The 54,674-nt window shown below is 65.5% G+C and carries 50 protein-coding genes and 3 pseudogenes; 27 read left to right on the top strand and 26 right to left on the bottom strand.

Annotation, left to right across the window (positions count from 1 at the left end):
* Both ACPGXI_RS02885 and ACPGXI_RS02880 read right to left on the bottom strand, forming a co-directional pair.
* A pseudogene (locus ACPGXI_RS02885) lies at positions 1-367 on the bottom strand (hydrolase); the annotation flags it as partial.
* A gap of 11 nt (positions 368-378) precedes the next feature.
* Positions 379-831 (bottom strand): Rv1352/Rv1906c domain-containing protein, encoded by a 453-nt coding sequence (locus ACPGXI_RS02880; RefSeq protein ID WP_526649596.1) that lies wholly within the window; start codon positions 829-831, stop codon positions 379-381.
* A gap of 197 nt (positions 832-1,028) precedes the next feature.
* Between ACPGXI_RS02880 and ACPGXI_RS02875 the strand changes: the two genes are divergently transcribed.
* The 6 genes from ACPGXI_RS02875 (at position 1,029) to ACPGXI_RS02850 (ending at position 7,714) form a co-directional block, all read left to right on the top strand.
* On the top strand, positions 1,029-1,898 hold the full coding sequence (locus ACPGXI_RS02875) for a rhomboid family intramembrane serine protease (protein WP_526649595.1): 870 nt from the start codon (positions 1,029-1,031) through the stop codon (positions 1,896-1,898).
* A gap of 55 nt (positions 1,899-1,953) precedes the next feature.
* Positions 1,954-2,664, top strand: coding sequence for a beta-phosphoglucomutase family hydrolase (locus tag ACPGXI_RS02870; RefSeq protein ID WP_526649593.1), 711 nt, complete (start codon positions 1,954-1,956; stop codon positions 2,662-2,664).
* Positions 2,664-5,030 carry a glycosyl hydrolase family 65 domain-containing protein gene (locus ACPGXI_RS02865; RefSeq protein WP_526649591.1) on the top strand — a complete coding sequence of 789 codons (2,367 nt, stop codon included), beginning with the start codon at positions 2,664-2,666 and terminating at the stop codon, positions 5,028-5,030. The genes ACPGXI_RS02870 and ACPGXI_RS02865 overlap by 1 nt, the downstream gene beginning before the upstream one ends.
* Before the next feature lie 95 nt (positions 5,031-5,125).
* On the top strand, positions 5,126-5,398 hold the full coding sequence (locus ACPGXI_RS02860) for a hypothetical protein (protein WP_526649590.1): 273 nt from the start codon (positions 5,126-5,128) through the stop codon (positions 5,396-5,398).
* 145 nt (positions 5,399-5,543) lie between these two features.
* Positions 5,544-6,509, top strand: coding sequence for a DMT family transporter (locus ACPGXI_RS02855; protein WP_526649588.1), 966 nt, complete (start codon positions 5,544-5,546; stop codon positions 6,507-6,509).
* A gap of 44 nt (positions 6,510-6,553) precedes the next feature.
* Positions 6,554-7,714, top strand: a complete 1,161-nt coding sequence (locus ACPGXI_RS02850) for an extracellular solute-binding protein (protein ID WP_526649616.1) — start codon at positions 6,554-6,556, stop codon at positions 7,712-7,714.
* Positions 7,715-7,722: 8 nt separating this feature from the next.
* On the opposite strand, the pseudogene pyrE reads toward ACPGXI_RS02850, so the two are convergent.
* Positions 7,723-8,300: pseudogene (gene pyrE, locus ACPGXI_RS02845) on the bottom strand (orotate phosphoribosyltransferase).
* Between the two features lie 33 nt (positions 8,301-8,333).
* Positions 8,334-9,146 carry a HugZ family pyridoxamine 5'-phosphate oxidase gene (locus tag ACPGXI_RS02840; RefSeq protein ID WP_526649586.1) on the bottom strand — a complete coding sequence of 271 codons (813 nt, stop codon included), beginning with the start codon at positions 9,144-9,146 and terminating at the stop codon, positions 8,334-8,336.
* Positions 9,147-9,225: 79 nt separating this feature from the next.
* On the opposite strand from ACPGXI_RS02840, the gene treS reads away from it, so the two are divergent.
* Both treS and ACPGXI_RS02830 read left to right on the top strand, forming a co-directional pair.
* On the top strand, positions 9,226-11,040 hold the full coding sequence (treS, locus tag ACPGXI_RS02835; RefSeq protein ID WP_526649584.1) for a maltose alpha-D-glucosyltransferase: 1,815 nt from the start codon (positions 9,226-9,228) through the stop codon (positions 11,038-11,040).
* Complete coding sequence (locus ACPGXI_RS02830; RefSeq protein WP_526649582.1) at positions 11,037-12,392, top strand: maltokinase N-terminal cap-like domain-containing protein; 1,356 nt, start codon at positions 11,037-11,039, stop codon at positions 12,390-12,392. Before treS ends, ACPGXI_RS02830 begins: the two co-directional genes overlap by 4 nt.
* Positions 12,393-12,422: 30 nt before the next feature.
* Here the strand turns inward: ACPGXI_RS02830 and glgX are convergent, their stop codons facing one another.
* From glgX to ACPGXI_RS02815, 3 genes are all read right to left on the bottom strand, one after another.
* A complete protein-coding gene (gene glgX, locus ACPGXI_RS02825; protein WP_526649614.1) occupies positions 12,423-14,552 on the bottom strand; it encodes a glycogen debranching protein GlgX in 2,130 nt (709 codons plus the stop codon).
* Positions 14,553-14,792: 240 nt separating this feature from the next.
* Positions 14,793-16,097 (bottom strand): diguanylate cyclase domain-containing protein, encoded by a 1,305-nt coding sequence (locus ACPGXI_RS02820; protein WP_526649580.1) that lies wholly within the window; start codon positions 16,095-16,097, stop codon positions 14,793-14,795.
* A gap of 148 nt (positions 16,098-16,245) precedes the next feature.
* Positions 16,246-16,809 carry an isochorismatase family protein gene (locus ACPGXI_RS02815; protein WP_526649578.1) on the bottom strand — a complete coding sequence of 188 codons (564 nt, stop codon included), beginning with the start codon at positions 16,807-16,809 and terminating at the stop codon, positions 16,246-16,248.
* Between the two features lie 127 nt (positions 16,810-16,936).
* Here ACPGXI_RS02815 and ACPGXI_RS02810 point away from each other — a divergent pair, with 127 nt between their 5' ends.
* Entirely contained in the window at positions 16,937-18,547 is a 1,611-nt protein-coding gene (locus ACPGXI_RS02810) for an AMP-binding protein (protein WP_526649576.1), read from the top strand.
* Entirely contained in the window at positions 18,544-19,107 is a 564-nt protein-coding gene (locus tag ACPGXI_RS02805; protein ID WP_526649574.1) for a hypothetical protein, read from the top strand. Before ACPGXI_RS02810 ends, ACPGXI_RS02805 begins: the two co-directional genes overlap by 4 nt.
* Here the strand turns inward: ACPGXI_RS02805 and ACPGXI_RS02800 are convergent.
* On the bottom strand, positions 19,029-20,249 hold the full coding sequence (locus ACPGXI_RS02800) for a nitroreductase family protein (RefSeq protein WP_526649572.1): 1,221 nt from the start codon (positions 20,247-20,249) through the stop codon (positions 19,029-19,031). The two genes, ACPGXI_RS02805 and ACPGXI_RS02800, sit on opposite strands and share 79 nt — an antisense overlap.
* 109 nt (positions 20,250-20,358) lie before the next feature.
* Here ACPGXI_RS02800 and ACPGXI_RS02795 point away from each other — a divergent pair, with 109 nt between their 5' ends.
* The 4 genes from ACPGXI_RS02795 to mmpH all read left to right on the top strand — a co-directional run bounded on the left by ACPGXI_RS02795 (position 20,359) and on the right by mmpH (position 23,854).
* A complete protein-coding gene (locus ACPGXI_RS02795) occupies positions 20,359-20,622 on the top strand; it encodes a hypothetical protein (protein WP_526649570.1) in 264 nt (87 codons plus the stop codon).
* Positions 20,623-20,842: 220 nt separating this feature from the next.
* On the top strand, positions 20,843-22,078 hold the full coding sequence (manT, locus tag ACPGXI_RS02790; RefSeq protein WP_526649568.1) for an MMP alpha-(1->4)-mannosyltransferase: 1,236 nt from the start codon (positions 20,843-20,845) through the stop codon (positions 22,076-22,078).
* Positions 22,072-22,797 (top strand): class I SAM-dependent methyltransferase, encoded by a 726-nt coding sequence (locus ACPGXI_RS02785; protein ID WP_526649566.1) that lies wholly within the window; start codon positions 22,072-22,074, stop codon positions 22,795-22,797. The genes manT and ACPGXI_RS02785 overlap by 7 nt, the downstream gene beginning before the upstream one ends.
* Complete coding sequence (mmpH, locus tag ACPGXI_RS02780; RefSeq protein ID WP_526649564.1) at positions 22,790-23,854, top strand: MMP endo-(1,4)-3-O-methyl-alpha-D-mannosidase; 1,065 nt, start codon at positions 22,790-22,792, stop codon at positions 23,852-23,854. Before ACPGXI_RS02785 ends, mmpH begins: the two co-directional genes overlap by 8 nt.
* 14 nt (positions 23,855-23,868) lie before the next feature.
* Here the strand turns inward: mmpH and ACPGXI_RS02775 are convergent, their stop codons facing one another.
* Positions 23,869-25,125: an HNH endonuclease signature motif containing protein gene (locus ACPGXI_RS02775; RefSeq protein WP_526649562.1), complete on the bottom strand. Its 1,257-nt coding sequence runs from the start codon at positions 25,123-25,125 to the stop codon at positions 23,869-23,871.
* Between the two features lie 139 nt (positions 25,126-25,264).
* The gene (locus tag ACPGXI_RS02770; protein WP_526649560.1) at positions 25,265-25,933 is read right to left on the bottom strand and encodes a class I SAM-dependent methyltransferase; all 669 of its coding nucleotides are present in this window, start codon (positions 25,931-25,933) and stop codon (positions 25,265-25,267) included.
* A 54-nt stretch (positions 25,934-25,987) separates the two neighbouring features.
* Between ACPGXI_RS02770 and ACPGXI_RS02765 the strand changes: the two genes are divergently transcribed.
* Positions 25,988-26,557, top strand: a complete 570-nt coding sequence (locus ACPGXI_RS02765) for a TetR family transcriptional regulator (RefSeq protein ID WP_526649558.1) — start codon at positions 25,988-25,990, stop codon at positions 26,555-26,557.
* A 3-nt stretch (positions 26,558-26,560) separates the two neighbouring features.
* Here ACPGXI_RS02765 and ACPGXI_RS02760 read toward each other — a convergent pair whose 3' ends face one another.
* Positions 26,561-27,154, bottom strand: a complete 594-nt coding sequence (locus ACPGXI_RS02760; RefSeq protein WP_526649556.1) for a TetR/AcrR family transcriptional regulator — start codon at positions 27,152-27,154, stop codon at positions 26,561-26,563.
* Between the two features lie 204 nt (positions 27,155-27,358).
* Here ACPGXI_RS02760 and ACPGXI_RS02755 point away from each other — a divergent pair, with 204 nt between their 5' ends.
* Positions 27,359-28,669, top strand: coding sequence for a cytochrome P450 (locus ACPGXI_RS02755; protein WP_526649612.1), 1,311 nt, complete (start codon positions 27,359-27,361; stop codon positions 28,667-28,669).
* Here ACPGXI_RS02755 and msrA read toward each other — a convergent pair.
* Both msrA and msrB read right to left on the bottom strand, forming a co-directional pair.
* On the bottom strand, positions 28,646-29,155 hold the full coding sequence (msrA, locus tag ACPGXI_RS02750; protein WP_526649554.1) for a peptide-methionine (S)-S-oxide reductase MsrA: 510 nt from the start codon (positions 29,153-29,155) through the stop codon (positions 28,646-28,648). The genes ACPGXI_RS02755 and msrA overlap by 24 nt on opposite strands.
* On the bottom strand, positions 29,152-29,658 hold the full coding sequence (gene msrB / locus ACPGXI_RS02745; RefSeq protein WP_526649552.1) for a peptide-methionine (R)-S-oxide reductase MsrB: 507 nt from the start codon (positions 29,656-29,658) through the stop codon (positions 29,152-29,154). The genes msrA and msrB overlap by 4 nt, the downstream gene beginning before the upstream one ends.
* Before the next feature lie 87 nt (positions 29,659-29,745).
* On the opposite strand from msrB, the gene ACPGXI_RS02740 reads away from it, so the two are divergent.
* The gene (locus ACPGXI_RS02740; RefSeq protein WP_526649550.1) at positions 29,746-30,249 is read left to right on the top strand and encodes a nuclear transport factor 2 family protein; all 504 of its coding nucleotides are present in this window, start codon (positions 29,746-29,748) and stop codon (positions 30,247-30,249) included.
* Positions 30,250-30,274: 25 nt separating this feature from the next.
* Here ACPGXI_RS02740 and ACPGXI_RS02735 read toward each other — a convergent pair whose 3' ends face one another.
* Positions 30,275-31,564: an MFS transporter gene (locus ACPGXI_RS02735; protein WP_526649548.1), complete on the bottom strand. Its 1,290-nt coding sequence runs from the start codon at positions 31,562-31,564 to the stop codon at positions 30,275-30,277.
* Positions 31,565-31,663: 99 nt separating this feature from the next.
* Positions 31,664-32,137 carry an SRPBCC family protein gene (locus ACPGXI_RS02730; RefSeq protein WP_526649546.1) on the bottom strand — a complete coding sequence of 158 codons (474 nt, stop codon included), beginning with the start codon at positions 32,135-32,137 and terminating at the stop codon, positions 31,664-31,666.
* Positions 32,138-32,221: 84 nt separating this feature from the next.
* Here ACPGXI_RS02730 and ACPGXI_RS02725 point away from each other — a divergent pair, with 84 nt between their 5' ends.
* The 4 genes from ACPGXI_RS02725 (at position 32,222) to ACPGXI_RS02710 (ending at position 41,444) form a co-directional block, all read left to right on the top strand.
* A complete protein-coding gene (locus tag ACPGXI_RS02725; protein WP_526649544.1) occupies positions 32,222-33,133 on the top strand; it encodes a DNA-3-methyladenine glycosylase family protein in 912 nt (303 codons plus the stop codon).
* 679 nt (positions 33,134-33,812) lie between these two features.
* The gene (gene gltB / locus ACPGXI_RS02720) at positions 33,813-38,450 is read left to right on the top strand and encodes a glutamate synthase large subunit (RefSeq protein ID WP_526649542.1); all 4,638 of its coding nucleotides are present in this window, start codon (positions 33,813-33,815) and stop codon (positions 38,448-38,450) included.
* The gene (gltD, locus tag ACPGXI_RS02715) at positions 38,443-39,906 is read left to right on the top strand and encodes a glutamate synthase small subunit (RefSeq protein ID WP_526649540.1); all 1,464 of its coding nucleotides are present in this window, start codon (positions 38,443-38,445) and stop codon (positions 39,904-39,906) included. The genes gltB and gltD overlap by 8 nt, the downstream gene beginning before the upstream one ends.
* 533 nt (positions 39,907-40,439) lie before the next feature.
* The gene (locus ACPGXI_RS02710; protein WP_526649538.1) at positions 40,440-41,444 is read left to right on the top strand and encodes a PHP domain-containing protein; all 1,005 of its coding nucleotides are present in this window, start codon (positions 40,440-40,442) and stop codon (positions 41,442-41,444) included.
* A gap of 37 nt (positions 41,445-41,481) precedes the next feature.
* Here ACPGXI_RS02710 and ACPGXI_RS02705 read toward each other — a convergent pair whose 3' ends face one another.
* Positions 41,482-42,123 (bottom strand): TetR/AcrR family transcriptional regulator, encoded by a 642-nt coding sequence (locus tag ACPGXI_RS02705; protein WP_526649536.1) that lies wholly within the window; start codon positions 42,121-42,123, stop codon positions 41,482-41,484.
* A 75-nt stretch (positions 42,124-42,198) separates the two neighbouring features.
* On the opposite strand from ACPGXI_RS02705, the gene ACPGXI_RS02700 reads away from it, so the two are divergent.
* Positions 42,199-43,683, top strand: coding sequence for a flavin-containing monooxygenase (locus tag ACPGXI_RS02700; RefSeq protein ID WP_526649534.1), 1,485 nt, complete (start codon positions 42,199-42,201; stop codon positions 43,681-43,683).
* Positions 43,684-43,780: 97 nt separating this feature from the next.
* Here ACPGXI_RS02700 and ACPGXI_RS02695 read toward each other — a convergent pair whose 3' ends face one another.
* The 6 genes from ACPGXI_RS02695 to ACPGXI_RS02670 all read right to left on the bottom strand — a co-directional run bounded on the left by ACPGXI_RS02695 (position 43,781) and on the right by ACPGXI_RS02670 (position 47,783).
* Positions 43,781-44,506 (bottom strand): SDR family NAD(P)-dependent oxidoreductase, encoded by a 726-nt coding sequence (locus ACPGXI_RS02695; RefSeq protein ID WP_526649532.1) that lies wholly within the window; start codon positions 44,504-44,506, stop codon positions 43,781-43,783.
* A gap of 38 nt (positions 44,507-44,544) precedes the next feature.
* A complete protein-coding gene (rraA, locus tag ACPGXI_RS02690) occupies positions 44,545-45,030 on the bottom strand; it encodes a ribonuclease E activity regulator RraA (protein ID WP_526649530.1) in 486 nt (161 codons plus the stop codon).
* 24 nt (positions 45,031-45,054) lie between these two features.
* Positions 45,055-45,522 carry an Rv3852 family protein gene (locus tag ACPGXI_RS02685; RefSeq protein WP_526649528.1) on the bottom strand — a complete coding sequence of 156 codons (468 nt, stop codon included), beginning with the start codon at positions 45,520-45,522 and terminating at the stop codon, positions 45,055-45,057.
* A gap of 77 nt (positions 45,523-45,599) precedes the next feature.
* Positions 45,600-46,523 (bottom strand): CopD family protein, encoded by a 924-nt coding sequence (locus ACPGXI_RS02680; protein ID WP_526649526.1) that lies wholly within the window; start codon positions 46,521-46,523, stop codon positions 45,600-45,602.
* Positions 46,520-47,074: a copper resistance CopC family protein gene (locus ACPGXI_RS02675; RefSeq protein WP_526649524.1), complete on the bottom strand. Its 555-nt coding sequence runs from the start codon at positions 47,072-47,074 to the stop codon at positions 46,520-46,522. Before ACPGXI_RS02675 ends, ACPGXI_RS02680 begins: the two co-directional genes overlap by 4 nt.
* Positions 47,075-47,099: 25 nt before the next feature.
* On the bottom strand, positions 47,100-47,783 hold the full coding sequence (locus tag ACPGXI_RS02670; protein ID WP_526649522.1) for a DUF6474 family protein: 684 nt from the start codon (positions 47,781-47,783) through the stop codon (positions 47,100-47,102).
* Between the two features lie 257 nt (positions 47,784-48,040).
* Between ACPGXI_RS02670 and ACPGXI_RS02665 the strand changes: the two genes are divergently transcribed.
* Both ACPGXI_RS02665 and ACPGXI_RS02660 read left to right on the top strand, forming a co-directional pair.
* Positions 48,041-48,532, top strand: coding sequence for an ImmA/IrrE family metallo-endopeptidase (locus ACPGXI_RS02665; RefSeq protein ID WP_526649520.1), 492 nt, complete (start codon positions 48,041-48,043; stop codon positions 48,530-48,532).
* Positions 48,529-49,887 carry a hypothetical protein gene (locus ACPGXI_RS02660; RefSeq protein WP_526649518.1) on the top strand — a complete coding sequence of 453 codons (1,359 nt, stop codon included), beginning with the start codon at positions 48,529-48,531 and terminating at the stop codon, positions 49,885-49,887. The genes ACPGXI_RS02665 and ACPGXI_RS02660 overlap by 4 nt, the downstream gene beginning before the upstream one ends.
* Before the next feature lie 60 nt (positions 49,888-49,947).
* Here ACPGXI_RS02660 and ACPGXI_RS02655 read toward each other — a convergent pair whose 3' ends face one another.
* The 3 genes from ACPGXI_RS02655 to sodN all read right to left on the bottom strand — a co-directional run bounded on the left by ACPGXI_RS02655 (position 49,948) and on the right by sodN (position 52,060).
* Positions 49,948-50,346, bottom strand: a complete 399-nt coding sequence (locus tag ACPGXI_RS02655) for a transcriptional regulator (RefSeq protein WP_526649516.1) — start codon at positions 50,344-50,346, stop codon at positions 49,948-49,950.
* 579 nt (positions 50,347-50,925) lie between these two features.
* Entirely contained in the window at positions 50,926-51,459 is a 534-nt protein-coding gene (locus ACPGXI_RS02650) for a peptidase (RefSeq protein WP_526649514.1), read from the bottom strand.
* 178 nt (positions 51,460-51,637) lie between these two features.
* Entirely contained in the window at positions 51,638-52,060 is a 423-nt protein-coding gene (sodN, locus tag ACPGXI_RS02645) for a superoxide dismutase, Ni (RefSeq protein ID WP_526649512.1), read from the bottom strand.
* A gap of 67 nt (positions 52,061-52,127) precedes the next feature.
* Between sodN and ACPGXI_RS02640 the strand changes: the two genes are divergently transcribed.
* Entirely contained in the window at positions 52,128-52,445 is a 318-nt protein-coding gene (locus ACPGXI_RS02640) for a S26 family signal peptidase (protein WP_526649610.1), read from the top strand.
* A gap of 48 nt (positions 52,446-52,493) precedes the next feature.
* Here ACPGXI_RS02640 and ACPGXI_RS02635 read toward each other — a convergent pair whose 3' ends face one another.
* Positions 52,494-52,649, bottom strand: a complete 156-nt coding sequence (locus ACPGXI_RS02635) for a hypothetical protein (protein ID WP_526649510.1) — start codon at positions 52,647-52,649, stop codon at positions 52,494-52,496.
* A 429-nt stretch (positions 52,650-53,078) separates the two neighbouring features.
* Here ACPGXI_RS02635 and ACPGXI_RS02630 point away from each other — a divergent pair, with 429 nt between their 5' ends.
* Positions 53,079-54,098 carry a DUF4328 domain-containing protein gene (locus ACPGXI_RS02630; RefSeq protein ID WP_526649508.1) on the top strand — a complete coding sequence of 340 codons (1,020 nt, stop codon included), beginning with the start codon at positions 53,079-53,081 and terminating at the stop codon, positions 54,096-54,098.
* Between the two features lie 4 nt (positions 54,099-54,102).
* Positions 54,103-54,674, top strand: a pseudogene (locus ACPGXI_RS02625) (glycerophosphodiester phosphodiesterase family protein); the annotation flags it as partial.

The following is a 54,674-nucleotide window of genomic DNA, read 5'->3' as shown; positions in this document are numbered from 1 at the left end:
CAAGCATGTGCGCGACCGTGGTGGTGATCGCTTTGGCGGCGGAGTACACGCAGAACGGAGTCTCGGTGGAGACCAGTACCTTTTCGCTGCCGATTTCTTGGCTGCCGATTTCTTCGCCGCCGCGCGGGTCCGCCGGCCCGTTTCCCCAGCCGTGGCCGATCGCCCGGTCGAGGATCACCCGGCCGTCGCGGCGCAGGCACAGTTGAATCGCCGGCTGCATGCCGGCTGCATACCAGTGCCGGGCCGCCTGCCAGATCCGTTCCACTGCCGCCGGGTCGATATCGGAGTGGTCTTCCCGGCCGATGGAGGTGACCTCGTCCAGATCGGCGGGGATGCGGATTCTGCTTCCGTCGTCGGAGACGACGATCCTGCCCTGGCTCATGGCGGCCCCGCGGAGAAGAAGCCGCTGCCGATGAGGCCCGTCAGCTCACCGAGCAGGTCGCCGGGTCCGGGTTGTGGCGGCGGAGGCGCGTCGGTGAGTTGCCAGACCTGGCAGTCACTGGTGGTGAAGGTGGTGTCGGTCGGCAGGATCTGGACGAACGCCGGCTTCTTGGTGAGCGCATTGTCGAGCAGTTCGTCGCCCGCGGTGCGCTTCCAGTAGCAGGCGCCGCCGTCCACCGGGCCCCCGGACTGGTAGGAGCCCGGCGCGATGTCGATGCCGACGGCATACGAACCGTCGGCATCGATGGTGGTGTTGAGTCCAGCCGGCGTCTCTGCAGGTGCGGGGGCCGGCGGTGTCGGGGAAGCGGGCTGGGCCAGGGCCGACGGAGCCGCGACCCACCACGCTGAAAGCACCGCCGCGGCCACCGCGGCTCTTATCGTCGGGCTCATCACACATAATTCTAAGTGCCGGATCCAAGTGCCGGATCGTGATGGCCGGGGTTGGGCCAAAGGGTGGTGGCCGGGGTTGAGCCAAGAGGTTATGGCCGGGGTTGGGCCAAGAGGGTTCGGGCGACCGATGTGCGGGCGCGATAGCGTGGGGTCCGTGAAGTTGGACCTGTGTACGACGCTGCGGACGTGAGGCGGAGATGAGCTACCCGAGCCTGCCGAGTAACCTCCCGCAGACCCCGACCTGCTACCGACACCCCGACCGGCCGACCTACGTCCGCTGCACCCGATGCAACCAGTTCATCTGCCCCGAGTGCATGCATGGTGCCGCGGTCGGCCACCAGTGTGCGGATTGCGTCGGTGCGGCCGCCCGCACCGTACGTCCGGTCACCACGTCGTTCGGCGGTCAGCCGCAACGGTCAGCTGTCCCCGTCGTCACTTACGTGCTGATCGGCATCAACGTGGCGGTTTTCTTCCTGCAGAACCTATCCCCAGACGTTCTGCGCGCCATGGTGCTGTGGCCGCCCGCCGTAGCCGATGGCGATCTGTATCGACTGCTGACCTCAGCGTTCCTGCACTTCGGATTCGCACACATCGCGTTCAACATGTTGGCGCTCTACTTTGTGGGTCCGCCGCTGGAGATGGCGCTGGGTCGGCTGCGCTTCAGCGCCCTCTATCTGCTCAGTGCGCTCGGCGGTTCGGTTCTGGTGTACCTCCTGACCTTGAATGCGGCCACCGCCGGCGCCTCCGGCGCGGTGTTCGGTCTATTCGGCGCCACCTTCGTCGTGGGCAAGAAGCTCAACATGGATGTTCGCGCCGTCGTCGCGATCATCGGGCTAAATCTTGTATTCACCTTTGTCATCCCACTCGTCACGTCGCAGAGCATCAGCTGGCAGGGTCACATCGGCGGGCTGGTCACCGGGGCAGCAGTGGCCGCCGCGTATGCCTACGCCCCGCGAGAGCGGCGGAATCTGGTGCAGGCGGGCGCCACGGTCGCGGTGGCCGTGGCATTCGTCGTCCTGATCGGGTGGCGCACCATCGAGTTGCGGTCGATGTTCGGCCTCGGCTAGGTAACTACCCGCGTGTTCAGCTTCGATCCGGGGCTCGACGGGGTATGAGTGGTTGATGCTCGGTCTGCCCGATCGGATACGTGCCTGTCTGTTCGATCTCGATGGTGTGCTCACCGACACCGCCAGCGTGCACCGGCGGGCGTGGAAGGTGATGTTCGACGAGTATCTGCACACTCGCGCTGCATCTTCGGGGGAGCGGTTCCTGGCTTTCGACGAACGCTCCGATTACGAGACCTACGTCGACGGCAAGCCGCGCGACGACGGAATCCGCTCATTTCTGGCCAGCCGCGACATCGCCGTCGATGACGATGCGATCAGCGACATGGGCGGCCGCAAGAACCACCTCTTCCTGGAGCAGCTGCGCACCGACGGGGTGACGGTGTTCGAGGAATCCCGGCGGTATCTGCAGGCCGCCGTCGACGCGGGTCTACGCCGCGCGGTCGTGTCTTCGAGTGCCAATACCCGCGAGATTCTCGAAGTGACCGGGCTGGATACCTACGTGGAGTGCCGGGTGGACGGCGTCACGCTGCGCACCGAGAACATCGCGGGAAAGCCCGCACCGGACTCTTTTCTGCGGGCCGCGCAGCTGCTCGATGTGGACCCGGCCGATGCGGCCGTCTTCGAGGACGCCCTGTCCGGGGTGGCTGCGGGCCGGGCCGGAGGTTTCGGTCTGGTGGTCGGTGTCGATCGCACGGGGCAGGCAGAAGCATTGCGGGACAACGGTGCCGACATCGTCGTGAATGATCTCGGGGAGTTGCTCGCGTAATGGCGTTCGACGATGAAACCTTCCCGATCGAACCGTGGCAGATCCGCGAGACGGCGCTGCGGATCGACATGCTGGCCCAAGCCGAGTCCTTGTTCGCGCTGTCCAACGGGCATATCGGGCTGCGGGGCAATCTTGACGAGGGCGAGCCCTACGGTCTGCCCGGTACGTACCTCAACGGATTCTATGAGGTCCGACCGCTGCCGCACGCCGAAGCGGGGTACGGCTATCCCGAGGACGGGCAGTCCATCGTTGACGTCACCAACGGCAAGCTGATCCGGCTGCTGGTCGAGGACGAGCCGTTGGACGTTCGTTACGGCGACTTGCTCTCGCACGAAAGGATTCTCGACTTGCGGGCGGGCACACTCAGCCGCGTCGCGGAGTGGAGGTCACCGGCCGGCAAGCAGGTGAAAGTGAACTCGACACGGCTGGTTTCGCTGGCGCAGCGGGGACTCGCCGCCATCGAATACGAGGTCGAGGCGGTCGACGACGTGCGCGTCACGCTGCAATCCGAGCTGGTGGCCAACGAGGACCAGCCGGCACGGTCGAGCGATCCACGGGTGGCTGCGGCGCTGTGCAATCTGCTCGAACCGGTGCAGCACGAGGTCAGCGAACGCGGGGCGCTGCTGATCCACCGCACGCGCGGAACCCAACTGATGATCGCCGCCGCGATGGACCACGTGGTGGAGGCGCCCGGCCGGGTAGAGATCAGCGGCGATGCCGGTGATGACTGGGCGCGCACAACCGTGGTGTGCGGGCTGAAGGCCGGCGAGCGGTTGCGCCTCGTCAAGTACCTGGCCTACGGCTGGTCCAGCCTGCGTTCCCGCCCGGCGCTGCGGGACCAGGCCGCTGCCGCCATCGCCAGCGCGCGCTACACCGGCTGGCAGACGCTGCTCGACACACAGCGCGAGTACCTCGATGACTTCTGGGACGCCGCCGACGTCGAGGTCGACGGGGACCCCGACTGCCAGCAGGCGGTGCGGTTCGGGCTGTTTCACGTCATGCAGGCCGGTGCACGCGCCGAGCGCCGCGCCATCGCGGGCAAAGGGCTCACAGGCACCGGCTATGACGGACATTCCTTTTGGGACATAGAGGGTTTCGTACTTCCGGTGCTCACCTACACCGCGCCGGGGTCGGCCGCTGATGCTCTTCGGTGGCGCGCGTCGACACTGGACCTGGCCCGGGACCGCGCCGCCGAACTCGCGCTGGCGGGCGCGAGTTTCCCGTGGCGCACCATCCACGGTGAGGAGTGCTCGGGGTACTGGCCCGCGGGGACTGCCGCCTTCCACATCAACGCTGACATCGCGGTCGCTTTCGAACGGTACCGGGTGGTGACCGGCGACGAATCGCTGGAACGGGAGTGCGGGCTCGAGGTGCTGATCGAGACCGCACGGATGTGGCTTTCGCTCGGGCACCATGACCGTCACGGCGGCTGGCGAATCGATGGCGTGACCGGGCCGGACGAATACACGGCGATCGTCCGGGACAACGTGTTCACCAATCTGATGGCCGCCGCGAACCTGCGCATCGCGGCCGACGCCTGCGCCCGCCACCCCTATGCGGCCGCCGAGTTGGGAGTGGACACCGAGGAGACCGCCTCCTGGCGTGACGCCGCCGAGGCCGTGAACATTCCGTATGACGAAGAGTTGGGTGTTCATCCGCAGTGCGAAGGTTTCACGACAATGCGCGAGTGGGACTTCGCCGCAACCACGGATTATCCGCTGCTGCTGCATGAACCCTACGTTCGCCTCTACCCGGCGCAGGTCATCAAGCAGGCCGACTTGGTACTGGCGATGCAGTGGCAAAGTCACGCGTTCACCTTCGAGCAGAAAGCCCGCAACGTCGACTACTACGAGCGCCGTACCACCCGCGATTCGTCGTTGTCGGCCTGCACCCAGGCGGTCATGTGCGCCGAAGTCGGCCATCTGGAGCTTGCCCATGACTACACCTACGAGGCCGCGCTGATCGACCTGCGGGACTTGCACAACAACACCCGCGATGGCCTGCACCTGGCATCCCTGGCCGGTAGTTGGACCGCGCTCGTCGCGGGATTCGGCGGCCTGCGCGACGACGAGGGCGTGCTGGCGTTGAATCCGCACCTGCCGTCGGCAATCACGAGATTGCGATTCAGGTTGCGCTGGCGTGATTTTCGGGTGACGGTCGAAGCCACCCACGCGTCGGTCGTCTACACGCTTCGCGACGGGCCGCACGGAGTTCTGACCATCCGCCACGCGGGCGAACCCTTGGAACTCAACACCCAGCAGCCGACTGAGGTGGCGGTGAAACCTCGGGAGCCCCTGCTGCCACCCCCGCAGCAGCCGTTGGGGCGGGAACCCATCCGGCGGCACCGGACGCCGCCCTACCACTGAGGCCGGTCATAGCAGTGACGCGAAGCCGGTGCAGTGGGGCTGGATCGCCGCACCGATAGGGTAGGGCCCAGATGTCCACGAACGGGAGCGCGGAGATGAAGGTTCGAATCTTGCCCTACGTCACCGTCGAGGTCGATGACCGGGTGCGGCGCAGGCTGCGGGTGGCCGGTGAGCGGCTTCGGATCAATCTCCACGGTTATCTGCGCAGCGCGGCTGACGACGTCGATGCTGCGGGTGACCGAGTGCGCGGGATATGTGACCGTGCCGTGAACCGGGTCGACTCGGCGGTGGCCACGGTCAACGACAGGATCGGGCCTGCCGAACCTGCGCCGCGGCCGACTTTGCGGCTCGTCGACGAGGCGAGCTAGGCACGGTCAGCCTCGGCCGGCAGCACCTGGCGACGGCAGAAGACCGGGTGCTGCGCCGCGCAATGTGCTGTTCTAGTCCGGCGGCTGCCAGATTGTTTGTCGCACAACTAGTTGGTCGCAAGCTGACTGAAGGGAGCCCAGCACTGTGGGAGGCGCACTCGTCAGCCAGGGCGTGACCGTGCTACTGGCGCTGCTTGCCGCGGCGTTCCTGGCCATCGGAATTGTGGTGCGCCAACGGGCCACGATGGATGTGCCCGCCGAACTCGGGGTCAGCCCCGTGATGATTCAGACGCTGATCCGCCGACCGCTGTGGTGGGCGGGTACTTCGGCGGCGATCGCCGGCTATGTGTGCCAGGCGCTTGCCCTGGCCAACGGGTCGCTGCTACTGGTGCAGCCCATCCTGACTTCGGCACTGTTGTTCGCTCTGCCGCTCAGCGCCCGGCTTGCGCATCGGCGGGTGACCCGGGGCGAATGGGCGTGGGCCATGTTGCTCACCTCCGCGCTTGCGGTGTTCGTGGTTCTGGCCAAGGCCCCTCCGGGGGATTACGAGGCGTCGCTGTCCGCCTCCGTTGTGGTGGCAGTGGTCTGCACAGCGGCTGTGTCGGCTTGTGTGCTGGTCGCGACGCGAATCGTCGGCTGGCGCCGCGCGGTGCTGTTGGCCGTTGCGGTGGGCGTGCTGTTCGGCGTCGTCGCGGTGCTCACCAAGCTCGTCATGCACGTGTTGACCCATGACGGACTGCGTGCGGTGCTGTCCACACCGGTGTTGTACCTGCTGGCGGCGTTGGGGGTGGTGGCGATGCTGCTGCAGCAGTCCGCCTTCCACGCCGGATCTCTGCAGACGTCGGTGCCCACGATGCTGGTGCTCGAACCTGTGGTCGCGGTGCTGATCGGCGCGGTCGTGCTCGGCGAGCACTTCGATGTCGGGCGCTGGGAAGCAGTCGCGATAGCGATCTCCACCCTGGCGATGGCGGCCGCCACCATCGCGCTGGGCAGGGATGAAGGGGCCTACGAGGAGCAACTCGAGGCTACCGTCGCGGAGCGGCGAGAAAGCACCGTCGCGGAGCGGCGAGAAAGCACCGTCGCGGAGCGCTCATCGAAAGGTTCGTCATGAACCCCGTCATGAACCCCGTCATGAACCCCGTCATGAACCCCGTCATGAACACTGCGCGGACTACTGCCCGCGTGCGTCACGCGGTCTCCAGAGTGGTTGCCTACACCGCCTCCGCGTTGGTGGTCTCCGGCGCGGTGGCGTGCGCACCCCCGGCGACGGACGACTCGGGTGTGGATCAGTCGTCGGGAGTCAAGGCGGCCGAGGCCACCTCTGCCGAGGACTTCGGCGGCATGGCGGGGCTGATCGAGGCGGCGCGGGCCGAGGGTGAGCTCAATGTAATTGCGTTGCCGCCGGATTGGGCCAATTACGGCGCGGTCATCCAGGCTTTTTCGGACAGGTACGGCATCAGCGTCAACTCGGCACAACCCGACGCGTCCAGCGAGGATGAGATTGCCGCCGCCATCGCGCAGAGGGGCCGGCCAACCGCGCCTGATGTGTTCGATCTCGGTCAGTCCGTTGCGTTGGCGAACACGTCGATGTTCGCGCCCTACAAGGTCGCGACGTTCGACGACATCCCGGTCGCGTTCAAGGACCCAGACGGCATCTGGGTCAACGACTATGGCGGCTACATGTCGATCGGGTTCGACTCGGCCACAGTGCCGCCGGTCACCGACGTGGACGATCTACTCAAGCCCGAATACCAGGGCAAGGTAGCGCTCAACGGCAACCCGACCGAGTCCGGGGCGGCGTTCTCCGGTGTTCTGATGGTCGCCCTTTCACAGGGCGGTTCGGTGGACGATATCGCACCCGGCGTCGAGTTCTTCCGGAAGCTGAAGCAGGCGGGCAACTTATTGCCGACCGACCCGACACCGGCCACCATCGAATCCGGACAGACGCCGGTGGTGATCGACTGGAACTACACCAATGCCGCTCAGAGCAAGAAATCGTCCACCTGGCGGGTCGTCGTGCCGCCGGGCAAGACGGTGGCCGGCTACTACTACCAGGCGATCAACAAAGACGCCCCGCACCCCGCGGCGGCCCGACTGTGGCAGGAGTTCCTCTACAGCGACGAGGGGCAGAACCTGTTGGGCTTGGGTGGGGTGCGGCCGGTGCGGGCCGACAACATGATCCTCGACGGGACGCTCGACCAGGCGGTCGTCGCATCGATGCCGATCGTTCACGGACCGGTGACGGTGCCGACGCCTCAGCAGGCCGAGGTGGCCTCGCAGTACCTGGCGGACAACTGGGCCGCAGCAGTGCGCTGACTTGGCGGTCAGACGTCCCGGACCGGCTCTATACCCAGATCGCGGTAGCTGACCAACGCGTAGAACGGCACGCCGTGCTTGGCGAACCGCTTGGCGGCGCCGTCGCCGCGGTCCACCATCGGGATGACCCCGGCGGCCACGGCACCGACCGCGGTGACTCGCTCGAGGGCGATCTCGGTGGATCCACCGGTGCTGATCACATCGTCGACCAACAGCACCCTGGTGCCGGGGTGCAGTCGGGTGCCTTCGATCCACTGTTCGCGCCCGCGCTGCTTCTGTTCTTTACGCACCGAGAACCATGCCTTGCCGGTGACCATCGCCACTCCATGGGCGAGCGGGTCGGCACCCATGGTGAGACCTCCCACCGCGTCGAACTCGACGCCGTTGGCCGCGGCGAGGTCGGCGACCGCGCGGCTGACGATCGTCCGGTGTCGACCGCGTACTTGCCGTCGATGTAGTCCTGGCTGAGCTGGCCGCTGGCCAGCCGGAACGGCTCGTCGCGATGTTCGTAGCCGCGGGTGCGGATCAGGTCGAACGCCGCTTGCCAGGTCTGGGGACGTTCGTGAGAGGAAGGCTGCTCAGGCATACCCGTGATCGTATTGCACCGGCGGCAACGACCTCATCCCTGGCGGGCGCGCTGTGTTAAAGCCACTGCTGCCGAACGTAATTCACCTATCGAGTCGATCGGATCGGGGTAGCCGATACGCGTGTATGCCAGGCCCCGGTCGGTGGTCAGCCGTAGGTCGAGACCGTAGCGGTCGGCCCCCGTGCACACAGCCGCGGTGGTGTCGGGGTAGCCGCCGAGGGTGCGCGCCATCGCCGCCAGCGATTCGGCGTGGTCGTCGTTCAGGTGTGCCACTGCATCCGCCGACAACGGTGTCACCGGGTCGGGTTGTGCCTCGGCGTACTCCCGGCCGGTGGTCGAATCCATCCGTCCGTAGCCGCCTACCCATCGCACCCGGGTAACCCGCAACACCCACAGCGAGAAATCGCTGTAGTCGACGTAGTACTTCGCCGCGGCCACTGCTGACAGGTGCGCCTCGCGGGCAGCCCGGCGTTCATCACCGTCGGGCTCCTCGACGTGCCCGGCCAGGGTGATGCGACCACTGGCCAGCGGATCGGTCTGGGTGCCCGGGGCGACGATCGCGATGCTGGCGCGGCGGTCGCCCGCCAGGTTACGGCCGTGCTCGGCGAGGTTCGACACGCACAGCACCGGACAACCGCCGAGGAGACCGTAGGTGACGAATGACGCCCACGGATCGCCTTCTGCGGTCAGGGTTGCCAGCGTGCCGGTGTTCGTCGACGCGGCGATGGTGCGTGCTTCCTCGGCCGCTGTCGGGCGCACCGCGTTGACCGGTTCGGTCAGCGGCGGAGGCACGGTCGGTGCGTCTCCCGGGTCGCCATGATCACGGGTCGAGTTGCCGGACGTCACGTCGGCACGATAGTCGGGTGGTTCGTTGCTCGCCCTGCTGGGTAGGTTTGGGGCCCTGCTGGGTAGGTTTGAGGACTGTATGGACGACTTCATTCGCACCCGCCACGCCGGCCCCGCGGAGGGTACCCACGTCGAGGTCGGCCCAGAGGGTCGCTCGGTCGAGCATCCGAACGCCGAGGATTTCCGCCGTGCCCGCGCGCTGCCCGAGGACCGCACCTGGTTCAAGAGCGCGGTCTTCTATGAGGTGCTGGTCCGCGCGTTCTTTGATTCGAACTCAGACGGCGCCGGCGACCTGCGCGGCCTGACTGATCGCCTCGACTATCTGAAGTGGCTTGGGGTGGACTGTCTTTGGCTTCCGCCGTTCTACGACTCGCCCTTGCGTGACGGCGGCTACGACATCCGCGACTTCTACAAGGTGCTGCCGGAGTTCGGCACCGTCGAGGACTTCGTCGAGTTGCTCGACGCGGCGCACCGGCGGGGCATTCGGGTGATCACCGACCTCGTCATGAACCACACGTCGGACTCTCACGCCTGGTTCCAGGAGTCCCGGCGCGACCCCGAGGGTCCGTACGGCGACTACTACGTGTGGAGCGATACCAGTGACAGGTACCCCGACGCACGGGTCATCTTCGTCGACACAGAAGAATCCAACTGGTCATATGACGCGGTACGAAACCAATTCTTCTGGCACCGGTTCTTCTCCCACCAGCCCGACCTGAATTACGACAATCCTGCCGTACGGGAGGCGATGATCGATGTGCTGAGGTTCTGGTTGGACCTCGGCATCGACGGTTTCCGCCTTGACGCCGTGCCCTACCTGTTCGAGCGGGACGGTACCAACTGCGAGAACCTGCCCGAGACGCACGCCTTCCTCAAGCACTGCCGCAAGGTGGTCGACGACGAGTTTCCGGGCCGGGTGCTGTTGGCGGAGGCCAACCAGTGGCCCGCCGACGTCGTCGAGTACTTCGGAAACCCCGACACCGGCGGCGACGAGTGCCACATGGCGTTCCATTTCCCGCTGATGCCGCGCATCTTCATGGCGGTCCGCCGCGAGTCGCGGTTCCCCATCTCGGAGATCCTGGCCAACACCCCGCCCATCCCGGACATGGCGCAATGGGGCATTTTCCTGCGTAACCACGACGAGCTCACGTTGGAGATGGTCACCGACGACGAGCGCGACTACATGTACTCCGAATACGCCAAGGACCCGCGGATGAAGGCGAACGTCGGTATCCGCCGGCGCCTGGCACCTCTGTTGGAGAATGACCGCAACCAGATGGAGTTGTTCACTGCGCTTCTGCTCTCGCTGCCGGGATCGCCGATCCTCTACTACGGCGACGAGATCGGGATGGGCGACATCATCTGGCTGGGCGACCGCGACAGCGTACGTACGCCGATGCAGTGGACCCCGGACCGCAATGCCGGCTTCTCCACCGCCACTCCGGGTCGGCTGTACCTACCACCGAACCAGGACGCGATCTACGGCTATCAGTCGGTGAATGTCGAAGCGCAGCGCGACACCTCGACGTCGCTGCTGAACTGGACTCGTACCATGCTCGCGGTGCGCCGCCGCCACGACGCGTTCGCCCTCGGCACTTTTAGGGAGCTGGGCGGATCGAATCCTTCGGTGCTGGCCTACGTGCGCGAGCTGGAAGGGGCGGGGGAGGAGCAGGACCACCACGACACTGTGCTCTGCGTCAACAATCTGTCGCGGTTCCCGCAGCCCATCGAGCTGAATCTTCAGCACTGGAGCGGCTACACGCTCGTCGAGATGACCGGTTACGTCGAATTCCCCGCCATCGGTCAGCTGCCCTATCTGTTGACGCTGCCAGGCCACGGGTTCTACTGGTTCCTGCTCAGACCGGGCAACCCCGAGGCGGGAGATCTGTCATGACTTCGCCGAGGAAACTCCGGTTCGGCGACTGGATCAAGCAGCAGCGCTGGTATGCCGGCCGCGGTCGCGAACAGGCCTCGGCCGAACCCGCCGCGATCACCGCGTTGCGGGACGATCTCGACCTCGTGCTCCTCGACGTCAACTACACCGACGGCTCCGCCGAGCGCTACCAGGTGCTGCTGAGGTGGGGCAGCGCGCCTATCGACGTGTACAGCGATGTGGCCACCATCGGAACCGTGTCGGATGCAGACGGCGAGCACATCGCCTACGACGCACTCTACGATCCCGACGCGACGCGGCATCTGCTCTCGCTGATCGACGCGTCGGCCACGGTTGCGGATCTGAGATTCGGCAAGGAACCCGACGTGACGCTCCCGCTGGATGCCGCACCACGGGTATCGGGCGCCGAGCAGAGCAACACCAGCATCATCTTCGAGGAACAGGCCGTCCTCAAGGTATTCCGGCGCGTGACCCCCGGGATGAACCCCGACATCGAACTGAACCGGGTACTGGCTCGGGCGGGCAATCCACACGTCGCCCGGTTGCTCGGGTCTTACGAAACGTACTGGGACGCAGCGGGGTCGCAACCCTGTGCGCTCGGCATGGTGACCGCGTTCGCGGCCAACAGCGCCGAAGGTTGGGACATGGCCACAGCCAGCACCCGTGACCTGTTCGCCGAGGGCGACCTGTACGCCGACGAGGTGGGCGGTGATTTCGCGGCGGAGTCCTTCCGGCTGGGTGAGGCTGTTGCCTCGGTGCACGCAACGCTTGCCGGGCAACTGGGCACCTCCTCCGCGGATTTCCCGGTGGGCACCGTGCTGGAGCGGTTGGAATCGGCGGCGCGCGTGGTGCCGGAGTTGCGGGATCGCATCCCGCTGATCGAGGAGCGATACCGCAAGTTGGCCGGCGAGTCGATCACCGTTCAGCGCGTGCACGGCGACCTGCACCTCGGTCAGGTGTTGCGCACACCGGAGGGTTGGTTATTGATCGATTTCGAGGGCGAACCCGGCCAGAGCCCAGCGGATCGCCGGCGGCCGGACTCGCCGTTGCGCGATGTCGCCGGCCTGCTGCGTTCCTTCGAATACGCGGCCTACCAGCGGTTGGTGGGCTTGGCGGTGGACCACAATCACGACAGACAGGTCGCGGCTCGCGCTCGGGAGTGGGTCACGCGCAACAGTGCGGCGTTCTGCGACGGCTACGCCACCGTGGCCGGAACGGATCCGCGCGACTCCGCTGAGGTGCTCGCGGCTTACGAACTGGACAAGGCCGTGTACGAGGCTGCTTACGAGGCCCGATTCCGGCCGGCGTGGTTGCCGATTCCGGTGAGATCGATCGAACGCATCCTGAGCTGACAGCGGCAGTCGGTAACCGCTCAGCCCGCGTCATTCCTGGTGGGCGGCTTGGAGCACGATCACGGCGCGGGCTTCTACCGTGAGCTTGGCGCCCGCCGCCACCGGCCTGGACCCCTCCATGACCGCTCCTTCCACCGAATAGATCACCGGTTGCCAGGCTTTGCCGAAGTCCCTTGGCGGCAAGGTGAAGCAGATGGGCTCGTGATGCGCGTTGAAACACATCACGAACGAGTCGTCGGTCACGCGTTGGCCACGCGGATCCAGATCCGGGATGCCCTGACCGTTGAGATAGACCGAAACCGACTTGCCGAAGCCCGAGTCCCAGTCCTCGTCGCTCATCTCCGAGCCGTCGGGGGTGAACCACGAGATGTCCGGGATGTGCACCGAGCCGCGACGCCGCACCGGCAGCCCGTCGAAGAACCGGCGCCGACGGAATACCGGGTGCGCAGAGCGCAACTCCGCCACCGACGTGGTGAACTCGATGAGTCCGGTGTCGGCATTGGCCCAATCGATCCAGGTGGTCTCGTTGTCCTGGCAGTAGCCGTTGTTGTTGCCGCCCTGGGTCCGTCCGAGCTCATCGCCGTGGCAGATCATGGGTACGCCCTGGGACAGCAGGTTGGTGGTGATGAAGTTCCGCTGCTGCTGGGCCCGCAGTTCGAGAATCGCGGGGTCGTCGGTTGGACCTTCGACACCGCAGTTCCAGGACTTGTTGTTGTTCTCGCCGTCATTGTTGTTCTCGCCGTTGGCTTCGTTGTGCTTCTCGTTGTAGGAGACCAGGTCCCGCAGGGTGAAGCCGTCGTGGGCGGTGACGAAGTTGATCGAGGCGACGGGTCTGCGCGCGGTGTGTTCGTAGAGATCGGCCGATCCGGTGAGTCGGGACGCGAACTCGCCGAGGGTTTCGTCCTCGCCGCGCCAGAAGTCGCGGACCGTGTCGCGGTACTTGCCGTTCCACTCGGTCCACTGCGGTGGGAAGTTGCCCACCTGGTATCCGCCGGGCCCGACATCCCACGGCTCCGCGATGAGCTTCACCTGGCTCACCGTCGGGTCCTGCTGGACGAGTTCGAAGAAGGTGGACAGCCTGTCGACGTCGTAGAACTCCCGGGCCAGCGTCGAGGCCAGGTCGAAGCGGAAACCGTCGACGTGCATCTCGGTCACCCAGTACCGCAGCGAGTCCATGATCAGCTGAAGTGCGTGGGGGTGGCCGGCGTTGAGGCTGTTTCCGGTGCCCGTGTAGTCCATGTAATAGCGCTTGTCGTCGTCGACGAGCCGGTAGTACGCGGCGTTGTCGATGCCACGCATGGACAGCGTCGGGCCGAGGTGATTCCCCTCTGCAGTGTGGTTGTAGACCACGTCGAGGATCACCTCGATGCCGGCCTCGTGCAGCGCCCGCACCATGGCCTTGAACTCCTGGACCTGACCACCGGGCGTGGTGCTGGCGCAGTACTTGGAGTCCGGGGCGAAGAATCCGATGGTGTTGTAACCCCAGTAGTTGGAGAGCCCTTTGGCGATCAGGGTCGAGTCGTTGGCGAAGTGATGTACCGGCATCAGTTCGATAGCGGTGATCCCGAGGGCTTTGAGGTGCTCGATGATCGCGGGATGGGCTATCGCGGCGTACGTGCCGCGGCTGCGCTCGGGGATGTCGGGGTGCGTCTCGGTCAGGCCCTTGACGTGAGCCTCGTAGATGATCGAGTCCGCGTACTCGTGTTGTGGCGGTCGATCGGTACCCCAGTCGAAGAAGGGATTGATGACCACCGATTTGGGCATGCTGGCGGCCGAGTCTTCGTCGTTGCGGCTGTCCGGGTCGCCGAAGTTGTAGCCGAACAGTGACTGGTCCCAGCGGAACGTGCCGTCGATGGCCTTCGCATACGGATCGAGTAGCAGCTTGTTGGGGTTGCAGCGTTGGCCCGAAGCCGGGTCGTAGGGTCCGTGCACCCGGTATCCGTACCGTTGCCCCGGCTCGACCGCGGGCACGAAGCCGTGCCAGACGAAGCCGTCCACCTCTGGCAGGGGCAACCGTGTCTCAGCGAGCCCGCCGGCGCCATCGGGAGTGAACAGGCATAGTTCAACCGACTCGGCCACCTCGCTGAACACGGCGAAGTTGCTGCCCGAGCCGTCGTAGGTCGACCCCAGCGGGTAGGCCTTACCGGGCCACATCTCCATCGGCGCTGCATCCGAGTGGCTCGGCGAGACCGCCTGCGTGGCGGGGAGCACCGCGGGCGACGCGGTGTCCTCAGAACTGCTGGCAGAACTGGTGGCGGAAGCCAAAGTGCACACTCCGGGTTAACGGGAACCGAACAAGAAGACGATACGGTGCCCGCGGGTGTATCAATAGCAACTGCGGCGGCGGACGTGCAGCGCCGCGGACCTGAAGGTCGAGCCTGAACCGGAGTCCGATGCCGATCAGATCGCGTGGACGGTGTTGCGCCCGGCTCGTTTCGCCCTGTACATCGCCGCATCGGCGCGGGCGGTCATCGCATCTACTGATTCACCGGGAAGGGCGAGCGTGGCACCGATGCTCACCGTTGCGTGGATTGTTCGGCCGCGGCTGTGGGTCGGCTCGGCAACCCGGCAGCGGACCTTGTCCGCGATCTGGATGGCCTCGTCGAGGCTGTGCAGACCGGGCAGCAGCACCAGCATCTCGTCCCCTCCGACCCGCCCCACCGTGTCGCCATCTCGTAGGCAGCCGCGGATGCGCTCGGCCATGGTGGACAGCACAACGTCACCGACCGTGTGTCCCCAGTCGTCGTTGATGGCCTTGAAGCGGTCGGCGTCGCAGAACAACACGCCCAGGTGCGCGCCGGGCGCTCGCGGGTTGGTCAGCGCCGCTTCGAGGCGCGCCATGGTTTCGGCGTGGTTCAGCAGCCCGGTGAGAGTGTCCACGAGGGCCAATCGCTCCAGTTTGCGCTGCGTTTCGATCAACGCGTCCTTCTGCCGGCGCAACTGTTCTTGACACTCATGGCGCTCAGTGACGTCACGAATCGCCGCCCACACGTGCAAGGTTTGTTCGATGCGCAGCGGGCTCAGACTGATGCGCAGCGGGCTCAGACTGATGTCGACGGGAAACTCGGTGCCGTCGCGGCGCATCCCCCACAAATTCGGGCCGTCGCCCATCGGCCGCAACACCGGGTCGGCGAGGAAATTCGTGCGGTACCCGACGTGCTTGCCCCGCAGGCGTGGCGGCAGCAGAATCTCGACCGCACTGCCGATCAAGTCTTCCTGCGGGTATCCGAACATCCGGGCGGTTTGGGCGTTGGCCAGCGTGATCCGTCCATCCGGCCCGACGATGACCGTGGCGTCGGGGGCCGCTTCCAATAGGTCGTGGAACATGGAATGCCCCCGCTGCTCGTCGGCGGTCAGATCTTTGACCACCTCAACGAAACCGGTTACTGAGCCCGCTTGATCGCGAATCGCGCGCAGGGTCACACCGGTGCGGAATTGATGTCCGTCTTTACGCACCCGCCAGCTGTCGAACGCAACGTGGTCAGACTCAATCGTCGTGGCCAGGTCGCGCTCGGCTTTCCCGGTGGCTCGGTCGTCATCGGTGTGCAACACCGATACCGGCCGCCCCAGAACCTCACCCTCGGAGTAGCCGAACAGGGCTTGGGCTCCCGCGCTCCAACGGATAACCGTGCCCGTGGAATCGAGCTCGATGATCCCGCGATCGGTGACGGCGTCGAGCAGTACGTCAGAGTTACTGAGACTCACGCGCACGCATCCCCTGATTGGTTGTCGTCCGGCTTGTGCATCGCAGCGTACTTTCGCATCGCAGCATAAGGGCATCGCGGGCCTGCCCGGCGAAGATCACGCAACTGGCAGCTGGCCTCTGAAGATGCACACCGACTTGCGGGCGGCGTCAGACGACTGAAACCCCGGCAGACCGCAACTCCTCGAGTGCCGCCACGGTCGTCGTCGGGGACACGCCGGCGGTCAGGTCCAGAAGAACCCTGGTGCTGAACCCGGCGACGGCCGCATCGGCAGCGGTTTCCTTCACGCAGTAGTCGGTGGCGATGCCGACCACGTCTACGGCCTCGACGCGATGCGCGCGTAGCCATCCGGCCAGCGCCGTCCCGTCCTCGGTGGCTCCCTCGAAGCCACTGTAGGCAGACGAAAACTGTCCTTTCGTGAATACCGCCTCGACGGTGCTGGTGTCGAGCGCGGGGTGAAATTCGGCGCCGGACGTCGATGCGACGCAATGCGCTGGCCAGGATTCGGCGAAGTCGGGCTGGTCGGAGAAGTGGTCGCCGGGGTCTACATGGGTATCTTTGGTGGCCACGATGTGAGCGTAATCCGTTGCTCCGGATAGCAATTCGGTGATACTGCGGGCGACTGTCGCGCCGCCGTCGACTGCCAGCGAGCCACCCTCGCAGAAGTCGTTCTGAACGTCGACGATGATGAGCGCGCGCTGCGGGGGCGTCATCTTCCCACGGTACCGCCGTCGGTCCCTGCGCGCTGGTGTGCCAGCGCCGCCGCTGTCGGTGTCAATCGGCTATTAGTGTTGGGTATACCAGCCAAGGCGAGCAATCCACGGTGGAGGGAACCAGCGGATGTTGTCCTACGTGTCCGGAGCCGATCAGCCACCTCTGCTGGTTGAGACGATCGGCGACAACCTGGCCCGAACGGTCGACAGGTTCGGCGACCGCGACGCACTCCTGGAATGCGCTACCGGGCGGCGGTGGACGTACGCGGAGTTCTTCGAAGCCACCTGTCGCATCGCCACCGCGTTGGTGCACCGGGGGATCCGACCCGGCGACCGGGTCGGGATCTGGTCACCCAATACCGCCGAGTGGGCGATGATCCAGTACGCCACAGCGCAGATCGGCGCCATCCTCGTGACGATCAACCCGGCCTACCGAACCGAGGAGCTGGAGTATGTCCTCAACCAGTCCTCGATCTCGCTGGTGCTGTCAGCGGAATCGTTCAAGACATCGAACTACGCCGAGATGCTCGACGCTGTTCGTGGCCGTTGCCCGCACCTGCGCGAAGTCGTCATCGTCGGGTCGCCGGACTGGGCGGTAATCGCTGGGACGGAGGCGAATGCCGAACTGCTTCACGACGTGCAAGTAGGTCTGCGCTCGTCTGACCCGATCAACATCCAGTACACCTCGGGCACCACCGGCTTTCCCAAGGGTGCGACGTTGACGCACGCGAACATCCTCAACAACGGGTACTTCGTCGGCGAGGGCCTCGGGTACACCGAGGCGGACAGGGTCTGCATCCCGGTGCCGTTCTATCACTGTTTCGGGATGGTGCTGGGCAACCTCGCGTGCACGTCGCGTGGTGCCGCAATGGTGATTCCCGCGCCGGGTTTCGATCCGGAACAGACTCTCAAAGCCGTTGCTGCGCATCGGTGTACATCGTTGTACGGAGTGCCCACGATGTTCATCGCCGAGCTGTCCCTGCCGAACTTCGACGAATTCGACCTGACCAGCCTGCGGACGGGAATCATGTCGGGGTCGCCCTGCCCGGAGCAGGTGATGCGCAACGTCATCGACCGCATGCACATGAGCGGGGTTGCGATCTGTTACGGCATGACCGAGACCTCGCCTGTGTCCACCCAGACGTTGCCGACCGACCCGCTGCACCGCCGGGTGGGCACCGTCGGTCGCGTCGGCCCGCATCTGGAGATCCAGATCGTCGATAAGGCAGGCGCACAAGTGAACCGGGGCAGCCCCGGCGAGTTGTGTACCCGGGGCTACGCCGTGATGGCGGGCTACTGGGAGGACTCGGAGAGAACCGCCGAGGCGGTCGACGCCGACGGCTGGATACATTCGGGTGACATCGCGGTGATGGACGACGACGGCTACCTGAGCGTGACCGGTCGCATCAAGGACATGGTGATCCGGGGCGGGGAGAACATCTATCCGCGGGAAGTCGAGGAGTTCCTCTACACCCACCCCGACATCGTCGACGCGCAGGTCGTGGGAGTGCCCGACACGATGTACGGCGAAGAACTGATGGCGTGGATCCGGGTAGCCGACGGCGCGCAGTCACCCACGGCAGAGAGCCTTCGGTCGTTCTGCGCCGGGCAGATCTCCCACCAGAAGATTCCGCGGTACGTCCAGGTCGTCGACGAGTTCCCGATGACCGTGACAGGCAAGGTGCGCAAGGTTGAACTGCGCGCCCGGGGAGAGGAACTGCTCGGCGGTGCAGGGTGAGAATCGCCGCGTTGCGGCTTCGGCAGCGCGACGGTAGGACCTGCGGACCCAGCGTGGCCGTCGTCGCGGGGGCGCTGCTGGATTCGCGGTACCGGTCTGGATTGACGGATACCGACGCCGGCCGGTCATGGTTCTCCCAGGAGCAGGTGCGGGTCCATGCATTGGTGAACCGGGTGTGGCCGCGCGCATTGGGGACCACGCCGATGGGCATGGCGCGCGCCCTCACCCTCCGCTCGCGCGATCGCGGGGTCCGCTACCGGTGGCGGGTGCGGCGCGGTCGTCGGGACGGGCTCGCAGACGTCCTTGATGCGGTCGGCTCGAATTGGCCGGTACCGATGTTGATCGGCCGGTGGATCCCGCGGCATTGGGTGTTGATCGTTGACACATCGGCCGACGGGCTGCATTGCTATGAGCCGTCGTCGGGCGAGGTGCGCACGGTCAGTGTCGACGCCATTCGGCTCGCCCAGCTCAGCGGATTCGGTTACCCGCGACCCTTCGCGTTTGTGGTGCCGAGGTGCGCGACGTGCGCGGCTGGGTCGATCACCCAGCTCACGTCGTAACGGGGCGGCTCCGGGCTCCGTCGAATTCCGGCCTGTGTCGACCCGAGTGCCGCGAAGTGGCCGGGGATGCCGAGAGCCCGGCAGCCGGTCTCCCAGTTGGCGCACCAGATCCCCAGCGCGACAGGGGCGTAGAAGCGCGATGCAGTTGCGGCGTAGAAGTCGAAGCGCGCCGCAACATCCTGGCCCCCAACGCGTTCCACCACGCCGACACATCTGGTCGTCTGGGCGTTGAACGACGAGGGAGACCACTGGCAGGCCTCATAGCAGCGCCCGAACTCATCGAACGGGGAGGTATCGACGCTCAGGGATTCCCGGAACTCTGCATCCGCGAAGAACAGCGCCCTCAGTGGCAGGCGGCGATGCTGGATCTTCTGTATGAGGCGGATGAAGGTCGGCGTGAACCGCGACCGGTATCCGACGGCGCAGACGCAGACGATGTGGTCCTCTTCGGGATCGAACCGGTCGCCAAGGTGGCCAACGATGCTTGCATGGTCGGCGCCGGGCCCGATCCAACAGGTTGCCAGACCCTGACGCGTCGCATCCAGGACGACCCGTTGCAGGCTCCGGCCCACGTCGATAATCGCCATTCGGTTGTACTCTCGCGGAGCTATCGCGACGAGGAACTCGTGGGCACCCACGACGGGCCACACCGTCAAGGGCGCCGCAACGTATTCGAGTCGGATGGCGCGGTTGCCGAGCAGTGCCTCAGCATGACTGTTCCGCCGGACGGACTGCATGAGGTCGGCGCGATGCTCATCGATAAGGTTCCGGGCCTGGAACGATCGGCATGAGCGTCGCATACGCATCAGGTCGAAGGCGTCGAGATCATCCCGGGGACGGGGTAGGGCCTCGGTGGGGCGCAGGCCCAACTTCACCGTGGTCAGGTCGAAGGCCAGGACGGCTAGGAGTGCACAGCCAATACCCGCCGGTACCCAGAAGAGGGCGATCGGCCAGAGGCCGATCACCCAACCCAATACTGCCAACCCCAAAAAGGCCACTGCTGCGGCAGCGTTGGGCGCGTACTGGAGCCACCCGGTGAATTGGAGCCGAACCTTGAGGCGCAGGACGCCGGCGGCGAGTGAACCGAGTTTCCTGTGCCCGGTGTGCTTGTTCGGGCCTTGGGCCGCTGCTGTGCGGGTCACTTAGGCACCCCTCTCGACCGGTGTTGTCTGTACCGGTGTCGCGCCGGCCGTTCACCTGGGACTGCCAGCCTCAAACTCACGGTAGTTTCCGCTGCCCCGGCATCGAGAGTTGGGCAGCGCATTCTTGGTGCTGCTGCCCAACCTGCACAAAGCTGCGGAGATCATCGCGATACACCAGGCGCGGGGGAGTGGCGCGGGGAGTGGCGCGGGGAGTATTGCCCTCGGCGATCCGCAGCAGAAATTGGTGTTCCTGATCGCCCCGCTGATCGCTGCGGGCCTAGGGGCCGGCAATGCAACCAGGGTGACGGCCTTCGAGCTCGACCCGGCGCTCATTGTCGCCGTGTTCCTCGACGGCCACCGAGGCAGTGCCTGAGCCCTGCGCCCGTTTTCGAGACAGGTGAGCAGGACGTTCGACCGCGACTGTGGTAGTCAGAGCTAGCACACGCTTTGCGACAGCTAGCACGTCAAACTATAGTCTGGACACATGTCCAGAAGGGTCCGGATTTCTTGCGTCACACTATTTGGGCAGCTCAGGGTGCCTTGCGTTCCTGCAGCGCAGCGCTCGGTCGCCGTGCAGGATAAGTGAGCTGATCATGCGTATCGCCTTGCTGTCCTATCGGAGCAAGACCCACTGCGGCGGTCAGGGGGTCTATGTTCGGCATCTGAGCCGCGGGCTCGTGGAGCTCGGCCACGATGTCGAAGTCTTCTCCGGCCAGCCCTACCCTGAGGGGCTCGACCCGCGAGTGCGCCTGACGGAGGTACCCAGCCTCGATCTCTACCGAGAGCCGGATCCGTTCCGCGTTCCGATGCCCAACGAGATCAAGACTCAGATCGACCTGCTCGAGCTGCTGACCACCTGGACCGCCGGCTTTCCTGAACCCAAGACCTTCAGCTTGAGAGTCGCCAGGCTGCTGGCCGGGCGTCGCGGTGATTTCGACGTGGTGCACGACAACCAGTGCCTCGGCACCGGGTTGCTGACGATCGCGAAGTCGGGCCTTCCGGTTGTCGCCACGGTGCACCACCCGATCACCCGGGACCGGGTGCTGGATATCGCCGCCGCGAAGTGGTGGCGGAAGCCGCTGGTGCGCCGGTGGTACGGCTTTGCCGAAATGCAGAAGGCGGTCGCACGCCGGATCCCAGAATTGATCACCGTCTCGTCGACGTCGGCCACCGACATCGCAGACGATTTCGCTGTCAGCGGCGACCAGCTCCACGTCGTGCCGCTCGGGGTGAATACCCGGCTGTTCCGGCCGGGGCAGGGTCGGGTCCGCAACCGCATCATCGCGATCGCCAGCGCCGACGTCCCACTCAAGGGCGTCAGCCACCTGCTGAACGCCGTAGCCCGGCTGCGCGTCGAGCGTGACCTCGAACTGCAGCTCGTCGCCAAGCTGGAGCCGAACGGGCCGACCGAGAAACTCATTGCCGAACTGGGTATCTCCGACATCGTGCACAGCTCCAGCGGGCTGAGCGATTCTGAATTGGCAGGGTTGTTGTCATCCGCTGAAGTCGCTTGTATCCCTTCGCTTTACGAGGGATTTTCGCTGCCCGCCGTGGAGGCGATGGCCAGCGGCACGCCGATCGTCGCCAGCCGTGCCGGCGCGCTGCCCGAGGTGGTTGGAGCCGACGGCGAATGCGCAAGGCTGGTCGAGCCGGCCGACGTGGACGACCTGACGAAGGTGCTCGGCGAACTGCTGGACTCGCCGATGGAGCTGCGCAGGCTCGGTGACAACGGACGCCGCCGCGCGCTTGAAGTCTTCAGCTGGGAATCTGTTGCCGCGCAGACCGTCGCCGTTTATGAGCGAGCCTGCGAAAGGGTCGCTGCATGCTGACCGTGGACTTCGACCGGCTCGGAGTCGGTATGGGGACCAAGATGATCGATGTCGGTTGCGGTGCGGGCCGCCATACCTTCGAAGCGTTCAGGCGCGGCGCCGACGTGATCGGATTCGACCAGAGTGCATCTGATCTCAATGACGTCGAAGAAATCCTGCAGGCGATGCAGAAGCAAGGTGAGGCGCCCGCTTCGGCTAAAGGCGAGACGGTCAAAGGCGATGCACTCGAGTTGCCCTACGGCGACGGCACGTTCGACTGTGTCGTCGCCTCGGAAATTCTCGAGCATGTTCCCGCAGATGACAGGGCAATATCAGAATTGGTGCGCGTCCTCAAACCCGGTGGCGCACTGGCGATTACGGTGCCGCGCTGGCTTCCGGAGTGGATCTGCTGGGCACTCTCAGATGAGTACCATGCCAATGAGGGCGGGCACCTCCGAATCTATCGGGCCGACGCGCTGCGCGATAAGTTTCTCGCACATGGCCTTCGGTTGACCCACACCCACCATGCGCACGCCCTGCACGCCCCGTACTGGTGGCTTAAATGCCTTGTTGGAACCGAGAAATCACGACATCCGGCAGTGTCGGCATACCACAAACTGCTGGTGTGGGACATGATGAGCCAACCCTGGCTCACCCGGACCGTAGAGTCGGCACTCAACCCGCTCATCGGAAAGAGTGTCGCGCTCTACTTCCGCAAGCCTGGCGTCGCCGATGTCTGAGATCCCCAGTATTCCCGGTGTGTTCACCCGGAACGAATGTCGGCAGACCGCTGAGTCGATCGCCGCGACGCAGGAACCGACGGGAGCCATTCCCTGGTCGGCGGGTGGACACACAGACCCATGGGACCACGTCGAGAACGCGATGGCGTTGACCGCGGCGGGTCTGCTGAAACCGGCGCGCGCGGCCTTCGAATGGTCGCGCAGGACGCAACGTCCCGACGGCACCTGGCCGATTCAGCTGCGCGATGGAATCGTCGAGGATCCCAACAGCGACAGCAATTTCTGCGCCTATATCGCGACCGGTGTCTGGCACTATGTTCTCGTCACCGATGACCGGCGATTCGCCGAAGCGATGTGGCCGGTAGTGGCCAAGGCGATCAACTTCGTCCTCGAGCTTCAATTCGGCACCGGCGAGATAGCCTGGGCCAGAAGCGCTTACGGTATTTCGGATGAGGCGCTGCTTACCGGTTGCGCAAGCATCCACCACAGCATTCGCTGTGCATTGGCGCTGGCCGACTATATCGCTGCCCCCCAGCCCGAATGGGAAGTCGCGGTTGGACGGCTCGGCCATACGATCGCCCATCATCCCGAGGCGTTCGTCGCCAAGGATCGGTGGTCGATGGAGTGGTACTACCCGGTGCTCGGCGGGGCGCTACGTGGGCCGAGCGCGCGCGCACGGATCGATGAGCGCTGGGATGACTTCGTCGTACCCGGTCTGGGCATCCGCTGCGTCGATGACCGGCCATGGGTCACCGGTGCCGAAACATGCGAGTTCGTGATGGCGCTGGAGGCCCTCGGTGATCTGGCGCGAGCACACGAACAGTTCGCGGCCATGCATCACCTACGCGAGGACGACGGGTCCTACTGGACGGGACTGGTGTACGCCGACGGTAAGCGCTGGCCGGTGGAGCGCACTACCTGGACAGGCGCTGCGGTTATTCTTGCCGCCGACGCCCTGTCATCGGCCACCGCCGGCAGCGGCATCTTCCGCGGTGGAGATCTACCGAGAGGCCTTGAGGGCGAATACGATTGCGAGTGCGTGACGAGCGAACGCTAGCTCGACGATTGCGGCTAGTTGGTCGATGGTGGTGGTTGCGGCTGGAAGGGCGGATACCACCACCAGTCGGCGCGTTCGCCGGTAGGGCTCGTATAGGGCGCGACCGCCGGTGGGGGTTCGTTCGGTGGGCGGGCCAATGACCCGCCACTCAAGGGGTGGCCGGTGGTGTCGGTGACGCTGAGATGGTCGGCGGGTCCGGTGATGGTGATGACGCCGCGGTGGTGGGCCCGGTGGTGGTAGGGACACACCAGGACGAGATTGGCGAGCTCGGTGGGGCCGCCGTCTTCCCAGTGGCGGATGTGGTGTGCGTGCAGTCCGCGGGTGGCGCCACACCCGGGAACCACGCAGCACTGGTCGCGGCGCTCGAGGACGCGGCGCAGCCGGCGGCTGACCGTCCGGGTGGACCGCCCTGAACCGATGACCTGGCCGTGACGTTCGAACCAGACTTCGCAGGTGGCATCACAGAGCAGTGAACGGCGCTCGTCGTCGGACAGCAAGGGACCCAGATGCAGCGAGGCGATCTTGTCCCCGACATCGACGTGCATCACCGCCGTGGTGCGTTGCCCGTGCGGTCGTCGGGCCACCTCGCTATCCCAACCGGCCTCGATAAGGCTGATGAACGCATCGACGGTGGTGGGAAACGGCGGCGCCTGCTCGCAGGCCCCAGCACCGTTGTCGTGGTCGCGTTTCCAGTCGGCGACGAGCGCCTCTTGATGAGAGGCCAGGGCGGCGTCGAAGATTGCGGCCTCGGGGTGCGGAAGCGTGATCCGCCACGATGTCGATTCCTCGTCACCGGTCTTGGTGATGGACCGCTGCGGTTGCGGTTCGGGGCGCGGATCAGGTTCGGGTCGCGGTTCGAGCTTGACCGCGGTGCGCAGCTGGCTGACCGTGGCGCTGGCAGCCAGCTGCGCGTAGTGCTCATCAGAGCCCTCGGCCGCCCGGCCGGCGATGACACCGACCTGATCCAGCGACAGCCGGCCGTTCCGCAAACCGTCGACGCAGCTGGGGAACTCCTCGAGCCGGTGCGCGACGGTCGCGATCGTGTTCGCGTTGTGCGATGACGCCCCCAGCTTCCAGGCCACCAGCGCCGCGACCGACCGGGCACCGGTGGCGCCCCACAGCTCGTCGCGGTCCAACTCGGCGGCGATTTCCACCACGCGCCCGTCGATTGCGTTGCGCTGACCGGCCAACTCGGCCAACTCGGCGAACAACACCTCAACCCGCTCACCGGGGCGCGCCTCAGCGGCCAAAGAGGTTGCGGTCGAGGACATGACCTCATCCTTGCGCAGGGGTCCGACATTGATCGCTGACCGCGACCAACTCCACCGACCAGCACAGCACCACTGAGCTTCCAGGCATTGCAAGCCGCGTCAACGCACCGCTTCACGAGCGATCGAGGCCAGTGGCCTCCTAGACAACGCCAGGCTGCCCCGAAACCCGCTCGAGCACACGCATTGAACCGATCGCCTGCACTTCGAGGAAATCGCCGGTATCCAGGGCCCGACGGTAGATGTGAAACGGCGCCTGGCCGCCTTCCGAAGGATCGGGAAAGACGTCGTGGATGACCAGCGCACCACCGACTTCAATCCACCGGACCCAGCCGTCGAAGTCTCGGTTGGCGGCCTCCTCGGTGTGTCCGCCGTCGATGAACAAGAACCGCAATGGCGTTCGCCAGCCTCGGGCCACCACGGATGACCGTCCGACGATGGCCACGACGTGTTCGTCGAGCCCGGCGGCGTCCAGTGTGTGACGCAGCGTGGGGAGGGTGTCGAACAAGCCGGTGGCCTGGTCGACCATCGTGGTGTCGTGGTACTCCCAGCCGGCTTGGTGTTCCTCTGAACCGTGATGGTGGTCGACGGTGTAGACGAGACCGCCGGTCTGCCTGGCGGCCGCGCCCAGCAGCACCGTCGACTTGCCACAGTAGGTGCCGATCTCAACCCCGAAGCCGTTCCCGAGATAGTTAACGGCGGTGTCGTAGAGGGCGCGCCCCTCGTCGGCGGGCATGAAGCCGGTGACCCGTTCGGCGAGGTCGAACAGGGTGGCCGCAGCCACTGGCAGCTCATCGTCGGAGGGGTTCATCGGGGCTCAACTTACCGTTGCTGGCACCTGCTGGTTGTAGTAGCGTCCGGACATGTGTCCGATCCGGCCTTGGAGTCGACTCGGCGCCGCTTGACCGCCAGGCAAGCAGACACCGTGGACCGGTTGGGCCGCAGCGCGGTCGACGTGCTCGGGCGTGAGGGCTTCGCGGGGTTGACCGTGCGGCGGGTGGCCGCAGAGGCAGGCGTCGGCGCCGCTACGGCGTATACGTACTTTTCGTCCAAAGAGCATCTGGTCGCCGAGGTGTTCTGGCGCCGGCTCGCCGGCTCGCCAGGCACCGCCTACGCGACCGGTGACCGGGCCGCCAAGGTGATCGAGGTCCTTGGACACATCTCACTGCTCGTCGCCGATGAGCCCGAGTTCGCCGGCGCGGTGACCACTGCCCTGCTGGCCAAGGATCCGGACGTCGAAGTGCTGAGACTGCGTATCGCGCGCGATATCCGCGCTCGGCTCGCCGCGGCGCTCGGTCCCGACTCCGACCCCGATGTCCTCGACTCGCTGGAGATGCTCTATTCAGGCGCCTTGGTGCGCGTGGGCATGGGTTACGCCTCCTATCAGGAGATTGCGCAGAAGCTGGAGAAGTCAGCACGCCTGATGCTGGGCTGACCCTTACCGGGGGCCGTCACCCCGGCCCAGGATTGCCGTGGCGGCCGCGACGGCTGGTTCCACGATCGCGCCCACCTCGCCTCCGTCCTCGACCAGCAGCGCGGTGAGTTCGCGCAAACCGCCGAGAAGGATCAGGGCCATGGGCGGTGAGATCGGCGCAAGCTGCGCGCGGCGGAATCCGGGGCTTTCGGTGAGGGTGATCAGCATGTCGGTCAGGTGGTCCATAGCCAGCCGGTGTAGCGGCCGTGCCACAGCACCGAGAGCGGGAGCTTCTCGGATCCAGCTCAGGGTGACCGCGGGGCGCGCCTCGATGTGATTGACGTAGGCGTTGACCGCTTGACGGATCTGGATCCGCCAGTCGGCCTCACCGTCGACCGTGGTTTGAATGCCGGCTATCAGATCGGCGTTGTTCCGGCGGAGCAGCTCGACCAGGCACTCTTCCTTGCCGGCGAATTGCTCGTAGAACGTGCGTTTGGATGTCCGAGCGTGTCGCACGATGTCGGCGACGGTGGTTTCCCGGTAGCCCCGTTCACCGATCGATGAGGCCAGGCCGTCCAGCAGGCGCTCGGCAACGGACGTGAGTATCGGAGGTGTCATTCCACAACCACGTCCTTCCCCTTGCGGCGCTGTGGTACTTAGCGGTACCGTACCGGAAGTAGCTTCGGTACACCCTAGTACCAACCGATCGACCGGGAGAACCCGATGAGCGAAGCAGCGATCGTGCCGCCACGTCAGGCCGCCCCCGACGCAGTGTCGGGCGACGCGACGAGGGAAGCCGAGGCGCCGACGCGGCCGGTGCGCATGCCGCCCACACCACGTATCCCCGCGTTCCTTCCGGCGCTTGGCTTTGCCATCTCGCGGAAGTGGACCATCGCCCAGATCGCTCGGCGGTACGGCGAGGTCTTCACGCTCACCCTGCCCGTCTTCGGACGAACAGTGGTCGTCGCCGATCCGGCGCTGGCCAAGCAGTTGTTCATGGCCAACACCGACGACGTCGGCAACATCCAGCCCAACCTGTCGCGATTGCTGGGCTCGGGTTCGGTATTCGCCCTCGACGGCAAAGACCATCGGCGCCGACGCAAGTTACTCAGCCCGTCGTTTCATGGGAAGAGCATCAAGAACTACGAAGCGATCTTCGAGGAGGAGACGCTGCGTGAGGCTGCGAGTTGGCCCGAGGGACGAGAGTTCGAGACCCTCGAGCCGATGATGCGCATCACGCTGAACGCCATCCTGCGGACAGTGTTCGGAGCCGACGGCGCACATCTGGACGAATTGCGGCGGATCATCCCACCCTGGGTCACGCTCGGTTCCCGATTGACGGTGCTGCCGACCCCGAGGAGCACCTACGGACGGTTCAGTCCGTGGGGGCGCCTGGCGGCCTATCGGCGCAGTTACGATGAGGTCATCGGTCGGCTCATCGACGCGGTGCAAGCCGATCCGGACCTCGAGAAGCGGGACGACATTCTCGCGCTGCTGCTGCGTAGCACCTATGAGGACGGCTCGACGATGTCGCGCCGTGACATCGGCGACGAACTGCTCACGTTGCTGGCCGCCGGCCATGAAACCACCGCCGCCACCCTCGGGTGGGCGTTCGAGCGCATCAGCCGACATCCCGAGGTGCTGGCCAGGCTTGCGGCCGAAGCCGACACCGACGGCAACGAGTACCGGCAGGCCACCATCCTGGAGATTCAGCGGTCGCGCACGATTATCGATTTCGCTGGAAGGCACGTGTACGCCCCGACTTTCGAACTCGGGGAATGGGTCATCCCGCAGGGATGCTCGATCGTCGTCGCGATCTCACAGGTACACCACCGCATGCAGGAGTTCCCTGATCCGGACCGATTCGATCCGCAGCGATTCATCGGCCAGCGGCCGAATACCTTCGCGCACATCCCGTTCGGCGGCGGTACCCGCCGTTGCGTCGGAGCGGCGTTCGCCAACGTCGAGATGGATGTCGTACTCAGAACAGTGTTGCGGCACTTCGTGATAGGAACAACCAACGCCCCCGGGGAGAAGCCGCACTCCCGGGGTGTTGCCTACACCCCCAAGGCCGGCGGTCGCGTTGTCGTGCACCGCCGCGCGGGCGAATCAGACTTCGGCGCGCTTGGGTAGCTTCCAGCCCGGGCGGGGGAAGTGGCAGGTGTACCCACCGGGGTTGCGCTCCAGGTAATCCTGGTGTTCGGGTTCGGCGTCCCAGAACTCCGGTGCCGGGCTGACCGCGGTGACAACCTTGCCGGGCCACAATCCGGAGGAATTGACGTCGGCGATGGTGTCCAGCGCGGTACGACGCTGCTCGTCATCGACGTAGAAGATCTCCGAGCGGTAGCTCGTCCCGACGTCGTTTCCCTGACGGTCCGTGGTGGTCGGATCGTGGATCTGGAAGAAGAACTCAAGTAGGGCCCGGTAATCGGTGCGCGCCGGGTCGTAGACGATCTCAATCGCCTCAGCATGGCCGGGGTGCTTACGGTAGGTCGGATGGTCGTTCTTTCCGCCCGTGTATCCGACCCGGGTGGAAATCACGCCGGGCTGCTTGCGGATCAGGTCCTGCATGCCCCAGAAGCAGCCGCCGGCCAGAATCGCCCGCCTGTCATCGCTCACTGTTGTTCCTTTCCCTCCGACTTCACAAACCCATCCGACCGCCTAAACAGTCCCTCGTACTCTGCATACCCCTGTTCGGCCAGCTCGTCGAGGTGGATGAAGCGCAACGCCGCTGAGTTGATGCAGTAACGCAGGCCGCCCTGGGCTCGGGGACCGTCCTTGAACACATGACCGAGGTGGCTGTCACCGTGCGCCGAGCGGACCTCGGTACGCGGCATCAAGAGTTTGAAGTCGCGCTTGGAAACGACGTTGCCCTCGGTGTCAGCCCCGTCGGGCTCTCGAATGGGCCTGGTGAAACTCGGCCAGCCCGTGCCGCTGTCGAATTTGTCGATCGAGGCGAAGAGCGGCTCCCCCGACACCACGTCGACATAGATTCCCGGCTCGTGGTTGTCCCAGTACTCGCCGGTGAAGGGGCGCTCGGTGCCATTCTCCTGGGTGACGTAGTACTGCTCGGGGGAGAGGGCATCGACGGCCGCGGGATTCTTGTTGTATCGCTGCGTCATGTGTCGGTATAACCGCGGGAGCGGCGGTCTTAATCCGGTGGCGCGCCTCGACAAGCGTTGGTAGAACGTGTTCTAGTTTCAGACGTGATGGCCCACACTTTCACCCGGGATGAGCTTGCCTCGGCGTTCGCCGAGTTCGAGAAGACGGTCGACCGTGCGGCGCAGACCCGGAACTGGGATCCGTGGGTTGACCATTACACCGATGACGTGACCTACGTCGAGCATGCTGCGGGCACGATGCACGGCCGCGAGGAGGTGCGGCCCTGGATCTGGCGGACGATGGAGACTTTCCCGGGTAGCTACATGACGGCGTTCCCGTCGCTGTGGAGCGTCTACGACGAGGACACCGCGCGCGTCATCTGCGAACTCGACAATCCGATGCGTGACCCGGGGGACGGCACCATCATCAGCGCCACCAATATCTCGATTGTCACTTATGCCGGTGACGGGAAGTGGTGTCGCCAGGAGGACGTCTACAACCCCTTGCGGTTCGTGGCGGCGACGGTGAAGTGGTGCAAGAAGGCGCGGGAACTCGGCACGCTGCCCGACGTCGCGGCCGAGTGGATGGCGAAATACGGCCCTGGTTGGTAGGGACGCCGGGTAAGAGCAGCGGTAATCAGCCAGTGCGCTTTCTCGCCGGTGCCTGCGGGGCCCGTCCGCGCTTTCTCGCTTTCCCTATGCCGGCGGCCGCCAGGATCAGCAGCGCCAGGAGTGGCGCGACGATGGTCACGCTCAGCGTCGCGGCGTCGGGCACGTCCTGCCCGCGCGCGTGCGCGAGAACCCCGATCAGCGGTTGGAAGATCAACCCTCCGATGCCCACGATCAGCATATTGGTCAGGCCCATCGCCACTCCGGAAAGCTGCGTCGGAGCTTTGTCCTTCACCATGGTGAAAGACAAGGCGTAGAACGAATTGAACACTCCCAGAACGAACATCGCCGCGGACACCACCGCTTGGCCATGCAACACGAACAGGATGAGGCCCATCATGGCGGCCGTCCCGGCGGCCCCCACAGCAAGCAGTCGCGCAGGTATCCGGTACCGGGAGCACAACCAGGCAGAACCCAGCATGCCGGGAAGGCATCCCCAAAAATAGAAGGACGCGGTGACCGATGCCGCCGACAGACTCAGGCCGTGGTGCGCCTGAAAATAGGACACGCCCCACAGCCATGCGAAGGACACGCCGGTGGCCGCGACCAAGCCGCCTGCCAGTGCGGGGGCGAGTACTGGCCAGGAAATGAGTAACCGGCCGATCGCGGTGGGTCGGGGCCAATGCTCATCGCCGGCTTTGCCACTGACATTCCGGTTTCGGACGAACGCGACGATCAGAACGAGTAGGAGCGCCGAGAACGCACCGCAGGTGATCATCGCGACACGCCATCCGGCATGCTCGACGATGAAGCCGAGGGTTTCCTGGCCCAGGGCCGCGCCGGTCATGCCGAACACCTCGGTCAGCGCCGCCAAGATCGGGAAGAAGCGGGTGGGAAACCATTGGGCTGCCAGAGCCATCGTGCACACAACGGTGGGCGCAGCCCCCAGGCCCATCAGGATGCGGGTCAATTCGGCGGCACTGGCCGTGTGCGACATGGCAAAAAGAAACGATGCCACCGTACAGAGGAGCGCTCCGGAGATGAGCACGGACCGTGCGCCGAAGCGCGACACCAGGATTCCCGCCGGGATCTGCAACAAGATGTAGGGATAGTAGAAGCTGGAGGAAAGTCCGCCGAATCCCGCTTCGTTCAGCGAAAGATCGACGACCAAACCTTCTCGCATGACACTGGGGAAGGTCTGCAGCACCATCTGGAAGAAAACGAACAACGCAGCGGTGCCGAAAACCAGGCTGCTGCGCCACGGCGACCAGTCGAACTGGGGAGTGACGCCCGGTGTCCCGTTCACCTCGCTGGTCACGTCTCCACCGTAGGCGTTCTGGTGTGGGCCGGTCACCGCTCTTGTCGCGCATCGCTGGGCGGTCGGCAAGGTGGCCTGCCGGATTGCCGGACGGTCGCCCTAACCGGCTTCGGCGCGCCCCTTGAGCCGCTCTAGGGTGAGCTTGATGTGCTCGGCGTTCGCTTTGTTGCGATCGCTGACACCGGTGGCCATCTTGGCGGGTTTGCGGAACCACCGGGGGCGGCGGTCCCATGTTGATTCGGTGACGGTGCAACCCTGGCTGGTCGGTTCGATATCGTAGCGCCAGTGGGAGATTGGGAGGATTCCTGCGCTATGGACGTCGAACGCGAACGCCCTGCCCGGATCAGCGACGGTCACCGTGCACTTCGTGGTCCACGTATGCGAACCGTTGCGGTTGCGCCCGGAGAACACCGCACCGGGGCTGGCCGCGTCACCCTTGCGCCACTGCATCATCTCGGCTTCTTCGGCCAGCGACGACAGTATGTCCAAATCGGTGATCAGCGCGTAGACCGCGGCCGGGTCGGCGACAACAGCCACGGATCCGTGCGAGTCAGGGGCTGCTGGTGGGGTCATGACCAAATGTTATCGGTCGAGTGGGACGCGGGGCCTGAGGCTGCCAGTTCAGGTGAGACTTGCGAGGCGGCCTAGGCTGGCGGCGTGCACCGCTCGGCCAGCGTGGTTTTTTCTGGGCCCGCCAGTCCTGGTCTGACGTTGTCACCGTTGCGGCGGGGCAGACGGGACCCCTGCTATCACGACGCCGCGGACGGAGCGATCTGGCGCACCAGCCTGCTGGTCAGCGGACCGGTCACCGCACGGATCAGTCGGGGCGCGCCCGACGCGGTTGACTGCGAAGCGTGGGGGCCCGGCGCCGCGGAATTCACCGAGATGCTGCCCGCGCTGTTGGGTGCGGACGACGATGCGACCGGGTTCCGGCCCGCGGAGCCGACCATCGCCGCCGCCCACCGTCGCGTCCCACATTTGCGGCTCGGTCGCACCGGGCGGGTGCTGGAGGCGTTGATCCCCGCGGTGCTGGAGCAGCGCGTCTACGGCAGCGATGCGCATCGAGCCTGGCTCAGGCTGGTGACCCGCTACGGCGCGCCGGCGCCGGGACCGGCGCCCGCTCACCTGAGGGTGCCGCCGTCGGCGGGTGCCTGGCGGCGCATTCCGTCATGGGAGTTCCAACGCGCCAATGTCGATCCCGGCCGGGCCCGCACCCTAGTGGGGTGCGCCCAGCGCGCCGACGCTCTGGAGAGGTTGGCCCTCCGCTCGGCCGATGCCGCCCGCACGGGGTTGATGTCGCTGCCGGGCGTTGGGGAGTGGACGGCCGCCGAGACGGTGCAGCGAGCCTTCGGCGACGCCGACGCGCTATCGGTGGGCGACTACCATCTCGCCAAGATGGTGGGTTGGAGCCTGCTCGGGCACCCGATCGACGACGCGCAGATGGTCGAGTTGCTCAAGCCCATGCGTCCGCATCGGCACCGGGCGGTGCGGTTACTAGAAGCCAGTGGCTTGGCGATCAATCCACGTTTCGGACCGCGCTTGCCGATTCCAAATCTTGCCCAAATGTAACGTCCGCGCCGGCCGACGGTGGGGCAGGCGGCGGTCGGCCCCCTCCGCCGATGTCGTTGACCCAACCGGGCTGGGGGACAAACTCCACCGTCGGGCAGGGACAATCTGGTACGGACATTCCGGTAACGACATTCTGGTACCGACACTGTTCGGTTTCGTCCAGGTAAAACCCCTGGCGGGCAGCCGAATACGAGACGGTGCCGATGCCGATTGTGAACCAGGTGCGGCAACGGGGCCGGGAGTCTGCTCCAGCGGATTTCTAAGAATCCAACTAAGCTTTCTCGCAAACTTCCAAAGATGTATCACCGCAGTACACGGGGGCAAATGGGGCGCACGGCAAATATTGAGTAAAGGTCGGCGCAACGCGTGATCTGTTCCCCAGCGACTGGCGTCGTTCGCTGCCATCGCGAAAGAAGCACCGCGGCAACGTTATTCGACCGTGACCCGGGGGGCGGCGCCTTTAGGTCGCGGGTGGCCGGGCGAACCTGATTAGCTTGGACTAAGTTGGCATGTCAGGGGCCCTTTGTCATATCGTTTCAGCACTTGTGGCGAGTGGGAAAAGATCCGTCGTTCGGTGCAGCACGAAGGGATCTCCATCGCCAGACCGGCTAGCGCTCTCGTCAACGGTTGCCGTCCGTACCGCTCCGCGGGGGCACGTGCAAGAAAAGGGTAGGTGGGAATGGCGCCCAGTCGTCAAGGGCTATACGACCCCGCGTTCGAGCACGATGCGTGCGGCGTGGCGATGGTGGCAGACATGCACGGTCGCCGCAGCCGCGACATCGTCGACAAGGCCATCACCGCGCTCCTGAATCTCGAACACCGGGGTGCGCAGGGCGCAGAGCCGAACACCGGCGATGGCGCCGGCATCTTGCTGCAGGTGCCCGACGAATACTTTCGCGCCGTGTGCGAGAAAGAGGGATTCGAGCTGCCTGATCCCGGCAGTTACGCCACCGGCATAGCGTTCTTGCCGCAATCCTCCAAGGACGCCGCCGCCGCGTGCGAATCAGTGGAGAAGATAGCCGAGGCCCAGGGTCTGTACGTGCTGGGCTGGCGCGACGTGCCAACCGACGACTCCTCCCTGGGCGCGCTGGCCCGCGACGCGATGCCGACCTTTCGGCAAGTGTTCATGGCGGGGGCGTCGGGGATGGAACTGGAGCGGCGCGCCTACGTGGTGCGCAAACGTGCCGAGCATGAGCTCGGCACCAAGGGGCCTGGTCAAGACGGGCCGGGCCGCGAAACAGTCTATTTCCCAAGTCTTTCCGGCCAGACGTTCGTCTACAAGGGGATGTTGACCACACCCCAGCTGCGGACGTTCTACCTCGACCTTCAGGACGAGCGGCTCACCAGTGCGCTGGGCATCGTGCACTCGCGGTTCTCCACCAACACCTTCCCGTCCTGGCCATTGGCGCACCCCTTCCGCCGGGTCGCGCACAACGGTGAGATCAATACTGTGACCGGCAACGAGAACTGGATGCGGGCGCGGGAAGCACTGATCAAGACGTCCGTCTTCGGCGGCGATGATCTCGAGCAGATCGTCCCCGTCTGCACGCCGGGGGCCTCGGACACCGCCCGCTTCGATGAGGTGCTCGAGTTGCTGCATCTGGGCGGCCGCAGTCTGCCGCACGCCGTGTTGATGATGATTCCGGAGGCCTGGGAGCGCCACGAATCGATGGACCCCGCCCGCCGGGCGTTTTACGAATACCACGCGTCGTTGATGGAGCCGTGGGACGGGCCGGCTTCGGTGTGCTTCACCGACGGAACCGTCATCGGGGCGGTCCTCGACCGCAACGGACTTCGCCCGTCTCGTATCTGGGTGACCAGGGACGGTTTGGTGGTGATGGCGTCGGAGGCCGGTGTGCTCGACCTCGATCCGGCCACCGTCGTCAAGAAGATGCGGCTGCAGCCCGGGCGCATGTTCCTCGTCGACACGGCGCAGGGCCGGATCGTCTCCGACGAGGAGATCAAGGCCGAGTTGGCCGGCGAGCAGCCGTACCGCGAGTGGCTCGACGCGGGTCTGTTCCATGTCAACGAGCTACCCGCGGGTGACTACGTGCGGATGCCGCACCATCGGGTCGTTTTCCGCCAGCAAGCTTTCGGCTATACCTACGAGGAGCTGAATCTGCTGGTCGCGCCGATGGCGCGCACCGGGGTCGAAGCGTTGGGGTCGATGGGTACCGACACCCCGGTCGCGGTGCTCTCGGCGCGCCCGCGGATGCTTTACGACTACTTCCAGCAGTTGTTCGCCCAGGTGACCAACCCGCCGCTGGATGCGATCCGCGAAGAGGTCGTCACCAGTCTTTCAGGCACCGTGGGACCGGAGGGCGACCTGCTCAATCCCGGCGCTGAGTCGTGCAGGCAGATCATGTTGCCGCAGCCGATCCTGCGCAATGCGGAGCTTTCGAAGCTCATCTGTGTCGATCCCGACCATCAGATCCGGGGCCACAAGCACGGGCTGCGGGCCGCGGTGGTGCGCTGTCTATACCCGGTGAACCGTGGTGGACAAGGCCTCAGAGAGGCGCTGGAAAACGTTCGCGCGAAGGTGTCGGCGGCAATCCGCGACGGCGCGCGCATCATCGTGCTGTCCGACCGAGAGTCCAACGAGCAATTCGCCCCGATTCCCTCGCTGCTCAGCGTGTCTACCGTGCACCACCACCTGGTTCGCGAACGCACCCGCACCCAGGTCGGCCTGGTGGTCGAGGCCGGTGATGCCCGCGAGGTCCATCACATGGCGTGCCTGGTCGGTTTCGGCGCCGCCGCGATCAATCCCTACATGGCCTTCGAGTCCATCGAGGACATGGTCGACCGAGGAGTGATTACCGGCGGATCCAGCGGCTTGACCAGTGACCAAGCCAAGGCCAACTACGTCAAGGCCGCGGGCAAGGGTGTGCTCAAGGTGATGTCGAAGATGGGTATCTCCACGTTGGCGTCCTACACCGGCGCGCAGCTGTTCCAGGCCGTCGGTATCAGCCAGTCGGTGCTCGACGAGTTCTTCACCGGCCTGTCCTGTGCGGTCGGTGGCATCGATCTGGACGACATCGCCAACGACGTCGCCGCTCGGCACGCGCTGGCCCACCTGGACCGGCCGGACGAACGGGCGCATCGCGAGCTCGAGGTCGGCGGTGAGTATCAATGGCGCCGCGAGGGGGAGTATCACCTGTTCAACCCGGACACGGTGTTCAAGCTGCAGCATTCGACACGCACCGGGCAGTACTCGATCTTCAAGGAGTACACCGCCCTGGTCGACGATCAGAGCGAGCGCATCGCCTCGCTGCGCGGGCTGCTCAAGTTCCGCGGCAGTGCTGATACCAACCGCCCGCCCGTGCCAATCGACGAGGTCGAGCCCGCCAGTGAGATCGTCACACGGTTCTCGACCGGAGCGATGAGCTACGGCTCGATCTCCGCCGAAGCCCACGAGACCCTCGCCATCGCGATGAACCGTCTCGGCGGACGGTCCAATTCGGGTGAGGGCGGTGAGTCCGTCTCGCGATTTGGCCGCGACAAGAACGGCGACTGGCGACGCAGTGCCATCAAGCAGGTCGCCTCCGGCCGATTCGGCGTCACCAGCAACTATTTGTCGAACTGCACCGACATCCAGATCAAGATGGCCCAGGGCGCCAAACCTGGTGAGGGCGGACAGCTTCCGAGCCACAAGGTTTACCCGTGGGTGGCCGAGGTGCGCCATTCCACCCCAGGGGTAGGCCTGATATCTCCGCCACCCCATCACGACATCTACTCGATCGAGGATCTCGCACAGCTGATCCACGATCTGAAGAATGCCAACCCGCAGGCTCGTGTGCACGTGAAGCTGGTGAGCGAGAACGGCGTCGGGACGGTGGCGGCCGGCGTCTCCAAGGCCCATGCCGACGTGGTACTGATCTCCGGTCACGACGGGGGCACGGGCGCCACTCCGCTCACGTCGCAGAAGCATGCGGGGGCTCCGTGGGAGCTCGGGCTGGCAGAGACCCAGCAGACCTTGCTGCTCAACGGTTTACGGGACCGCATTGTGGTTCAGGTCGACGGACAGCTCAAGACCGGGCGGGACGTCGTCGTCGCCGCACTGCTCGGGGCCGAGGAGTTCGGCTTCGCTACAGCGCCGTTGGTGGTGGCCGGCTGCATCATGATGCGGGTCTGTCACCTGGACACCTGCCCGGTCGGCGTGGCCACCCAGAACCCGCTACTGCGCGAACGGTTCGACGCCCAGCCGGAATTCGTGGAGAATTTCTTCCTGTTCATCGCCGAGGAAGTCCGGGAGTTGATGGCCCAGCTAGGCTTCCGGACTGTCAACGAGATGGTCGGACAGGTCGGGACGCTTGACACCGTTCAAGCCGCCCGGCACTGGAAAGCCCACAAGTTGGACCTGGAACCGGTGTTGTACGAGCCTGAGTCGGCATTCATGAATCAGGATTTATATTGCAGCTCGCGCCAAGACCACGGCTTGGACAAGGCGCTCGACCAGCAACTGATCGCGCAGTGTCGAGAGGCCCTCGACACCGGCGCGGCGGTGCGATTCACAACGACCATCACCAACGTCAATCGGACGGTCGGCACGATGCTGGGCCACGAAGTCACGAAAGCCTATGGCGGTGCGGGCCTTCCGGAGGGCACGATCGACATCACTTTCGAGGGTTCGGCGGGCAACAGTTTCGGAGCGTTCGTTCCCAACGGCATCACGCTGCGTGTGTACGGCGACGCCAACGACTACGTCGGCAAGGGTCTGTCCGGGGGACAGGTTGTCATCCGGCCCCCCGCCGCTGCTCCCGAAGGCTATGTGGCCGAGGACAACATCATCGCCGGAAATGTGATCCTGTTCGGGGCCACCGGCGGCCGGATGTTCCTGCGCGGTCAGGTAGGCGAGCGGTTCGCGGTGCGGAACTCGGGCGCTCATGCGGTCGTCGAGGGGGTCGGGGACCACGGATGTGAGTACATGACCGGCGGCAGGGTCGTCATCCTCGGTCCGACCGGCAGAAACTTCGCGGCGGGCATGTCCGGCGGCGTCGGCTATGTCTACGACCCCAACGGAGCGCTGGCCGACAATCTGAACGCCGAGATGGTGGATATCGAAGCGCTCGACGACGCGGACTCCGAAGACGCCGTGTGGCTGCGCGACACCATCCAGGCTCACGTCGATGCTACGGATTCGGCAGTAGGGCAACGGATTCTGGCAGGATGGGACGGATCGGAGTCAGAGATGCGCCACTTCAAGAAAGTGATGCCGCGCGACTACAAGCGGGTGTTGCAGGCGATCGCCGAGGCCGAACGGCGCGGCGCGGACGCGAACGAGATCGACGAGGCGATCATGGCGGCCGCAAGTGGCTGATCCGCGCGGCTTCATGAAGCACACTGACCGCGAGACGCCTCCGCGGCGGCCGGTCGATCTGCGCTTGCGGGACTGGAAAGAGGTCTACGAGGACTTCTCCCACGACACCCTCAAGGAACAGGCGAGCCGCTGCATGGACTGCGGCATCCCGTTCTGCCACAACGGATGCCCATTGGGGAATCTCATCCCGGAGTGGAACGACCAGGTGCGTAACGGTCGCTGGCACGATGCCATCGAGCGGTTGCACGCGACCAACAATTTCCCGGAGTTCACCGGTCGGTTGTGTCCGGCTCCGTGCGAGGGATCCTGCGTGCTCGGCATCAATCAGGATCCGGTGACCATCAAGCAGGTCGAGGTGGAGATCATCGACAACGCCTTCAGCGAGGGCTGGGTGGTGCCATTGCCGCCCGGCCGGCTGACCGGCAAGACCGTCGCTGTGGTGGGATCCGGACCCGCGGGTCTGGCGGCGGCTCAGCAGCTGACCCGCGCCGGGCATACCGTCACGGTGTTCGAGCGCGACGATCGCATCGGCGGCCTGCTGCGTTACGGCATACCGGAATTCAAGATGGAGAAGCGCCACATCGACCGGCGCCTCGATCAGATGCGCGCCGAAGGAACCGAATTCCGCCCCGGGGTGAACGTCGGCGTCGATGTCACCGCTGCGGAGTTGCGGTCCGGTTTCGATGCCATCGTGCTTGCGGGCGGCGCGACCGCAGCCCGGGATCTTCCTATTCCAGGCCGCGAACTCGACGGCATCCATCAGGCTATGGAGTACTTGCCGTGGGCAAACCGGGTCCAGTTGGGTGATTCGGTAGCTGATGAGCACGGGCAGCCGCCGATCACCGCGAACGGCAAGAACGTCGTCATCATCGGCGGCGGCGACACCGGCGCAGACTGTCTGGGCACCGCGCACCGACAGGGTGCGGCCAGCGTGCACCAGTTCGAGATCATGCCGCGACCGCCGGAGACGCGGGCCGATTCGACGCCGTGGCCGACCTATCCGCTGATGTACCGGGTCTCCTCGGCACACGAGGAGGGCGGCGAGCGGGTCTACTCGGTGAACACCGAGCAGTTCCTGGGTGAGGGTGGTGTGACTGGCCTGCGTGGTCACGAGGTCGAGATGAGGGCCGGGAAGTTCGAGAAGGTCGACGGCACTGACTTCCAACTCGCGGCCGAACTCGTGCTGTTGGCCATGGGCTTCACCGGACCCGAGCCCGAAGGTCTGTTGGCCGACCTCCGCGTTGAGCTCAATGAACGCGGCAATGTCGCGCGCGACGATGTCTTCGCGACGTCGGTGCCCGGCGTGTACGTGGCCGGCGATATGGGACGGGGTCAGTCCCTGATCGTCTGGGCGATCGCTGAGGGTCGCGCCGCGGCCGCCGCGGTGGACCGGTACCTCATGGGCCGGACGGCGCTGCCGTCGCCGATCAAACCCACCGAGGTGCCGCAGCGATGAGCGCTTGCGCGAAGAGCAGACAGCGGCCGATGAGCGCTTGCGCGAAGCCAGTAACAGCAGTCACTTGGGCCGCAATAAAAACATCTGACCATTAGTCGGCGAGCCTCCAGCAGTTTGCCAGCGACGAGGTATCTAATGACTTGGCGAGGGCGCTGCGGTAAAGTGGCCCCCGGTCCAGCTATTGGAACACCGCAGGAGTAGTCACCGTGTATATCAACGCGATTTCCCGGTACCGGGCAGGGCGTATGGCCTGGTTGTTATTCCGTCACCCGGTCAAGAGTCGGGAGTTTCCGGCCAAGGCCGAACGGTTGATCACCGCGGACGAGCTCCTCCGCTACGGCGTCTAGAGAACCCCTCGGCTGACGGGCGCCGCCCCGCCGGGGGCGTGCTACTTCGTGTTTGCTTAGCTGGCATCCGCTTGAGGTGTTCGCCGAGCGTTGTCCCTGCGCCCAATGCGGCTATTTTCCCGGCCGACCGCTCCAGGATGGTGGAGCCGCAACGAAACCAGACAACGGGTTGTCACACTGGACGGCATGGATCCGGTCACCGCGCTGCGCCAGATCTCGTATTACAAGGACCGCGCGCGCGAAGACTCTCGCCGCGTGATGGCTTACCGCAACGCCGCCGACGTCATCGATGCGCTCACCGAAGCCCAGCGGGAACAGCACGGCGCAGCCAACAGTTGGCAGTCGCTCCCGAAGGTAGGCCCTAAAACCGCGAAGGTCATCGCGCAGGCGTGGGCGGGCAACGAACCGGATGCGCTCATCGAATTGCGCGCGGCCGCCGAAGACTTGGGCGGTGGCGCCATTCGCGCGGCACTGCGCGGCGATCTGCACGTGCACTCCAATTGGTCCGACGGGTCGGCGCCGATCGAGGAGATGATGCTGGCGGCCCGCGATCTGGGCCATGAGTATTGTGCGCTGACCGATCACTCACCACGTCTGAGGATCGCCAACGGGTTGACCTCGGAGCGCCTTCGCAGGCAGCTCGACGTGATCGACGGAATTCGCGAAAAGGCCTCTCCCATGAGGATTCTCACCGGCATCGAGGTCGATATCCTCGAAGACGGCTCCCTCGATCAGGAGCCCGAGTTGCTCGAGCGGCTCGATATCGTTGTCGCCAGCGTCCACTCCAAACTCGCGATGGACCCGTCTGCGATGACGCGCCGCATGCTCAAGGCGGTGGCCAACCCGCACACTGACGTGCTCGGCCACTGCACCGGGCGGCTGGTTACCGGGGGCCGCGGAATTCGTCCGGAGTCCAAGTTCGACGCAGAGAAGGTCTTCACCGCCTGCCGAGACAGCGGGACCGCTGTCGAGATCAACTCCCGCCCGGAGCGACGTGACCCGCCGACTCGCCTGCTGAAGTCGGCGATGGACATCGGCTGTGTGTTCTCGATCGATACCGACTCCCACGCGCCCGGCCAACTGGAGTTTCTCGGCTACGGTGCGCAGCGGGCACTCGACGCCGGGCTGGCCGCGGACCGGATCGTCAACACCTGGTCCGCCGAGAAGCTGCTGGCCTGGGCGGAACGCTGAATCGCTCTGGCAGCAGCGGCGCCTCCAGCTATGGAGCTCAGCGTGTATCGCCGTAGATGCTCGTCGTCCAGATGTGCACCAGGTTGTCCAACACACGATCGTCGGGGATCGACGGTTGATGCCCGGCGAAGGTCGCCGTCATCACCGACTCGTTCATCAGGTTCAGGGCCGTCGACAACTCCAGCGCCGGAACGGTGACCGGAGCCGCCCCGCTGACGCGTTCGGCCTCGATGACCCCGGCGGTGTGATCGATCCACCGCTGCATCGACGTGGCCCACAGCTCGCGGGCCTCGGAGTTGGCAGATTTGGCCGCGACGGTCGCAGCGCACACCGCGCGATGCGCGCCAAAGGTCTGGAAGAACGCGTTGATTCCGTGCCGCCAGATCTCATGACGTCCGGCGGGCCGCCTGTCGTTCAACTGCTGCAGCGCGCTGTCGGCCTCGGTGATGACACGCTCGAGCAGCGTCCGCAGGACCGCGTTCTTGGACGGGAAGTAGAAGTAGAAGGTCGGCCGGGACAGGCCGGCGCCCTTGGCCAGGTCGTCGACCGAGATCTCGCCCATCGAACGGTCTTCGAGGAGGCGCTCGGCGGTCTCCAGGATGGCCAGCTCACGTTCGTCGCCGGACGGGCGCGCAGTACGCCTACCGCGCCCTGGGCGAGTCTGGCTGCCGACGCTCACACCTGGACTTTACCGCACGTTGAGTTTCTCAACAGTATGTTGACTACTTCGACAGAGCGTTGATAGCTTGACGCTATGACCGAATTTGTCGACGTCGTCATCGTGGGAGCCGGCATCTCCGGCATCAGTGCTGCCTGGCATCTCCAGGACCGCTGCCCCGGCAAGAGCTATGCGATTCTGGAACGCCGCGCGAATCTCGGTGGCACCTGGGATCTGTTCAAGTATCCCGGCATCCGCTCGGACTCCGACATGTTCACGCTGGGCTTCCGATTCAAGCCGTGGACTTCGGAGAAGGCGATCGCCGATGGCCCCGACATCATCGCCTATCTGAAAGAGGCGGTCGCCGAGTACGGCATCGACAAGCACATCCGATACGGTCAGCACGTCACGGCCGCCGACTGGTCCGACGCCGACGCCCGCTGGACGTTGAGCGTCGAACGCGACGGCGAGCTGATCGACATCTCCTGTAAGTACCTGATGGCGTGCAGCGGTTATTACAACTACGACCAAGGGTACTCGCCCGAGTTCGCGGGGTCTGAGGACTTCGAGGGAACCATCGTCCATCCGCAGCACTGGCCGGAGGACCTCGACTACGCGGGCAAGCGTGTCGTGGTGATCGGCAGTGGGGCCACGGCCGTCACTCTCATTCCGGCACTTGCCGATTCGGGTGTAGGGCACGTGACGATGTTGCAGCGGTCCCCGACGTTCATAGCGGCACTGCCCGACGTCGACCCGTTCACGGTGCAGACAAACAAACGGCTGCCCGCGAAGGCCGCCTACGTGCTCAATCGATGGAAGAGCATTCTGCTGCAGTCTGGCCAGTATCAGATGGCGCGGCGCTTCCCGGACATGTTCCGCAAGCAGCTACTGACAATGGCCCGCCATCGCCTACCCGAGAACTACGACGTCAACAAGCACTTCAATCCGCGCTACAACCCATGGGACGAGCGAGTGTGCCTGGCGCCCAACGGAGATCTGTTCAAGACGATCCGCTCTGGAAAGGCCGACGTCGTCACAGACACGATCGAGCGGTTTACCAAGACCGGGATCGAACTCGCCTCTGGTCAACACCTCGAAGCCGACATAATAGTCACAGCAACGGGTTTGAACCTTCAGCTGTTCGGGGGGGCGACAATATCGCGTAACGGCAAGGGAATCGAACTCAACGAGACGATGGCCTACAAGGGCATGATGCTCACCGAGATGCCGAACCTTGCCTTCACCATCGGATACACCAATGCGTCGTGGACTCTGAAGGCCGACTTGGTGTCGGAGTTCTTCTGCCGGGTGATCAACTACATGGACGCCAATGGATACGACACGGTGGAGCCGAGGCATCCCGGCGGCAGTGTCGACCCACAGCCGCTGATGGACTTCACCCCGGGTTACGTGTTGCGGGCGTTGGACTATCTACCCAAGGCAGGCGGCCGGGCTCCGTGGCGGCTCAAGCAGAACTATCTGCTCGACTTGCAGCTGATCCGGCGCCGCAAGGTCGAAGACGCTGCGCTGGCGTTCTCCAAGCACCGTGTGCCTGCGGCGTCTTCGGTGAGGTCGGCGTAGCAGCGCTGCGTTCGCTGCCCGACGCCTCGCTGCCCGACACCCCTGCCCGCGGCGCAGACAGGGCAGTAACGCTGCCTGCCGCGTCAACCAATGCGGGTCAATTCATCCACGATCCGCCGTTGACGTCGAGGGTGTGTCCGGTGATGAAGCCGGCCTCGGGACCGCACAGAAAAGAGATCGCGTTGGCAACTTCATCCGGTTCGCCCCACCGCCCCAGCGGAATCTGCGAACGGATGTCTGCCGCGCGGTCATCGGGCATTCGGGATAGACGTTCCACGATTCGATCGGTTGCGATCACCCCGGGAGCCACACAATTCACGGTTACTCCGTAGGGCGCGAGGTCGTGGGCCGCCGAACGCGTCAGCGCTACTACGCCGGCTTTGGCCGCCGCGTAGGCGGGCACGGAGGTGGGGCTACGGTGACGGCCGGCCACGCTGGACACGGTGACGATCCGGCCCCAGCCCTGTTGTGTCATCGCCGGGCTGACCGCACCGATGAGAGCTTGGGTAGCCCAGACGTTGTTGCGCCACAAGCGCGCTGCGTCTTGCTCCGTTACCGGAGAGTGGTCCGTCCCGCCGCCTGCATTGGCCACGGCTATGTCGGCTCCGCCCCAGTCAGCTGCGGTCGCCATCAGCTCGGCGATGATGTCAGGTGAGGCTGCATCGCCCGGGACCCCGGCCATCCGGACGGGGTTCGTCGCCGCGATGCGTTCGACGGCCTGCGAGAGTCGTGGCCCATCGCGGGCGTTCAAGACAATGTCCGCGCCCGCCTCGGCCAGGCGTTGGGCCGCGGCGAACCCGATACCGGCGCTGCTACCGGTCACGATCGCGCAGCGACCGGCCAAATCGGGTGGCCCCGCCATCAGCCCGCCGGGGCGACAACGACGATTCCGTCGTCGTCGCTGTAGGCGATCTGCCCGGGCACGAACACCACCCCGCCGAATTCGACGGCCGTATCGCGCACGCCGTTGCCGGTCTTGGTGCCCTTTCGCGGGTTCGTTCCCAGTGCCTTGATGCCGATGTCCAGCGTGCGAAGCGTCGAGGCGTCGCGCACCGCGCCGTTGATGATCAGGCCCGACCACCCGTTGGACCGGCCCAACTCGGCGATGACGTCGCCGACCAGGGCGGTATGCATGGATCCGCCGCCGTCGATCACCAGGACCCCGCCCTCGCCGGGCGCAGAGAGCACCGCCTTGAGCAGAGCGTTGTCCTGGAAGCAGCGCACGGTGGTGATGGTTCCGGCGAACTGCGAGCGACCGCCGTACTGGCCTAGCTGCAGATCGCAGCTACGAACGTCCGGGCCGATCTCGTCAACCAAGTCGGCGGTGGGACGCGGCGTGATGGTCACCGTGTCAGTATCCCAGCAGGAGGGTCAGGGCCGCTCGCTGCCACCGCGGCGAGCCAGGTACAGCACCGCCACGATCGCGAGGAGCCCGGCAATCAGCGCTGCGGCGAGAGGGAGGCGGGACGAATCTTCGTCGGTGCGCTCGTTTGGCGGCCGACTGGAGACGGCGTTGCTCGCGGTCGTCACAGTTGACTTGGCTTGTGCAGCTGCCTCTTTGGCGGCAGCGGTCAGGTCGCCGTTGGTTTGCGCGAGTTTTTCGGGAGCCGGCGGGGTTTTCTTGGCCGGGGCTTTCTTGGCGGGTGCTTTCTTGGGCGGCGCCTTCTTCGCCGCTGCCTTCTTCGCCGGTGTTTTCTTCGCCGGTGTCTTTTTGGCCGGTGTCTTTTTGGCCGGGGTCTTCTTTGCGGCGGACGCCTTCTTCACCGGCGGTTCCGGCGGCTGCTGCGCAGGGGTTGCGGCATCGGGACCTTGGTCGGGCTCATCCGGCTGGTCTGCCATGTCGCTGCTCCTTAGTGAGTGATCTGCACCCGGCAGAGGCCCATCATGCCAGGTCGTATCTCATGAGGCCTCTGGTGTCACCCGGTGACCGCCAGCGTCGCGGCCGCGGCCAGTGCCGTGGCCATCAACGCCAGTTCGGCGTACGCGCGTGATGTCGACACGACAGCGGTGGCTCGGTGGTTGCGGGCGGCGGGGAGCCAACTCGCCCGATTGCGCCATGCCAGTGCGGTGAGCGCTGCGGTAAGCAGGAGTTTTGCCGACAACACCCTGCCGTAGCCGGTTGCGTAGAGATCGGCGGGGGCGGTGATCACCGCCGATCCACCCAGGGCGCCCGCGATGAGGAGTACCGCGACACACACCAGCGACAGCTGGGAGAACCGGGGAAGTACCCGGGCCCATTGGCCGCGGTGGTCGACGGTGAGGACCAGCCCGGCGAGCACGCCGCACCACAGCGCGGCGGCCAAGGCGTGCACCGCGATCGCGACGCCGCCCCACGGGCTCGTCGACAGATGCCCGGTCAGCGAGTGGCCCGCGATTCCCACGCCCGCCAGACAGGTGGCAACGATGCGCGCCGAGTCTGAACGCGGGGCCGCCGCCGCAATTCCACAGACCGCCGCAGCGGCGGTCACGGTGATCAAGCCCGCGCGTCCCGGCGCAGTGTGCAGCGCGAACTCGACTGCCGTGTGCATTCTGAGGCCGGTGATCCCGGCCCCGGCTGCCGCAGCCCCGGTGACGGCGAGCCGCACGAGCTCTGCGACCAGCCAGACTGCCGATGCGGTCACCAACGGTGCCGTGGCTCGCTGGATGAACTCAACGCGGTGCCGCCCGGTGTCCAAGACCGGCGACACGGCCAAACCCACCGTGACGACCGCCGCACCGTCAGCCAGCGCCCTGGCCAACGTCTGGGCAAGCGAGGCAGCCGGATATGCCAGTGCCCATGCCATCACGCATGCCGACGCGGTGACGAGTACAGCGCCCGCCACCGCGCGTCGGTGAGTCACGGTCTGCGCCGAACCACCCAAATTGCGCCGGCCGCGATGGTTGCCGTGGCCGCCGCGACGATGGGCCACACGGGCAGCCCGTCGGAGGTGGCGTCTGCTGCCGGTGGCGCGGGCGTGGCCGCTGGTGACGCGGAACTGGTCGGTTCCCCGTCGCTGCCGGTCGCGGGAACGATGAGACGGTAGGACCACGAGCCGGACACCACGTGCCCGTCGGAAGACGTCGCCCGGTAGTTCACCGTGTAATCCCCGGCGGGGCCGCCGGGGCGCACTCCGACGCTGATCACCGCGCCGTCGACGTCGGGTTCGCCATCGGACCAGGTGTTGCCCTCGGGTCCGATTACGGTCATCGCGGCGAATTGGGCCTGCATGGTTTCGTTGAACGTCGCGTTGACCCGGGCCGGGGATTCCGTCAGCACGGCGTTCTCGGTGGGATCGGCGGCGATGCGGGTGGCGTGGGCCCATGCCGCGCCGGCGCACGCCAGCGCGCTTGCAAGGAGAGCGGCGGCGATGACGTGGGCCGCCACGAGTGATCTGAAATACGTTGGTTTCATGTGATTCTGGCCAACTGGCAACGGGTCAGACCACGCCCAAGCGGGCTAGAAGGTCGGCGTCGATTCCGTCGAGTTGCTCGGCGATTGCTGCGTGAGCTGCCCGACGGCGTTCGGACGGCATATTCTCGGCTGCGGTGACTGCGGCGGCAAGTTCGTCGAGCCGCTCGGTGACGGCGGCGACGAACTGCTTGGTCTCGGGGTCCTTGGCAGATTTGGTGCCCTTGCCGGTTTTGGGTTTCGTCTCCGACAGCTTTCGCAGCGACTGTTCAGCACCGGCGATCCGCGCCGACAGCTGAGCGCCGTGCCCGGAGAACTGGCCCAGCTGACTCAGCGGAACGCCAAGCTTGTCGGCCCGGCGTTCGTCGATCAGTCCGCGAGCGGTGATGGACGCCCGATAGACCAGAGGGACCACCACCGGCGCCAGCAAACGCGATACGGTCAGCCCTCGGCGAACCCGTGTGGGCGAGAACAACTTGCCTTCGCGAGCCGCTTTCAGTTCCGTTTCAGCTACCTTGAGCGCGGTCCTATCGCTACCGTGCTGGGCTTTCAACTGTGCCTTCACGGCGCGCGCCTGAGCTTTCTGCTCAGACTTGAAACGTCGGGCCTCGTTCTTGGCCGACAGTTTCGCCTCGAGCTTGGCCTTCGCCTTGATTGCACGGGCCTCTGCCCTGCGGGTAGCGCGGGATTTGCGTCGCTTGAACAGACTCATCCCTGCGGCCTCCCATATCTTCTCGTCGACACGTCCCGCCGGGTATTCAGTGGTGGACGATGACCAAACCCTAGCGTTCGGCAGTCACCGGGGTGGCTGCGGCCCGACAACCAAGCCTTCGAGCCTCTCAGCTAACCGGTGCCCGCGGTGAATGATCCGGCGCTCCGGCGCCCGATGCGGAACATGAACTAGCCCGAACTGCTCGCCTTTTCGGAGCGAGCAGCGGATAGTGGACAGCAAAGGAGAGAGGGGTTTACATGCCTGCGAGTCGCCGTGTCACCCGCGCGGTCAGCGAGGTGCTCGATCTTGCCCCGAAGCGGGGTGAAGTGTCGCTGACTCGACTGGTGGAGGCGGTCGGCGAGAACCGTGCCAGGCCGATCGAAATCACGACCGCCGACCTGCCCGCCGGGGTGTGCGGTCAGTGGCGGCAGTACGGCGATCGCGATGTGTTCTTGATTCAGGAAGGGTTGCCCGCCTGGGATCGGACGCTGGCCCACGAACTCGGTCACCTGGTCCTGGGTCACGAGGGCATTCCCATCGTTGAGGCGGCTCGAGACAGCACGGAGATGGCCAGTTCCGAGTTGATCGGTTACATGCTCAACCAGCGCACCGGCTGCATGGGTCCCAGCGGCGAGGACTTTGAGCAGGAAGCGGAGGACTTCGGCGCGTTGCTCGTCCACCGGTTGGGTCGGCTTCCCTCAGATCGTGCCTCGATCGTTCAGGTTCGCCTGGGAGAGGCGTTTGGTTGATCGTCTGGGTGATCGCCGGCCTTCTCGGATTGGCCACCGGCCTGCGGATCGGGTGGGCGCTGGTCAACAAGCAATCGCTGGTGAGCACGGCGATGATTGTTGCGTTGGGCAGCCTGGGCGCGGTTGCGGCGCTCAACTGGCAGCCGTTGACGCTGCTGATCGACAGGCTGCTGCGGTGGCCCAACATATCGGTCGGGCTGAGTCAGACGGCGCTGATCGCCTGTGCAGCCGGCAGTTGTGTGATGATCACCACCGTCTCGTCGATCCGGACACCGGAGGCCGCCAAGAAGATCGCCATCGCCCAGTACGGCGTCGCTGCCGTCATCGCGGCCGCGAGCCTGGCGGTCTTCTTCTCGGATGGTCAACAACCGGAGATGGCGCCCGAGGAGTACCTCAAGAACAATCTCAACGCGGGCGGACTCTCGTTGTCCTTGCTGCTTCCGCTGCTCTACGTCCTGCTGGCGCTGAGCGTGATGGCATGGGCAGGGCTTAGGCACTCCAACCGCACTCGGCGGGGTCGTGCGCTGTTCGTGTTCACGATCGGGATCGTTTTGATCGTGCTCGCGTTGGCGTTCTTCCTGCTGCGCGCTGCCGGGACCAGTGGGCTCGTCGGGATCGGCGCCGCGGCGACGCTGCTGGGTTGCGCGATGTTCATGGTCGCAGCCGGGTCGCTGCTGCCCAGCATCGAAGACTGGTTCGGGGCTCGGCAGGAGTTGCACACCATCCAGCCGATTCTCGACGAGCTCGGCCGTAGACATCCCGACGTCGGAATAGGTGTGCGCCCGCGGGGCCCGCTGGTATTCCGGGTTGCCGAGCGGATGTCCCTGATCTCTGATGCGCTGTTTCTGGAGGCGACTGCCGCTGACGGTGCGCTGCAGCACGCGAATGGCGCGCTGAGTCGCGCCGACGGCGCGGGCACGGTTACCGCCCTGCGGTCAACGGACTTCAGCGACGCCAGCGCCCGGAAAGACACACACGAACTCGGCGACCTCAGTGATTTGGATGATGAGCCCAACTCAAGCGACCTGGCCGACTTGTGTGACGTCGTCGACTTGGGTGACCGTGTCGACTTGGGTGACCGTGCCGACTTGGGTGACCGTGCCGACTTGGGTGACCTTGCCGACTTGAGTGACCTAGCCGACTTGAGTGACCTTGCCGACTTGACGGCGCCCGAGGTGCCGCCGAGGGAGCAGGCCGAGGTGGTCGCCAGCTGGATTCATCAAGGAATCGGTGGGATGGGGCAAGCGCGGCATGCGGCGTTCCCGGGTCTTGCGTGGTTGCGGCAGCCCGCCACCTATTCCGACCGCGAATGGATTCTCGAGATCTCCCGGCAATACCGAAGCCTTGTGCCGTGAGCCGTTGGCCCTGAGCGTGCCGGTGGATTCGCCGGCTATCGCCCCGGCATCGCGGTCAGGCTAATTGTCCAGGTTCTCGCGACGGCGCATTTCGTCGACCTTCTGCGAGATATCCTGCTGCGCTTCGACGGAAAGACCGACAGTGCGCGCGGCGATTCGGCGAACACCTTCGTCCCGCATGCCGGCCAGCAGGGTGAGCTCCTTGTCGAGCTTCGCGTAGTACTCGTCATCGGTGAAGTAGGCAGGCTTGATCCGGAAGAAGTTGGCAAGCGCCGCCATAGTTGCCACGGACGGGTTGGTTCGGTTGCCAGAACGCAGCTGCGACAGGTACGGAGCAGACATTGTGACGCCTTCGGCCTTGAGCGCGCCGATCACTTCAGCCGAGGTATGCGGGCCCCGTCCGGGGGGGTAGACCACGTCGAACAGTCGGTTTAGGCGGGCGGCAAACGTATTGCTCATGGAATTGACCTCTCACGTACAGACAAGCAGCTTTCAGGGCGGCGTATTTGCTGATCATCGTAGCCACAGTTACGCCCACAACCAAGTGCAAACCGAAAAAAAGACAAACCCGGTGGCAACGGCGGGTCTCCGTTCCTGCCGCGAGAGACCGGAATATGGGTTCGTCACACGGCAGGATCGTGGTTCCGCCAGGCAAATCGTGGTTCCGCCAGGCAAATAGTCACGATGGTGTTACCAAGAGTTCGCCGGCCCTCTGGAGCCCGCTGCCGCGGGAGCCTGGCCGTCTACCCCGGGCAAAGCCCGGGTTGCAGGCAACTCCGGGCTCTTGCGTTTGCTGGCTGCTCAACACCGCGCAGGATGCCGCCAGCCGACAGACGCTGCCGACAGACGATGCTGCCGCTCCGCATCTCGAGGCGCCGTAGGGCCGCGCAACAGGGGCTCGCCGGCGTGTTCAGAAAGACCTCCGGCAGCCGCCGGTGCATGAGAACCCAGACGGCAATTGCCACCAAACTTCGTGCCACCAAGTTCGGACAACCCAATCGAGCTCTTCGGGCCTCGAACGTCGGGGTGTGAAAGTCCTCAGGCGGCCAGGAGCATGGCCAGGATGGCAGTGTCGGGGTGGCTGATCGGGTCGACGCCCACCTGGCTGACCATCGACGTCACAGTGCCGTCGGACTCCGCCTCCACCCACGCTGCGCGGTGCTCCAACCCGAGATGTGGCAGACCGGGCAGCAGCACGCATCCAGAAGCTGCGCCATTGCATTCGGGAAGTGAGGGCATGGTTTCCGAGGGAGGATGCAGCATCAGCAGTGCCGGGGGTTGGTGTTCGGCGAAATGACCCGGTGACATAGCGGATTCGCCGACTACGGTGCCCTCCGCGAGAACAAGCCCCACGGTGCCGGGCTGAGGCTCCTCGGGCAGTTCCTCCCTAGCCCCGAAAATCGTTGTGGTGGAAAGCAATCCCGGCAGAGATGCGACGCGGACGGCGACCATGAGAAGCTGCGCCCATTCCTTTGTGGAGTCCGGCCAGCGACCAGAAACAACAAATCCCTTGAGTGACCCACGCGAATGAAACGGGGCGATCTCGATCGCCCGACCGGACCCTGAATCCATTTTCGCCTCCCCGCATCCGTCAGCACATGCTCGACACGACTGTGGGTCGATGGGCTCAGAATGCGGCACCTACCCGCTGGCAGGCAAGAGGACACGAGTGCTAACAGGCAGAAAAAGAAAACCCGGCCCGGTCCACGACCGAGCCGGGCTGCGTTGCTGACTTGCGCTGGTTGCCCGCTCAGGCCGGCGGGTAAACACCCATGCCCTTGGCCTTCTCTGTCTGCCAGAAGATGTCGGAGATTTCGTCGATGGTCTTCAAAAGCTTCTCCGCAACAGCCACATCGAGCGACTTCTTCACATCACCCGCTCCATGGACGCCGTCCCAGAACAGCTGGTGCAAGTTGGGGAACTGCTCGAAGTGCTCTTTGGTGAAGAAGTCGGCCCACAGCACCATGAGGTGGTGCTTGACCTCCTCGGCGCGCTGCTCCTTGATCAGAATCGCGCGGATCTTGAAGTGCTCGTCGTCCGAGTCGTGATACTTCTGGAGCGTCTTGAGGCAGGAGAGCGCCTCGATCTTGGCCTGCGCCGGGTCGTAGACGCCGCAGTACAGGTCGCAGTGGGCATGGGCAGAGGTGGCGTTGGAGAACAGTCGATGCAGCATAGCCCTAACTTACCCTTAGGCGATGCGCCGAAAACACCGACCGCGCCCGGCTTCCTGGGGCTGGCCGATGCGCCGGTTCGTCGTCGTGGAGGACTCGATGCGGCCGACACTGCAGCCGGGCGACGGGCTGGTGGCGCTGCGCGCTGGCAGGCCGCGGGAGGGTGAGCTGCGGGTGTTTCCTGACCCTTGGTCGTCGTCGCGGTATCTGGTCAAGCGTGTCGGTGCGGTGCGGCGGTCGGATTCAGCGACGGTGTTCGAGGCGTTGTCGGACAATGCAGGGGCGCCGGGCGCGACCGACTCCCGGGAGTTCGGGTGGGTTCCCGCGGCGCAGTCCTACCGAGTGGTGTGGACGTATCGCGAGGCCCGAGCGGATCCAGGCCTTTGAAGATCAGGCCTTTGAAGATCAGGCCTTTGAAGATCAGGCCTTTGAAGATCAGAGCAGAACGATCAGGGCCAGGAATCCCAGCAGCACGAGAGCGATCAGCCCGGCCCGCAGAACTGGCATGAGCTGACTGCGGTCGTAGACGTTCGAAGAGGAATTCCACCCAGACGGGGGCCAGGCGGAACCTGAGTCTGTCGACGACGCCATCAGATGCTCCTCACCCGCACGCTCACTACCGCCCGGCGAAATTGATCACAACATAATATCCCGTGTGACGCCGATCATACCGCCTCGTGTTCGCTGCCGAGGAATCGAGCACGTATCGGGCCGCGCTGGTCCGTTGCTTAGCTGTACGAGCTATTTCGCTCGTGCGGTGGAAAGCCTGTTGATCGCCGCGGCATGACGGCCGCACTTAGTCCACAGGGATGGCGCCGGATCGCGTCGACGTAGCGGCTCAGGACCGCGCGGCCAGCTCGCCGACCTGTGGATGAACCTGTGGAAACTGTGGATAGTTCCCAGACTGCTCGCGGTTGCGGAGGCCGCGGTACGGCCCGTGATGGTCGCGGAGCCGAGCCTGGCGCCTCGTGGACCGGTCTGCTTTCGAGCCTCGGTGGGACAGCCCATTAAGCTGATCGGATGATCCAGGTGTGTTCCCAGTGCGGGACGCGGTGGAACGTGCGCGACCGGCAGCGGGCTTGGTGTCCGAGATGCAAGGGCGCGCTGCTCGCGCCGTCGACCTCCACCGGTCAGGCCCAGTGGGGGCCGCAGCAGGCCCAGGCCCAGGCCCAGCCCGGCCAGCGGCGCTCTGGCCCGCCGCTCCCGTCGGGATACCGATGGATCGCCGTGCGACCGGGTGCGCCACCGCCGCCGCGTCGAGGGCGACGCCCACTCGGTCCGACGCCCCGCTACCTGACGATCCCCCGGTGGGGCCTGATCGAGCGCTTCGATGCTCCCGCCGAGCGGACAGTCTCCCCCGGCGGACCGTCGACCCGCCTGATGCGGATGGCGCTGGTTGCGACGATGGCGGTGCTCGGCGCCGCGGCGTTCGTCCACTTGGTGCGCTACGCGCTCCTGATCGTCAATCGCACGGTGTTGCTCAACCGCTGGGTAGCCGGCGTGGCCACGTGGGGTGGCGTCGCCGTCAGCGTCATTGCGATGTTCATGATCGTTGTGAGTGCGGTGCTGTTGACGAATTGGCTGACCGCGAGGCGCGCTGCCGCGTTCGCCCACCTGGATCTTCCGGAACCCAGGTCGGTGTGGGAGCTGCGCGCGGGTTGTCTGATGCCGGTGGTGAACCTGGCGTGGGCACCGGTGTACGTCATCGAGTTGGCCGAAACCGAGGGTCGCCTGCAGTCGCTGCGGCGGCCGATCCTGGTGTGGTGGGGAGTCTGGGTGGTCAGCACCGGCGTGTCGATTTTCTCCATCGCAACCAGCTTCACCACCGACGCGCAGGGCATCGCCGACAACACCGCGACCACCACGGTGGCGTACCTGTTGGCGCTCGCGGCAGTGTTGCTGGCGTTCCAGGTCTACCTCGGTTTCGAACGTCAGCCCGTGGAGCGGGCTTCGACGCGGTGGGTGATGGTTGCCGACGACACGGCCGCCGGGGACACGGCGTCTGCGGGTGGGCCCGAACGGCGGAACCCGGCAGCATAGCGGTATGAACTCCCGCGAGACCTTCGGTGGGCATCCATTCGTGGTGGCGCACCGCGGTGCCTCGGCGGACCGTCCCGAGCACACCATGGCCGCGTATCGGCGCGCCCTCGAAGAGGGCGCCGACGGCGTCGAATGTGATGTGCGGCTGACCCGGGACGGGCACCTGGTGTGTCTGCACGACCGCAGCCTGGATCGCACCTCGACCGGAACCGGATTGGTCAGCGAGATGACGCTCGCGCAACTGCGCGACCTGGACTACGGCACATGGCATCCGAGTTGGCGCGCCGATGGCAGCCAGGGTGACACCGGGCTGTTGACCCTCGAAGACCTGGTGACATTGGTCCTGGATTGGAATCGTCCGGTCAAGGTCTTCATCGAGACCAAGCATCCGGTGCGCTACGGCGCCTTGGTGGAGAGCAAGGTCCTGGCCCTGCTGCACAGCTACGGCCTGGCCGCGCCGGCCTCGGCGGATTTGTCACGGGCCGTGGTGATGTCTTTCTCGGCCGCAGCGGTGTGGCGGATCCGGCGGGCCGCACCGATGTTGCCCACGGTGCTACTCGGCGAGACGTCTCGCTA

This window comes from Mycobacterium sp., assembly GCF_049608025.1.
Lineage (GTDB): Bacteria > Actinomycetota > Actinomycetes > Mycobacteriales > Mycobacteriaceae > Mycobacterium.
Note: the sequence above shows the minus strand (reverse complement) of the source record. Positions and strands in the feature narration are given on the sequence as shown.

Bases quoted from the DNA above. Each gene is read 5' to 3' on its own strand.
- ACPGXI_RS02865 (WP_526649591.1), top strand. From the start codon at position 2,664: ATGGCGTTCGACGATGAAACCTTCCCGATCGAACCGTGGCAGATCCGC.
- ACPGXI_RS02635 (WP_526649510.1), bottom strand. From the start codon at position 52,649: ATGGCGTCGTCGACAGACTCAGGTTCCGCCTGGCCCCCGTCTGGGTGG.
- ACPGXI_RS02785 (WP_526649566.1), top strand. From the start codon at position 22,072: ATGCTGACCGTGGACTTCGACCGGCTCGGAGTCGGTATGGGGACCAAG.
- ACPGXI_RS02875 (WP_526649595.1), top strand. From the start codon at position 1,029: ATGAGCTACCCGAGCCTGCCGAGTAACCTCCCGCAGACCCCGACCTGC.
- ACPGXI_RS02815 (WP_526649578.1), bottom strand. From the start codon at position 16,809: ATGACGCCCCCGCAGCGCGCGCTCATCATCGTCGACGTTCAGAACGAC.
- ACPGXI_RS02640 (WP_526649610.1), top strand. From the start codon at position 52,128: ATGCGCCGGTTCGTCGTCGTGGAGGACTCGATGCGGCCGACACTGCAG.
- ACPGXI_RS02650 (WP_526649514.1), bottom strand. From the start codon at position 51,459: ATGGATTCAGGGTCCGGTCGGGCGATCGAGATCGCCCCGTTTCATTCG.
- manT (WP_526649568.1), top strand. From the start codon at position 20,843: ATGCGTATCGCCTTGCTGTCCTATCGGAGCAAGACCCACTGCGGCGGT.
- ACPGXI_RS02810 (WP_526649576.1), top strand. From the start codon at position 16,937: ATGTTGTCCTACGTGTCCGGAGCCGATCAGCCACCTCTGCTGGTTGAG.
- sodN (WP_526649512.1), bottom strand. From the start codon at position 52,060: ATGCTGCATCGACTGTTCTCCAACGCCACCTCTGCCCATGCCCACTGC.
- ACPGXI_RS02850 (WP_526649616.1), top strand. From the start codon at position 6,554: ATGAACACTGCGCGGACTACTGCCCGCGTGCGTCACGCGGTCTCCAGA.
- mmpH (WP_526649564.1), top strand. From the start codon at position 22,790: ATGTCTGAGATCCCCAGTATTCCCGGTGTGTTCACCCGGAACGAATGT.
- ACPGXI_RS02655 (WP_526649516.1), bottom strand. From the start codon at position 50,346: ATGAGCAATACGTTTGCCGCCCGCCTAAACCGACTGTTCGACGTGGTC.
- ACPGXI_RS02740 (WP_526649550.1), top strand. From the start codon at position 29,746: ATGGCCCACACTTTCACCCGGGATGAGCTTGCCTCGGCGTTCGCCGAG.
- ACPGXI_RS02770 (WP_526649560.1), bottom strand. From the start codon at position 25,933: ATGAACCCCTCCGACGATGAGCTGCCAGTGGCTGCGGCCACCCTGTTC.
- ACPGXI_RS02710 (WP_526649538.1), top strand. From the start codon at position 40,440: ATGGATCCGGTCACCGCGCTGCGCCAGATCTCGTATTACAAGGACCGC.
- glgX (WP_526649614.1), bottom strand. From the start codon at position 14,552: ATGGAGATGTGGCCCGGTAAGGCCTACCCGCTGGGGTCGACCTACGAC.
- msrB (WP_526649552.1), bottom strand. From the start codon at position 29,658: ATGACGCAGCGATACAACAAGAATCCCGCGGCCGTCGATGCCCTCTCC.
- ACPGXI_RS02670 (WP_526649522.1), bottom strand. From the start codon at position 47,783: ATGAGTCTGTTCAAGCGACGCAAATCCCGCGCTACCCGCAGGGCAGAG.
- ACPGXI_RS02880 (WP_526649596.1), bottom strand. From the start codon at position 831: ATGAGCCCGACGATAAGAGCCGCGGTGGCCGCGGCGGTGCTTTCAGCG.
- treS (WP_526649584.1), top strand. From the start codon at position 9,226: ATGGACGACTTCATTCGCACCCGCCACGCCGGCCCCGCGGAGGGTACC.
- ACPGXI_RS02830 (WP_526649582.1), top strand. From the start codon at position 11,037: ATGACTTCGCCGAGGAAACTCCGGTTCGGCGACTGGATCAAGCAGCAG.
- ACPGXI_RS02685 (WP_526649528.1), bottom strand. From the start codon at position 45,522: ATGGCAGACCAGCCGGATGAGCCCGACCAAGGTCCCGATGCCGCAACC.
- ACPGXI_RS02675 (WP_526649524.1), bottom strand. From the start codon at position 47,074: ATGAAACCAACGTATTTCAGATCACTCGTGGCGGCCCACGTCATCGCC.
- ACPGXI_RS02700 (WP_526649534.1), top strand. From the start codon at position 42,199: ATGACCGAATTTGTCGACGTCGTCATCGTGGGAGCCGGCATCTCCGGC.
- ACPGXI_RS02730 (WP_526649546.1), bottom strand. From the start codon at position 32,137: ATGACCCCACCAGCAGCCCCTGACTCGCACGGATCCGTGGCTGTTGTC.
- ACPGXI_RS02665 (WP_526649520.1), top strand. From the start codon at position 48,041: ATGCCTGCGAGTCGCCGTGTCACCCGCGCGGTCAGCGAGGTGCTCGAT.
- ACPGXI_RS02870 (WP_526649593.1), top strand. From the start codon at position 1,954: ATGCTCGGTCTGCCCGATCGGATACGTGCCTGTCTGTTCGATCTCGAT.
- gltB (WP_526649542.1), top strand. From the start codon at position 33,813: ATGGCGCCCAGTCGTCAAGGGCTATACGACCCCGCGTTCGAGCACGAT.
- ACPGXI_RS02630 (WP_526649508.1), top strand. From the start codon at position 53,079: ATGATCCAGGTGTGTTCCCAGTGCGGGACGCGGTGGAACGTGCGCGAC.
- ACPGXI_RS02760 (WP_526649556.1), bottom strand. From the start codon at position 27,154: ATGACACCTCCGATACTCACGTCCGTTGCCGAGCGCCTGCTGGACGGC.
- ACPGXI_RS02860 (WP_526649590.1), top strand. From the start codon at position 5,126: ATGAAGGTTCGAATCTTGCCCTACGTCACCGTCGAGGTCGATGACCGG.
- ACPGXI_RS02775 (WP_526649562.1), bottom strand. From the start codon at position 25,125: ATGTCCTCGACCGCAACCTCTTTGGCCGCTGAGGCGCGCCCCGGTGAG.
- ACPGXI_RS02755 (WP_526649612.1), top strand. From the start codon at position 27,359: ATGCCGCCCACACCACGTATCCCCGCGTTCCTTCCGGCGCTTGGCTTT.